Source organism: Streptomyces sp. CNT360 (genome assembly GCF_000424785.1).
In genome coordinates this window covers 57,672-115,342 of sequence record NZ_AUKO01000027.1, presented here as the reverse complement: position 1 = coordinate 115,342, position 57,671 = coordinate 57,672, and the positions used below count along the sequence as shown (strand labels likewise).

The window sequence follows — 57,671 nt, the reverse complement described above, 5'->3', positions numbered from 1 at the left end:
ACCGGCATGCCGCCGGGTGAGGGCACGAAGTCCCCGGGCTCGGGGTCGGGGACCTCGGTGCTCACGGGGTGCCCGCCGGCCTCCCAAGCGGCGAGGCCACCGTCGAGGACACGCACATCGGGGTGGCCGCCCCAGCGCAGCAGCCACCAGCAGCGTGCCGCTGCCCAGCCGCCGCCCAGCCCGCCGGCGTCGTAGACGACGACCGGGCGGCCGGCCGTGACCCCCGCTCGGCGCATCGCGGCACCGAAGACGTCGGGGGAGGGCAGCGGATGGCGGCCGGAATCCTCGCCGGGCTTGGCTGCGAGCTCGCTCTCCAGGTCGATGTACACGGCGCCGGGCAGGTGTCCCCGGTGGTAGAGGGGGAGCCCCGGAGGCTCGCCCGGCTTGTACCGCACGTCCAGCAGCACGGGGGCCGGACCGGCGGCGAGAGCGGTGGCGAGGTCGTCGGCGGAGATGATGGCTGTCATGGCGCCATCTTCGCGCAACGGCGGCGCCGGGGGCGTGCGGGTTCCGGCACGGCACACGGATCGGGGATTCTCCGCCCCGAAGCGGAGAAAAGCGGCGCGGCCGGGGAGCGCGGCACGACAGGTGGTGACAGCATCGGCACTGAGCGAGTAGTCACCAGGCCGCGGCAAGGACGCCGGGGCAGTACTTCCACCCACACGACCGCATCGATGATGGTCAAGGAGCGAAGCAGATGACCGAGGCAGCGACTCGGCTACGACACACCCCTGGCGCACCCGCGTGGGCGAGCCTGATGGTGCACGGGCTGGACGTCGGCAGGGAGTTCTACGGGGGCCTGTTCGGCTGGGAGTTCCGCACCGGGCCCCAGCAGCTCGGCCCGTACGTGCGAGCGGTCGCGGGTGGACACGAGGTCGCGGGGCTGGGCAAGAAGGCGGACGGCCGACAGTTGCCGGTCGCCTGGCTGCCGTATCTGGCGAGCACGGACGCCGACGAGACGGCGGACGCCGTGCGTTCGTACGGTGGGACGGTCGCGGTGGGGCCGCTCGACGCGGAGACGGCCGGGAGAATGGCACTGATCGCCGATCCGCACGGGGCCCCGTTCGGGATCTGGCAGGACGCGCACTATCCGGGGCTGGGTACGGCCCCGCTGGGGATGCCGGGGGCGCCGGTCTGGTTCGAACTGGTCACCCGGGAGGCGAGCACGGTGGTCAAGTTCTACCAGGCGGTGTTCGGTTACGAGGCGAAGGCGGTCGAGGCGCCGGGCTTCGACTACCTGACGCTCTACACGGACGGCCAGCCGGTGGCGGGTATCCACGGCGTCGGGGACGCCCTGCCGAGGGACCGGGGACCGCACTGGCGGACGTACTTCGCCGTAACGGACCCGGACGAGGTGGCGCGGCGCGGGAACGAGCTGGGCGGCCGGCTGGTCCGCGGCCCGAGCGACTCACCGTACGGACGGCTGGCGACGCTGGCGGACCCGGAGGGCGCGCACTTCAGTGTGATCCGGCCCGTGGCGATGGAGGGCTGAGCGGAGACGGCGGCCTGAGCCGGGCGTCGGGCGGCGCGGGCGGGGCCGCGGGCTCGTCCACGGGCAGTACGTCGGGTGAGAGCGCTCCGGCGCCCGCCGAAGCCGCCGTGAGCCGCCTGCGGTGGTGGCGCCGGCACACCACCTCGTAGCCGACCTCCCCGGTCGGTTCGCCCACGTCACCGACGACGACCTGCGCCCCCTCCACCACCATGCGGCCGCCCACGGTGCGGGCGTTGTGCGTGGCGCGGGCCCCGCACCAGCACAGCGCCTCCACCTGGAGGGTCTCCAGCCGGTCGGCGAGCTCCATCAGTCGCTGGGAGCCGGGGAAGAGGCGGGTGCGGAAGTCGGTGGCGATGCCGAAGGCGTAGACGTCGATACCGAGTTCGTCCACGACGCGCGCGAGCTGCTCGACCTGGTCCGGCGAGAGGAACTGCGCCTCGTCGACGATCACGTAGTCGGTGCGGCCGCCCGCCGTCAGGTGCCGGACGAGGTGCTGCTGGAAGTCGAGTCCCTCGGCCACCTCGAAGGCCTCGGCGACCAGGCCGAGCCGGGAGGAGAGTTTGCCTTCGCCCGCTCGGTCGTCCCGGGTGAAGATCATGCCCTTGAGGCCGCGCGCCGAGCGGTTGTGCTCGATCTGGAGGGCGAGCGTGCTCTTCCCGCAGTCCATCGTTCCGGAGAAGAACACCAGCTCAGGCATGGGACGTGGCCTTTCCTCGGAGTGGACGGAGGGTCTTGCGGGCGCATTCTTCCAGCCGAAGCGCACGGGGGCGGCCGGAGGCGGGGCAGCGGCGGGAGAAGCGGCCCCGGGCGGGCAGGGCAGGGGCGGATCGCGGGGAGGCGCGCATCCGTCAGGTGCGGACCTCCAGCAACGGGACGAGCTGTTCTGCGGCGGTCGCCGAGCCGTGCATGCCGACCAGTTCGGACTCCTTGGGCTCGCGCCGGGTGGCCACGATGGCGATGTCGTCGTGCATGGCGGCGATCACGTCACCGATGCGGCCGTGCACCCGGGGCTCGACGGTGGGGCCGAACCAGCCCAGGGCGACGGCCTCTTCACGGGTGGCGACCCAGGCCTGCCCGGCGAGCACCTCGCGCCACACGGCGTGCACGTCCCCGGCCGCGCCGGGTACGGCGTAGACGTGCCGCATCCGGCCCTCGCCACCGAGTTGGGCGACGCCGGCGCTCAGCTCCCAGTCCTCGTCGAAGTCGAGGCGCGACTCGGGGCGTCCGGGGACGTCGACCATGCCGTGGTCGGCGGTGATGTAGAGCGCCGAGCGCGGCGGCAACTGCTCGGCGAGGCGCTGCGCGAGCCGGTCCACGTACGCCAACTGGCCACGCCAGGCGTCGGAGTCCATACCGTAGCGGTGACCGTTGCCGTCCAGCTCCGCGTAGTACGTGTACACCAGCGTCCTGTCGGAGGCGGCGAGGCGTTCCGCGGCCACGTCCATGCGGTCCTCGGCGGAGAGCCGGCCGAGGAACGTGCCACCGGAGAGGGCGACCTTGGTGAGCGGGGTGCGCTCGAAGTGCGGGGCGGTCACCTGGCAGGCGGCCACCCCGACGGCCTCGGCCTGCTGGAAGACGGTGGGATAGGGCTGCCACACGTGCGGGTCGGTCCACGGCTGCCAGCGGAGCTGGTTCATCAGCCGTCCGGTGGCCGGGTCGAGTGCCGTGTAGCCGGGAAGCCCGTGTTCGCCGGGAACGCGGCCGGTGCCGACGGAGGCGAGCGAGGTCGCCGTGGTGGAGGGGAAACCGGAGGTGATCGGCGCGCCGGTCCCGTTGGCCGAGCTCGGCAGCAGCGAGGTGAGGAAAGGTGCCTGCTCGGGGTGCGCCATGAGCGCCTCCCAGCCCATGCCGTCGACCAGGAAGACGCAGGCCCGGTCGGCGGGCTCCAGCGGCAGCCCGGCGCTCATGCCGGGCACGCCGAGACCGGCGGCGACGGAGGGCAGCAGATCGGCCAGGGAGCCGGAGCCGTAGCGGGGAACGGGCGCGGTGCGGGGGTCCAGCGGGGTGTCGTGGTCCGCGCCGTGCGGGAGGCCGCCGGGGTGCGCCGGCGGCACGGGGTGGGGGGTCTCGGAGGTCACTGCGGGGGTCCGACCCGCGTGGTCGTGGTGCTGCCGGCGGTGGCCTCGGAGAGCGCCTGGGCGAAGGCGAGGGTCTGACGGACGGTGTCGGGGCCGTCACCCGCCTCGCTGACCCGCAACGAGAGGTCGTCCGCGGTGGCCGAGCCGGTGTACCCGTGGTCCGCCTCGCAGTTGGGGTCACCGCAGGTGGCGGGCTCCATGTCGAGGCGGGAGACGGCGCCCCAGCCGATGGTGAGCACCACCTCGCGGGGCAGCGTGCCGGGGGTGTAGGACTCGGGGTTGGCCACGACGCGGGAGAGCACCACGGAGGAGATCCGCTCCAGCTTGACGGACTCGGTGGATGTCGTGGCGTAGGGAGAGGGCGAGGTGCCGTCCGCTGCCTGCTCGTCGGTGTGACTGACGAGGAAGCGGGTGCGCGTGAGCACCAGGACGGTGACGTGGCGGCGCACCTCGTTGGAGTCGAAAGTCGTCTCCTGGTGCACGAGATAGGAGGCCACGGGCTCCCCGCCCACGGCCGCCTCGACGGCCTCGGCTACGAGGGCCGGGTAGTAGCCGCTGCGCTCGATCGCCTCGCGCAGCCCCTGCGTCGTCGTACCGGTCTTCGCCATGACAGCCATCCTACGGGCCCTCGCGGTGGCACAGCTCCGCCCGTTCCCCGTGCGGAAACCGGTCCGGGTCTGCGCAGACCCGTCCGGGGGCCGTTGCGGTCCCGCGCGAAGACCCCGCCCGGCGTCGGTACGGTCCGGTCCGTGGAACGGGTCCCGGCGTCAGTAGGCCGGGAGCCTGCGGGCCCCCAGGTCGGGGCGTCGGCCCGGGTCGGCGACGCGGACAGCCGCGCTGAGCACGGTCACCCCGCGAGGGGCGACCACCACCGGGTCGAGCTCCACCGCGACCACCTGGGGGTGATCGTCCATCAGCAGGGACACCCGCAGCAGCACCTCCTCCAGGGCTGCCGTGTCCGAGGGCTCCGCGCCCCGCCAGCCGAACAGCAGCGGGGCCGACCGGATGGCGCGGACCAGCCCGGCGGCCTCCTTGTCGGTGACGGGCACCAGCCGGTGCGCGGTGTCCTCCAGCAGATCGGAGGGGGCGCCGGCCAGGCCGAAGGAGAGCACGGCGCCGATCGCCGGGTCGAGCGTGCCGCGGATGACGGTGCCGACCCCGCGCGGGGCCATGGCCTGCACGACGGGGCGCAGCTCGGCGGGGGCGCCCAGTGCCTCGGTCAGCTCGGTGTAGGCGCGGCGCAGTCCGGCCTCACCGGCGATGTCCAGGCGCACCCCGCCCAAATCGGCGCGGTGCCGCAGATGCGGGGCCGTGGTCTTGAGGACGACCGGGAACCCCAGGTCGCGGGCCGCCGCGACCGCCGACTCCGCATCGGGTGCGGGCAGCGCGGGCTGGACGGTGATGCCGTAGCAGCGCAGCAGCCGGGAGGTCTCCTCGTCGCTGAGGGCTCGGCCGCGGTCGGGTGCGGGAGGCGTCACCCGGGCCAGCAGCCCGGCGGCGGCGGACTGCTCGACCTCCAGATCGGGCACCTTGCCGGGCTGCCCGCTCTCGGCGCGCCAGCGGGAATGGCGCACGGCCTCGGACAGCGCACGGGAGGCGCGCTCCGGTGTCGGGTAGGAGGGCAGTCCGCGGGCGGCGAGCGCCCTTTGCAGGCCCTCCATGGCCAGGTGGACGACGGCGACCGGTTTACGCGGGGTCCCCGCGGGCGTCTCGGCTGCGACGACGGCCTCGGTCGCCTCCCGCAGGGCGTCGGCGAGGGCCTCGATGTGGCCGTCGGGCGGGGCGTCGGGCGCATGCGGCCCGCCCCCACCGGGCAGCTCGGCGGGCACGGTCGGGACGACGGTGACCAGCACGGCGTCGGTGGATGCGTCGGTGAGGGCCTCGCGCAGCGCCCGGCCGAACTCACCGGGGCCCGCGGCGCCGGGCAGCGCCACCACCGGGCGCGGGCGCAACCCGTCCTTGAGGCAGGCGTCGTAGGCCAGCAGGCTCAGCGCGTCGGTGTTGCCGAGGATGCCGACGTGCGGTCCGGCCGGCGCGGGCTGGTCGGCCAGGAGCACACCGGTGTCGAGCAGTTCGGTGAAGCTGTCGACCATGAGGACGCCCGCCTGCCGCAGCAGCGCGTGGACGGTCGTGTCGGGGGTGTGGGAGGCCGGCGCGGCGTGCCCGGGCGGGGGCAGGCTGCCGCGCTGCCGGGCGCCCTTGACGACGACCACCGGCTTGCGGGCCGCGGTCCGCCGGGCGAGGCGGGTGAACTTGCGGGGGTTGCCGATGGTCTCCAGATACATCAGGACGACGTCGGTGTACTGATCCTCGTCCCAGTGCTGGAGCAGGTCGTTGCCGGAGACGTCGGCCCGGTTGCCCGCGGAGACGAAGGAGGAGGGGCCGATGCCGCGCCGGTCGAGCCCGTCGAGCAGGGCGATACCGATGGCGCCGGACTGGGTGAAGACGCCGATCCGGCCGCGTGCGGGCATCCGGATGGAGGGGGTGGCGTTCAGCCGCACGTCGCGGTGGGTGTTGATGAGGCCGAGTGCGCCCGGGCCGATCAGCCGCATGCCGTAGGACCGGGCTTGCCGGACGAGGGCGCGCTGCTGTTCACGGCCGACCCCCTCGGAGAGGACGACGAGCCCTTGGACGGCAGCCTCTCCGCAGGCGTCGATCGCCGGGCGGAGCTGGTCTGCGGGGACCGCGAGGACCGCGAGGTCGACCCGCTCGGGCAGCTCCCGCACCGAGCGGTAGGCGGGTACGCCGGCCAGTTGGTCCGGCCCGCCGGGGCCCAGCGCATGGTTGACGGCGTAGACGTGCCCGGTGAAGCCACCGGTGGTCAGGCTGCCCAGCGCGGCCCGTCCGGCACCGCCCGGGGCGCGGCCGACACCGACGACGGCGACGGCTCCCGGGGCCAGCAGCCGGGCCACCGAGCGGGCCTCGGCCCGCTGTTCACGGGCCCGCATCACCGCCAGCGACCGCTCGGTGGGTTCCAGGTCGAAGGTGAGGTGGACGGAACCGTCTTCGAAGCTGCGCCGCTGGGAGTACCCGGCGTCCGTGAACACCTTGATCATCTTGGTGTTGGCGGGCAGCACCTCGGCGGCGAAGCGGCGGATGCCCCGCTCCCGGGCGACGGCGCCGATGTGCTCCAGGAGAGCCGAGGCCACACCCCTGCCCTGCTGGTCGTCGCGGACCAGGAAGGCGACCTCGGCCTCGTCCGCGGGTTCACTCGCGGGCCGGCCGTGCGCGTCGATGCGGTCGTAGCGGACGGTGGCGATGAACTCTCCGCGGATGGTCGCCGCGAGGCCGACGCGGTCGACGTAGTCGTGGTGTGTGAAGCGGCGCACATCGCGGTCGGACAGCCGGGGGTAGGGCGCGAAGAAGCGGTAGTACTTCGACTCGTCGGACACCTGCTCGTAGAAGCTGACCAGCCGTTCCGCGTCGTGGGGGGCGATCGGCCGGATGTGGGCCGTACCGCCGTCGCGGAGGACGATGTCCGCTTCCCAGTGGGTCGGGTAGGCGCGCTCCTCGGGGCTCGGCATGGGGTCAGCGTACGGCCGTGAGCGCGCTCACGGAGGTCCTCGGCGGTGCGTCGTAGGGTTCGCGGTGCACGCAGACACCCGTGCGAGACTGGTCTAGACAACCTCACCGACTCGAAGGGCAACACCATGGTTGAGCGCCGCGTCACCGTCGGCTGGGCCGAGGGGCTGCACGCCCGCCCCGCCTCCATCTTCGTCCGTGCCGCCTCGGCCGCCGGCGTTCCGGTCACCGTCCGGAAGGGCGAGGGCTCCCCCGTCAACGCGGCTTCCATGCTCGGCGTGCTCGGCCTGGGTGCCGAGGGCGGCGAGGAGATCGTGCTCGCCTCCGAGGCGGAGGACGCCGAGGCGGCCCTCGACCGTCTGGCCAAGCTCGTCTCCGAGGGTCTGGAAGAGCTCCCGGAAACCGTCTGAACCGCCTCGGGCCGACGAGTGGGTCCCCCTGCCGGGCCCGTCCGCGCAGTTCCCGCCCTCGCGGGCACACCGCCGGCGGCGCCCGTGCAGCTTTGGCCCGCGGCGTGCAGAAGGCAGCAACACCACGAGCCCCCGGCTGTCCGGCCGGGGGCTCGTGGTGTGTGGAACTCGTTGACGCGCTTCGAGAAGCACGTCTTCGCCGAGCAGGTGGCCGCGGGTCACGGGCCTGTGGCCCGCTCCCCCGCGACCCGTGCAGGCGTCAGACCTTGAGGCCGTGCTGGCGAAGGTAGGCGACCGGATCCATGTCCGAGCCGTAGTCGGGACCGGTACGGGCCTCGAAGTGCAGGTGCGGACCGGAGGAGTTGCCCGTCGAACCGGACAGCGCGATCTGCTGACCCGCCTTGACGGTCTGCCCGACCGAGACACCGATCGAGTTGAGGTGGCCGTACTGCGTGTACGTGCCGTCCTTGTGCTTGATGACGATGTTGTTGCCGTAGGCACCGCCGTTGCCGGCCTCCACGACCTCACCGGCGGCCACGGAGTGCACCGGGGTGTTCATGCCCGCATGGAAGTCGATACCGGTGTGGCTGCCGGACGACCACATGCCGCCGCCCTGCTTGTAGCCCGTGGAGACGTAGGAGCCCTCGACCGGCAGCACGTACGCGTTGAGCTTGGCGCGCTCGGCCGCCCGAGCCGCCTTCTGCTTCGCCTCGTGCTCCTTCTTCGCCTTCTCGGCAGCCGCCTTGCGCTTGGCCTCGTCGGCCTTCCGCTTGGCCTCTGCCTTGGCCTTGGCGGCCTCCTCCTTGGCGGCGGCCTCGGCCTTGGCCTGCTCCGCCTGGAGAGCCTGGTCGTAGGCCTGCTCGTCGATGGTGTCCGAGATCGGGGCCGCGAGGGCCTGTCGCAGCTCGGGGCTCTGGCGCAGGTTGTTCTGATTCTGCCCGCCGCCGACGGCAGCGAACGCGGGCGAGGCGATGGAACCCACGACACCCACGGTGGCGAGGCCGGCGATGCCCGCCGCCCCCGCTGAAGCTCTGCGGGTCTTGCTCGGGCGCCTGTGCTTCCCGGTGGCACGGGTGAACGCCATAGGGAGGCGTACTCCTTTCCTTCCTTCTCGCCTACCGGGTTAGCTGACGGGTTCGGAGCAGGAAGGTCTCCTACGGGCCGCCTCTCGTCGAGGCCGTCCGATTCACCCCATGGGACAAGGTGGGTCCCCGGTCCCCCTCGGGCGGTTGCCCTCGGGGATTCGGCGATCACCGCCCGTCGGCCGCGGGTGCGGTCACTTCTGACGGACGGCGGCAATGACGCTAAACGGCGTCAACTCCGAGCGGCAAACGAATCCCTGGGTTTGTCATCTTCGCCACACTCCAACTCGCCACAACCGCAACAGAAACGGACATCAAGGAGGGCCCGGAAGGAGCGATTCCTCCTTCCGGGCCCCACTTCTCCCTCACCGTCACGCCGCCTGTGCCGGCGAGCCGGCGGCGGTCAGGAACCGCTGACGACCTTGACCTCGCCGATGCCCAACTCCCGCACCGGCTCGGCGATCTGGGAGGCGTCACCGACCAGCACCGTCACCAGCCGGTCGGCCGGCAGTGCGCTGACCGCGGCCGCCGTGGCCTCCACCGTGCCCGTCTCGGCGAGCTGGGCGTAGACACGGGCCTGGTAGTCGTCCGGCAGGTACTGCTCCACCTGGTCCGCCAGCGTCGAGGCCACCGCTGCCGCCGTCTCGTAGCGCAGCGGTGCGACGCCCACCAGGTTGCGCACCGCGATGTCGCGCTCGTCGTCGGTCAGCCCGTCGGCCGCCAGCACCCGCAGCACCTTCCACAGGTCGGCCAGCGCCGGACCTGTGACATCGGTGGCGACCGAGCCGCTGATGGCCAGCAGCGACGCCCCGCTGCCGTCCTCGGCCGACCGCAGCACCTGCCCGAACGCCCGCACCCCGTAGGTGTAGCCCTTCTCCTCGCGCAGCACCCGGTCCAGCCGGGAGGTGAGGGTGCCGCCCAGGCAGTAGACGCCCAGCAGCTGGGCCGGCCATACCCGGTCGTGCCGGTCCGGGCCGACACGGCCGATCAGCAACTGCGTCTGCACCGCGCCCGGACGGTCCACGACGACGACGCGGCCGGTGTCGTCCGCACTGATCGGCGGCATCGCGCGGGCCTCGGCCGCGGACCCCGTCCAGGCGCCCAGCGTCTCGGCCAGCACCGCGTCCAGGTCCACGCCCTCCAGATCGCCGACCACCACCACGGTGGAGGTCGCGGGCCGCACGTGGGCCTCGTAGAAGGCGCGGACGGCCGCCGTGTCGATGCCGCTCACCGTCTCCTCGGTGCCCTGCCGGGGCCGCGACATCCGCGACGTGGCCGGAAAGAGCTCCTTCGACAGCTCCTTGGCCGCACGGCGGGCCGGGTTGGCCAGCTCGTGCGGGATCTCGTCCAGCCGGTTGGCCACCAGCCGTTCGATCTCGCCGTCGGGGAAGGCAGGGGCACGCAGTGCGTCGGCGAGCAGGCCGAGCGCCTTGCGCAGCCGGGAGACCGGCACCTCCAGCGAGACCCGCACCCCCGGGTGGTCGGCGCTCGCATCGAGCGTGGCTCCGCAGCGCTCCAGCTCGGCGGCGAACGCCTCCGCCGTGTGCTTGTCGGTGCCCTCGCTCAGCGCGCGAGCCATGATCGTCGCCACGCCGTCCAGTCCTTCCGGCTCCGCGTCCAGCGGAGCCATCAGGTTCACCTCGACGGCCACGACCTCCTGGCCGGGACGGTGGCAGCGCAGCACCGTCAGGCCGTTGGGCAGCGTCCCCCGCTCCGGGGTCGGGAACGCCCACGGCTTCGGGGTCCCGCCGGAGGGCTGGGGGTGGAAGTCCATGCTCGTGCCCGCCGTCCGGGCCGTGCCCGCCGGGGCCGCACCCGTCGGCGTCTGAGGGGTCTCGCTCACTGCCCGGTCTCCTCCTCGTCGTTCTGCGCCACTGGTTCGTACACCAGCACCGCGCGGTTGTCGGGGCGCAGTCGCCGTGCGACCTCCTGCACCTCCTCGCGGGTGACCTCCAGCACCCGTCCCACGGCCGTCAGCGCGAGCTGCGGGTCGCCGAAGAGGACCGCGTACCGGCACAGTTCGTCGGCGCGGCCGCCGACCGTGGCCAGCCGGTCCAGCCACTCGCGCTCCAACTGGGCCTGGGCACGCTCCATCTCCTCCGCGGTGGGGCCCTCCTGCGCGAAGCGGCGCAGCTCGTCGTCGACCGCCGCCTGGATGTCGGCGACCTCGACGCCGCTGGACGCCTTGACGTCCAGCCAGCCCAGCGAGGGGGCGCCCGCCAGGCGCAGCATTCCGAAGCCGGCGGCCACGGCGGAGCGGTCGTGGCGCACCAGCCGGGCGTAGAGGCGGGAGGACTCGCCACCGCCGAGCACGGTCAGGGCCACGTCGGCGGCGTCCGCCTCGCGGGTGCCGTCGTGCGGCAGCCGGTAGGCCGCCATCAGGGCGCGGGAGGGCACCTCCTCCTCGACGACCTCCCGCTTCTCCTCGCCGATCAGCTCGGGCAGCGAACCGTCCCGCGGCGGGTGCTTGCCCTCGTGCCCGGGGATGGAGCCGAAGTACTTCTCGACCCAGGCGAGCGTCTGCTCCGGGTCGATGTCACCGACGACGGACAGCACGGCGTTGTTGGGCGCGTAGTACGTACGGAAGAACTCCTGGGCGTCCTGCAAGGAGGCGGCGTCCAGGTCGGCCATGGAGCCGATCGGGGTGTGGTGGTAGGGGTGGCCCTCGGGGAAGACCATGGCGGTCATCCGCTCGAACGCGGTGCCGTAGGGCACGTTGTCGTACCGCTGACGGCGCTCGTTCTTGACCACGTCCCGCTGGTTCTCCAGGGACTCCTCGTCCAGCGCGGCCAGCAGCGACCCCATGCGGTCGGCCTCCAGCCACAGGGCGAGCTCCAGCTCGTGCGCGGGCATCGTCTCGAAGTAGTTGGTGCGCTCGAAGCTGGTGGTGCCGTTGAGGGAGCCGCCGGCGCCCTGTACCAGCTCGAAGTGGCCGTTGCCCTTGACCTGCGCCGAGCCCTGGAACATCAGGTGCTCGAAGAGGTGTGCCAGGCCCGTGCGGCCCTGCACCTCGTGTCGGGAACCGACGTCATACCAGAGGCAGACAGCGGCGACGGGAGTCAGATGATCCTCGGAGAGCACCACGCGGAGGCCGTTGGCCAGCCGGTGCTCCGTCGCTGTCAGCCCACCGGTGGCCGGCGGTGGCGTGGCCGTGTGACCCATGGGCGTGGAGTCCCTTCCGCTCGCGGGGGTTTCCCGGCCGGGCGCCGGGAAGAACTGGCGACCGCCTGAGCGCCTCACGCGACCGGCGGTGCTGTCACTGTATGCAACCACGCCGACAACGTGCGAAGTTCCCGTACGGTCTACCGAGCGGCCAACTGTCAGTGGGGCGGTCCACAATGGTCGCGCGAAGCCGGGCGCACGCCCGGGCCCTCTCACGAGCCGGTCCGGACGTACGCCCGGACCCCAGCACGGACCGGACCCGGGCAGGTGCCCGGAGCCGAGCACGAGCGCACCGACAAGGGGCGAGCACCCTCCACGGGGGCCGGCGCCCGAACCAGAGCGAGAGCACGAAGCAGCGAAGGAGCCGCAGCCGCGATGGCCCGCCGCAGTAAGAGTCGTACACCGGCACCGGAGCCCGGAGAGGACTTCGAGGAGCGCATCCTCGACATCGACGTCGTCGACGAGATGCAGAGCTCCTACCTGGAGTACGCGTATTCGGTCATCTACTCGCGCGCGCTCCCCGACGCCCGCGACGGGATGAAGCCCGTTCAGCGCCGGATCCTCTACCAGATGCACGAGATGGGGCTGCGCCCCGAACGTGCGCATGTGAAGTGCGCACGCGTGGTCGGCGAAGTGATGGGAAAGCTCCACCCCCACGGTGACAGCGCGATCTACGACGCGCTGGTGCGCATGGCGCAGGACTTCTCCATGCGGCTCCCGCTCGTCGACGGGCACGGCAACTTCGGCTCGCTGGGCAACGACGACCCGCCGGCCGCGATGCGGTACACCGAGTGCCGCTCCGCTCCGGCCGCCGGTCTGATGGTCGACTCGATCGACGAGGAGACGGTCGACTTCGGCGCCAACTACGACGGCAGCGAGCAGGAGCCCGTCACCCTGCCCGCCGCCTATCCGAACCTGCTGGTGAACGGCGCCTCCGGGATCGCGGTCGGCATGGCCACCAACATGCCGCCGCACAACCTGACCGAGGTCGTCTCCGCGGCCCGCCATCTGATCAAGCACCCGGGCGCGGACCTGGAGACCCTGATGGGCTTCGTCCCGGGGCCCGACCTGCCCACCGGCGGCAAGATCGTCGGAGGCGAGGGCATCCAGGACGCCTACCGCTCCGGGCGCGGCTCCTTCAAGATCCGTGCGACGACCACGGTGGAGCAGGTCACGGCCCGCCGCAAGGGCGTCGTGGTCACCGAGCTGCCGTTCGCGGTCGGCCCCGAGAAGGTCATCTCGAAGATCAAGGACCTGGTCAACGCCAAGAAGCTCCAGGGCATCGCGGACGTGAAGGACCTGACCGACCGGGAACACGGGCTGCGGCTGGTCATCGAGATCAAGAACGGCTTCAACCCGGAGGCCGTCCTGGGCCAGCTCTACAAGCTGACGCCGATGGAGGAGTCCTTCGGCATCAACAACGTCGCCCTGGTCGACGGCCAGCCGCTCACGCTGGGCCTCAAGGAGTTGCTGGAGGTCTACGTCGACCACCGGTTCGACGTGGTGCGCCGCCGCAGCGAGTTCCGGCGCAGCAAGCGGCGCGACCGGCTGCACCTGGTCGAGGGACTCCTGGTGGCACTCGTCGACATCGACGAGGTCATCAGAATCATCCGGTCGAGTGACAATGCCGCCGAGGCGAAGGCCTCCCTGATCTCCCGCTTCGACCTGAGCGAGATCCAGACCCAGTACATCCTCGACACCCCGCTGCGCCGGCTCACCAAGTTCGACCGCATCGAACTGGAGGAGGAGCGCGACAAGCTCAAGGCGGACATCGAGGCGCTGACCCGGATCCTGGAGTCCGACGCCGAGCTGCGCAAGCTCGTCTCCTCCGAGCTGTCCGCCGTCGCCAAGAAGTACGGCACCCCGCGCCGCACCGAGATCCTCGACGCCAACGCCGCTCCGGTGGTCTCCGTGCCGCTGGAGGTGGCCGACGACCCGTGCCGGGTTCTGCTCTCCTCCACCGGCCTGCTCGCCCGCACAGCCAACGGCAGCACGGAGTTCGCCGAACCGGCCAAGCGGGCCAAGCACGATGTGATCGTCTCCGCCGTCCCCGCGACCACCCGGGGCGAGATCGGCGCGGTCACCTCGGCGGGACGGCTGCTGCGCATCGCCGTCGTCGACCTGCCGCAGCTCCCCGAGTCGGCCACCACACCCAACCTGGCCGGAGGCGCGCAGATCTCGGAGTTCCTCACCCTGGAGGGCGACGAGGACCTCGTCTGTCTCACCACGCTGGACGAGTCCTCCCCCGGGCTGGCCATCGGCACCCAACAAGGCGTCGTCAAACGCGTGGTGCCCGACTATCCCACCAATCGCAGCGAGTTGGAGGTCATCACCCTCAAGGAGGGCGACCGCATCGTCGGCGGGGCCGAGCTGCGCACCGGCGAGGAAGACCTGGTCTTCATCACCGACAACGCCCACCTGCTGCGCTTCCCGGCCGGCCAGGTACGCCCCCAGGGCCGCCCCGCAGGCGGCATGGCGGGCGTCAAGCTCGCCCAGGACGCAAAGGTGCTCTTCTTCGGCGCCGTCGACCCGGCCTCCGAGGGTGCCGTCTTCACTGCAGCCGGCGCCGAGGGCACGCTCGACGACTCACTGAGCACCGGCAAGCTCACGCCCTTCGACCAGTATCCGCGCAAGGGGCGCGCGACCGGCGGCGTGCGCTGCCAGCGCTTCCTCAGGGGCGAGGACCGGTTGCGGCTGGCGTGGGCCGGCCCCACTCCGGCGATGGCCGCCGGCAAGACCGGCGCCCCCGTCGACCTGCCCGAACCCGACCCCCGCAGGGACGGCTCCGGCCTGCCGCTGCCGAAGCAGATCGCGGCGGTCGCCGGTCCCGTGTAAGCACCCCGAGTACGCCCGAAGGAGGGGCGTACCCGCCGCCGCGGGGGCTGCGCGGGCGGAGTGCGGGAGCGGTCGTGCCGTTTCTGCGGGGCGTGACGACAACGGGAGGGATTCCGCTGCGGTGGCAGGGTGCCGGGGCTGGTGCCGCGGACTACACCTCGTACGGTGCCGGTGTGCCGTAGGGCTCCGGGGCGTCCTCGACGTCCACCTCCGGGACGGGGCCGCGCCCGGCGTCGTCCGGCACTCCCTCCGCGGACTCGTCCTCCGCGGCTTCCTCCGGGCGGGCGTGGTCCACGTAGCGCAGGACGCCCCACAGCGCCTGTTCGTCCTGGGCTGCCCCGGGGTCCGCGACACAGTCACGGAGCCCGGCACGCAGCGCCCCCGCGTCCACGCCCGCGCCGATCAGCACCAGCTCGGTGCGGCGCCGAGCGGTGTGGGGGCGGCGCTCCGGGGCGAAGCGGAGGAACCCGCCGACAGCGTGCATCTCGTACACGTTGTCGGGGTCGGCGGCGCCGAAGTCGACGTACCCCTTGATCCGGTAGAGCCCTTCGGGACGGCAGTCCAACCACTCCAGGAAACGGCGCGGGTCCATGGGCGTCTCGGCGGTGAACTCCACGGCCTCGTACGCCGCGTGCAGGTGCTCCGCGTGCCCGTGTTCCGCTTGCGGGCACCTTGCGTCCGGTCTCCCCGCGTCGGAGTGGTGCTCGGGGGTGGCGCCGGGATCCCCCCGGTCCGCCTCGGTACAGCCCGCGCCGGTCGGTCCGTCCTCGTCGTCGCCGTAGAGCAGTGAGTCGAAGGACAGTTGCTCGACCGGGGGCCGCGGCCGATGCACACGGTCGAAGAGCAGTTGCGGGTCGACGCGCCCGAAGGAAGCGGGAACGATCGGTGTCCCTGGGGCCAGCCGTTCCAGCTCCGCGCGCAGCGTCTCACGCCGCTCGTCGGCCACGCGGTCGGCCTTGTTGAGGACGAGCAGGTCGGCGGCGCCGACGTGCCGGTCGAGCTCGGGATGGCGTGCCCGTACGGCCTCGAACTCCGCGGCATCCATGACCTCCACCAGTCCGCCGTAGACGATGTGCGGGCTCCTGCTGGCCAGAACCATCCGGATCAGCGTCTCGGGCTCGGCCACCCCGCTGGCCTCGATCACGATGACGTCCATACCCGCCGAGGGACGGGCGAGCAGGTCCAGCACCTCGTCCATGTCACTGGTGTCAACGGCGCAGCACAGACAGCCGTTCCCGAGGGAGACCATGGAGTCCACCTGTCCTGAGACCGCCATGGCGTCGATCTCGATGCTGCCGAAGTCGTTGACGACGGTGCCGATCCGGGTGCCCCTCGCGCGGCGCAGCAGGTGGTTGAGGAGGGTCGTCTTTCCCGAGCCGAGGAATCCTGCCAGGACGAGGACCGGGATCCGGCCTCCTACGGCACCCCGGTGCCGACGGTCCGACACGGGTGTCGGTGCCCCGTCCGCAGCGTCGGGTCGCCGCTCGTCGGCGGCGTCACCGTGCCACTCTCCGGTGGCGGCTACGCCACTCCCCTGGCTGTCCACGCGGCGTTCTCCCCTCGTTCCGTCGCAGGCGAAGCGGTTGCCGATCGTATCGGAGGTGGACGGTCCGCCCTCGTCGCCCACGGGCCCACGGGTTGGTCCAGGGCTGGTGCGGCAGCTCCCGGAGCGCAGCACGTGCGGTGGCTCTCACGGGATGCCAGGGGTGGGACCGCAAGGATCTGAGGTGCGGTCACGCGGGCCGCGGGAAGGTGACCGCACCCCGCACGGACATCGGCGTGCACGACACCGGAGCGTGGCTGCACAGGGCGTCACGGTGCCGACGGTTAGGCTCGCCTGCGTGAGCACGTGTGCGACGGCTTCCCGGGCGGCGGCCGAAACCCTCGCTGGGACAGCGGCGACAGCCCGCACCTGGTTGCTGGTGGAACAGCCCGGGCCGTGGGGCAGGAAGGCACTGACCCAGAGCCACCTCTCCCCCGGGCTGGGCCGTGCGCTCGACGCCTGTGCGGCCGCCCATGGTGGCCGCGTCGCGCTGATCCGCCGGCCCGGACGGCACGCGGACTGCTCCCCCGCGGGCGGCCACCGGGTGTTCCTCGCCCGTACGCTGCCGGGCGCTTCGTGGGTACGTACCGCGCTGCTGCCGACCGGCAGCGGCCTGGAGGCCCTGCGCGAGCTGGATTTCGCCGCCCTGGACCGCCCGCCCACAGCCGACGCGGCGCACGCCGTACACACAGCAGGCGGGCCGCGCGAAGCAACCGAGGCCGGCCCCGCGCTCGGTCCGCGCTGGAAGCCGTACGAGGGCGATCCGCTCGCCCTCGTGTGCACCAACGGCAAACGGGACCGCTGCTGCGCCCTGCTCGGCCGTCCCCTTGCAGCCGAACTCGCCGCCTCCGGCGGTGCGAACGTGTGGGAGGTCACCCATCTCGGTGGCCACCGCTTCGCTCCGACCGTGCTGGTACTGCCGCACGGTTACGCGTACGGGCGGCTGGACGCCGCGTCAGCAAAGGGTGTGCTCGACGCCGTGCGCGACGGTCTGATGACACCGGCCAACTGCCGCGGACGCTCGGCCTGGGACCGGCCGGGGCAGACGGCGGATCTGGCGGTGCGGGAGCAGACCGGCGAGACGCACGCGGACGCGGTGTCCGTCCTCTCCGTGCGGCAGGTGCCCGGAGGTGCGCGCTGGGAGGTGACCGTGGCGCAGACGAACGGCCGCCGCTGGTGCGTCGTGGTACGGGACAGCACAGAAAGTCCTGCCCTTCCCGCAAGCTGCGGAGCCGAACCCGTCGAGCAGGTCCGCCTGGACGTCGAGCGGCTGGAAGAGCTGGCGCGCCCCCTCGGCTGACAGACAGCGTCCCTGTGCGGCAACAGGTGAGCGGTGGAAGGGTCGTGCGGAACGGAACCGACTGGATAGCGTCCACCTGCACGCCTGTTCCGCGTTTTCGCCGCTCCCGTCGTGAGGTCGCCCGTGTCCCCCTCCGGCACGTCGCCCACCCGTCGTACGTCCGTTCCTCACCCCCGCTCCCGCCGCCGGGAGCGCACCCGTAGGCGGGCGGAGTCAGCGGATGAGCGCGGCACCGGACGGCGTCCCTTCCGTTTCGGTCTTCCCGGCTGGCCGCGGCGGGTGTCCTCCCAGGTGCTGCTCATGCAGCTCGCTGTCGTCACCGGGGTGACCGCGCTGGCGACCGGAATGTTTCTCGCCCCCTTCAGCGCCCAACTCGACGACCAGGCATCCCGCCGGGCTCTGGCCATCGCCCAGACGACCGCCGCGGAGCCGGGGCTCCCCGCCATGGTGACCCGTGGCGGCAGCCCGTCGCGCCACGGCCCCGTCCAGCAACTGGCGCAACGGGTGCGCCGCGCCACGGGAGCCAGCTACATCGTGGTGATGGACACCCGAGGGATCCGCTGGTCGCACGCGGAACCGGACCGCATCGGGGAGCGCGTGTCCACCGACCCGGGGCCCGCGCTGGCGGGCCACGAGGTGCACCACATCGATGAGGGGACGCTGGGAAGGTCGGCCCGGGGCAAGGTGCCGTTGCGGGACCACGCGGGCCGCGTCGTGGGAGCCGTCTCCGTGGGCATCGCCTACGACAGCGTGCGCGAACGCTTCACCCGTGCGATACCAGGACTGCTCGCCTACGCGGGCGGGGCGCTGGGGGTCGGCGCGCTGGCCGCACTGCTCATCTTCCGCAGGCTCCAGAAGCGCACCCACGACCTCGCGTTCTCGGACATCAGCGCGCTGCTGGCCGAACGGGAGGCGGTTCTGCACGGCATCCGGGAGGGCGTCGTGGCCCTGGACGGCGCCGGCCGGATCCGGCTCGTCAACGACGCGGCACAGCGGCTGCTCGACCTGCCGCCCCAGCACATCGGCCTCTCCCCGCACGAGGCGCTGGGACGGTGCCGTACGGCACGGCTGCTGGCGGGCGAGGTGGCCGGTTCCGACCTGCTGACCGTCAGCGGCGGCAGAGTGCTGGTCGCCACCCGTATGCCCACCGACGACGGCGGAGCGGTCGCCACCCTGCGGGACCGCACCGAGCTGGAGCTGCTCGGGCGTGAACTGGACGGTTCCCAGGGGCTGATCGATGCCCTGCGTGCGCAGGACCACGAGCACGCCAACCGTATGCACATCCTGCTCGGGCTCCTGCAGCTCGACATGGTGGAGGATGCCGTCGCCTATCTGAGCGAGAGAGTCGGTGTCCACCGGGTGACGGCCGAGGAGATCTCCGACCATGTGCGCGACCCCATGCTCGCCGCGCTGCTGGTCGGCAAGGCCACGGTGGCGGCGGAACGCGGTGTCGCCCTGCGCATCGCTCCGGGCACGCTGCTGCCCGACCGCCTGGTCGACCCGGCTGGACTGGCGACCGTGTTGGGCAATCTGGTGGACAACGCTCTGGACGCGACAGCAGGCCGTCCCGGCGGGAGGGTCGAGGTGGCGCTCGAGGAGACCACCGGGCCCGGTTGGTCCGGTGTCGCCCTGCGGGTCAGCGACAACGGGCCTGGCATCCCTCCGGAACACCGCGAGACCGCTTTCACGGAAGGCTGGTCCACCAAACAGCCCCCCGCGCACGGCCGCCGCGGCCTCGGTCTCGCGCTGGTGCGCCGCCTGGCGGAGCGGCACGGCGGCACCACGCACGTGGGTGAGAGCGCGGACGGCGGCGCGGAGTTGACCGTCCTCCTGCCGGAAGCCTTCCGCCCCGCGGGCGGACCCACGACCGACAGCCCGCACGGCCCGGCCGCGACCACGCAGCCGGACCCGGACGAGTGACCGGAACGACGCACTGCGGGGACGACGCGCTGCAGGTGCTCAGCTGCTCCGATACGGAGCCGCCCTCTCCACCTGTACGGGTGTGAGAGGGCGGTCCGTGGTATGGGTCTCCGCTTCGCGCGTGACGCGGGAGCGTCTCAGACGTGGATGCGGGAACGCCTCAGACGTCGATGCGGGAGCGGTCGAGGGTGGCTGCCGAGGAGCTGATGAACTCCCGCCGGGGTGCGACCTCGCTGCCCATGAGCAGGTCGAACGCGTGCTCGGCGTTCTCCAGGTCGCTGATGTTGATGCGGCGCAGGGTGCGGTGGCGCGGGTCCATGGTGGTCTCGGCCAACTGATCGGCGTCCATCTCGCCCAGCCCCTTGTAGCGCTGGATGGACTCCTTGTAGCGGGTCCCCTTGCGTTCCAGCTCCAGCAGGGTCTGCCGCAGCTCGTTGTCCGAATAGGTGTACAGGAACTTGTCCTGGCCCTTCTTCGGGTTGATCAGCTCGATCCGGTGGAGCGGAGGCACCGCGGAGAAGACCCGGCCCTCCTCGACCATCGGGCGCATGTAGCGCTGGAAGAGCGTCAGCAGCAGACAGCGGATGTGCGCACCGTCCACGTCGGCGTCGGCCAGGAAGATGACCTTGCCGTAGCGGGCCTGGTCGATGTCGAAGGTCCGGCCGGACCCGGCTCCTATGACCTGGATGATCGACCCGCACTCGGCGTTCTTGAGCATGTCCGAGACGGACGACTTCTGGACGTTGAGGATCTTGCCGCGGATCGGCAGCAGCGCCTGGAACTCGGAGTTGCGAGCCACCTTGGCGGTACCCAGCGCGGAGTCGCCCTCGACGATGAACAGCTCGGTACGGTCGATGTCGTCCGCCCGGCAGTCCGCCAGCTTCGCGGGGAGTGCGGAGGACTCCAGCGCGGTCTTGCGGCGCTGCGCCTCCTTGTGCTGACGCGCGGCGATCCGGGTACGGGCCGCGGCGACGATCTTTTCCAGCACCGCACGGGCCTGCGCCTTGGCGTCCCGCTTGGAAGAGGTCAGGAACGACTTGAGCTCCTTGGCCACCACCTGGGCCACGATGCGGGAAGCGGCGGAGGTGCCCAGCACTTCCTTGGTCTGCCCCTCGAACTGCGGCTCCGCCAGTCGCACGGTCACCACCGCGGTGAGCCCCTCGGTGGCATCGTCCTTGACCACGTCGTCGTCGGCGACCTTCAGCAGCCTGTTGGTCCGCAGCGCCTCGTTGACGGTCTTGGTGACGGCACGCTCGAAACCGGCCACATGGGTACCACCCTTCGGGGTGGCGATGATGTTCACGAACGACTTCAGCGTCGTGTCGTACCCGGTGCCCCAGCGCAGCGCGATGTCCACTCCCAGTTCACGCTGCACCTCGGTGGGGATCATGTGCCCACGGTCGTCCAGAACCGGAACGGTCTCCTTGAAGGTGCCCTGCCCCTGGAGCCGCAGCACGTCACAGACCGGCTTGTCCGAGGCCAGGTACTCGCAGAACTCGCTGATCCCGCCGTCGTAGCGGAACGTCTCCTCGGAGGTGCCCCCGTCATCCGGATTCCGCTCGTCCCGGACGACCAGAGTCAGCCCCGGCACCAGGAACGCGGTCTGGCGGGCGCGCGCGTACAGCGTCTCCAGAGAGAGCTTGGCGTCCTTGAGGAAGATCTGGCGGTCCGACCAGTAACGGATCCTGGTTCCAGTCCGGTTCTTGGGGATCTTCTTGCCCTTGAGCACCCCGCTGGAGGGGTCGAAGGGCGCGTCGGGCCCGGACTCGGTGAAGATGCCCGGTACGCCGCGGCGGAAGCTGATGGTGTGCGTCCGGCTGTTGCGGTCGACCTCTACGTCGAAACGAGAGGAGAGAGCATTGACGACGGACGCGCCGACGCCGTGCAGACCGCCGGAGGCCGCGTAGGAGCCGCCACCGAACTTGCCACCCGCATGCAGCTTGGTCATCACCACCTCGACGCCGGAGAGCCCCGTCTTGGGCTCCACGTCGACAGGGATGCCACGACCGTTGTCGATGACCTCGACCGAGCCGTCCTCGTGCAGGGTGACCTCGATCCGGTCGCAGTAACCCCCCAGGGCTTCGTCAACCGAGTTGTCGATGATTTCCCAGAGGCAGTGCATCAGGCCACGGCTGTCGGTCGACCCGATGTACATGCCCGGCCGCTTACGGACGGCTTCCAGACCCTCCAGGACGAGCAGATGCCGCGCGGTGTAATTGGAGCCGCCCTCGCGGTCTGCCCCGGTCAGCAGTGCGGTGGACGGCACGGACGTATCGGCGGTCACGCGGTTCGCTCCTCGCTGAATTCTGCTTAAGACGGCTGGGTTGCCGCGTCAGAGGGTACCGAGGCCCAAGAGGCCATGTGATGCACGACCCAGGAGACGGATCAGGAGAACCACCATGCTAACCCATATTCGATATCCTGTTCGATAACCCGCCTGGGTGCCACACACATCACGTTCCCATCCAGGCATGAACCGTTTAGGCTCCGGGCACGTCCTCCACAACGAACAAGGAAACAGACCGGAGTCGGACGACAACCCAACGGCACGACGAAGGCCCACCAGCACCACTGGCGAGGTCAGCCACCACCCACCGTCACAAGCTCCACGACCGACCGACACAACAGACGGAAACCCCAACCCCTGCAATACGGCCCATTCGCCGCCACCCGGCAACAATCCGGCCTCCCGCTCAAAAAGATCGGGAATGAAGGCCAGAGCGGGAACGTTTTCGGCCTGGTTGGATGTTGACCCTGGTACGACAGCTCGTCGAGCTAGAGAAGAGGCGACGTGACTACAGTTCTGACCCCCGCGACCCCGCTGACGGCAGCAGACCGCTGTGACCGCTGCAACGCCCAGGCCTACCTTCGCGTGGTCCTGACGAGCGGCGGCGAGCTGCTGTTCTGCGCCCACCACGGCCGTAAGTACGAGCCGGAGCTCAAGAAGATCGCCGCGGAGATACAGGACGAGACGGAGAAGCTCACCGCGACTCCGGCCACCGCAGGCGAGGACGAGCGGTGACTCGACCGGTGATCAGCTGAGCCGACGCTCCGCGTCCGCATCCGACGAGCTGTACCGGCACAGGCCGGTACCGGCGGACGGCCCTCCCCGACGGGAGGACCGTCCGCCCTCGTCATTTCCGGCCACCCCCGGCCGGCGCCCACCGGCGTTGCGCCCACGCGCCGGCCCGCGACGTCCGCCACCCCCGGTCGCGTCCCCCTCGCCCGCGTGGGCACCGCCCCTCAGGGGCGTCCCGCAGCCCCCTCGGAAGACCCCGAAGCCCCCAGCAGCGCTCTCAGGCTCCAGCCGGTGCCGGCGCACCCTTCTGGGCGCCGATGGTGGACTGGACCGCCGAGATCCGCGTATAGACCCCGGGACGGCCCTTCTCCCCGCAGCCGATGCCCCACGACACCAACCCGACGAGCTTGCCCTGGGCCACCAGGGGCCCACCGCTGTCCCCCTGGCACGCGTCCTTACCGCCCTGCTTCACCCCGGCACACAGCATCGTGGCCGAGTCGTAGGTGCCCTCCGCCGAGCCGGGATACGCACGCGCACACTCCGCGTCGGCCAGCACGTTGACGCGGGCGGCGTGCAGCGTGTTCGCGTAGTCCCCGCGGCCCGTGGTGTCACCCCAGCCGTAGACCGTCGCCGCGGTACCTGCCTTGTAGCCCGGATCGGCCTTCTGGGCCATCGGGATGACGGACGACTGCGGAAGTGCAGATGCCAACCGCAGCACGGCGATGTCGCCCTTGTTGGTCTTCGGGTCGTACTCGGGGTTGACCTTCCAGGACTCGACGGCGACCTCCTTGCCGGTGGTACCGGACAGGTCGCTCCGCCCCGAGATGACCCGCAGGTCGTCGACCTGGGCCGGATCGACTCCCAGCACCTCCTTGCTGACACAGTGCGCCGCCGTGATCACCGTACGAGTCCCCACGACGGCGCTGCCGCAGAACTGGCCCGAGCGCTCGGGACCGAACCGGGAACGGCTGGAGAGCGCCGCGACCCACGGATGACTTTCGGCGCTCACCTGCGCGCCCCCGATCACGGCGCGGTCGCGGGGGTCGCGGTCCCGGTCGGACGCGGTGGCGGACGAAGCCGACGACGTGAGCAGCGCCGCTATGAGCGCCACCCCCAGTACAAACAGACGATTCCCTGAGCGCGCGGGAGTGCGGGGGGTGCGCGTTCGCTTAGAGCGCATCGATCCCATGGAACGACCTCCTGACCGTGCGGAACTACCTGGCTACCCAGGGTGTTCCGTCTGCACGCCGCCCGCATCCCGAGGCAACCAGGACGAGCACCCGCACCCGCATACGTGAGCGGGGCTCGGAGACCTCTTCGCACGGGGCCGCTATCCGTGGCGGTCCCTTGCACCCGGCGCCACAACGGACGCACAGGCGGCAACGTGGAACGCTCACAGAACTGCGCGCACTCGGCGACGGGACAGCGATGCCCGGAGATGACGGACTGGGACACGTCGGCACGCCGCCCAGGGGCGGGACGGATGCCCCGCGACACGTCGAAGGCCGGTGGACCCCGCCCTCACGGGGTCCACCGGCCTTCATGCATGGCTGCCGAACGCTACGCCGCCTCTTCCTCACCTCTCGGGTGAGGCCCCGGCCTCGGCGCGTGCGCCTCAGCCCGTCGGTCGGTCTCGCTCAGACGTCCCTCAATCGAGGTAGTCGCGCAGGACCTGCGAACGGGAGGGGTGACGCAGCTTGGACATCGTCTTCGACTCGATCTGCCGGATGCGCTCACGCGTCACCCCGTAGACCTTGCCGATCTCATCGAGCGTCTTGGGCTGGCCGTCGGTCAGCCCGAAGCGCATCGAGACGACGCCCGCCTCGCGCTCGCTGAGCGTGTCGAGCACCGAGTGGAGCTGCTCCTGCAGCAGCGTGAAGCTGACCGCATCCGCCGGAACGACCGCCTCGGAGTCCTCGATCAGGTCACCGAACTCGCTGTCGCCGTCCTCACCCAACGGAGTGTGCAGCGAGATCGGCTCCCGCCCGTACTTCTGGACCTCGACGACCTTCTCCGGCGTCATGTCCAGCTCCTTGGCCAGCTCCTCCGGGGTGGGCTCGCGGCCCAGGTCCTGGAGCATCTGGCGCTGGACACGGGCCAGCTTGTTGATGACCTCGACCATGTGCACCGGGATACGGATGGTGCGGGCCTGGTCGGCCATCGCGCGCGTGATGGCCTGACGGATCCACCACGTCGCGTACGTCGAGAACTTGTACCCCTTCGTGTAGTCGAACTTCTCGACCGCACGGATCAGACCGAGGTTGCCCTCCTGGATCAGGTCCAGGAAGAGCATGCCGCGGCCGGTGTAGCGCTTGGCCAGCGAGACCACGAGACGGAGGTTGGCCTCCAGCAGGTGGTTCTTGGCGCGGCGCCCGTCCTCGGCGATGATCTCCAGCTCCCGCTGGAGCTTGGGAGCCAGCTTCTCCTCGGCGGCCAGCTTGTCCTCGGCGAACAGCCCCGCCTCGATCCGCTTAGCCAGCTCGACCTCCTGCTCCGCGTTCAGGAGCGGGACCTTGCCGATCTGCTTGAGGTAGTCCTTGACCGGGTCGGCCGTCGCCCCCGCGGCGGCGACCTGCTGGGCCGGAGCGTCGTCCTCGTCCTCGTCGGACAGGACGAAGCCCTCGTTCTCGCTCTTGCCCTCGGCGGAGGGGCCGTCCTCGGCGCCGGGCTTGCCCGACGGCTTGGCCGGAAGGTCCTCCACCATCTCCTCGTCGCCTTCGAGCAGTTCATCGACGACGGACTTCTTGGCAGCAGTCTTCTTCGGCGCGGCCGCCTTCTTGGCGGCCGTCTTCTTCGCCGTGGTCTTCTTGGCGGCGACCTTCTTCGCAGGCTTGGCCTCGGCGTCCCCGACAGGCTCCTGCTCGGGTGCCGCGCCGGCCGCGACGCCCGGAACGACGGGAGCGGGAGCAGACGGCGCCGGAGTGGGAGCCGTCCGCGCGGGGGCAGCCTTCTTGGCCGGTGTCGCCTTGGCCGCGACCGGCTTGGTAGCGGTGCGCTTGGTCTGGGTCTTCGCTGCGACGCTCTTGCGGGTGCGTTTCGGCGCCTCGGCTGCACTCACCATCAGCGTCACACCCTCCTCGTCGAGGATCTGATTGAGGCTGCGCAGAACGTTCTTCCACTGGGTCGGCGGGATCTGGTCAGCCTCGAAGGCCCGACGTACGTCGTCGCCGGCGATCTGCCCTTCAGCCTTCCCCCGCTCGATGAGCGCCATCACGGACTCGGACTCGGCGATCTCCGCAGGGAGAGTACGGGATGTGCTGGCCGACACGAACAACCTCTCGGAACGATGGAAACGGCGGACCGCCGGCGGGGATGAACCGACGGCGCGGGCGGAGCAGTGGAGAAACAACGGTGCAGAACTGAGCCCCGAAACGGAGCGCCCGTATTCCCTCCTCGGCTGTCACCTCTTGAGTCATCGCATTGGAACGGGAAGCGTTACGCCCAATTCACGTGGCCCGGATCACACCACCTTCCCCCTCGTAAGGGTGAAAAACGGACGAAACAACCACCTGCGATGAGGTGGCAACGGATCCGAGCACGCGAGCCGAGCGATGCCATCGCCGCGCCCTTCGGTGCCCCATGAGTCCAGTGTGCCCCAGGACCTCTTGGTCACCCCTCCACATCTCCACTCACCACCGTGCTCTTCGGTACCGCCCCGCCCTTCGACGAGTTCTCGGCTCGGCTCCCCAGCGGCCGGTCGAGCCGGTGGGGTAGCGGGCATCACCTGTTACGGAGAGCCAACGCCACCCCTGCCATCCGGCCCGGCCCGGTCCGAGGCATCGACCGGGCCGGGCCGGATGGGGTGCGGAAGGCTGGAGTCGAGTAGGGGCCGCAGGGGCCCAGGCCTCGGGGCGAGGAGGGTGCAGGATGAGCGGAACGGAGCGCCCGGGGGCTTCGTGCGCAGATGCCGGAGCTCGCGGTCCGGGCGTCGCGGAGGCCTCGGGGTGCGCATCACCGAGCGCCGCACATGGAACACCGGTGGCTCGCCGACGGCACTCCCGGCGTCGACAAGAACGCAATCGACGTCGGCTCCGGCGGGAGCGCCAGGGCAGAGATGCGGCCGGGCAGAAGGTGGCTGGGCGCAGAGGGATACGTGCCTTCGGGTGGAGCGTCGACACGCTCCCCGCAGCCGTCGCCTGTAGGCAAGCCGCCCGGCCCTGCAATAGGGGGACAGTGTTTCGCGGCGGGGAGAGGGCCGACCACAGGATCGACCCAGACGTACGAGCTGTGCGGGCCGTGCGGCCGCGTCGGGCGGTTCGGCAGGCGCCGACCCGCCCCGCCTCAGCACCCCTGGCTCCACCACACCACGCAGTGGCGGCGGCGCCCCTGACTCATGGGCACGCCGCCGACCGATGGTCAGTGCTCGCGGGGCGCCGGAACCACGTGGTCGGCTCCACCGGCCGCGGCTGACCCACCAGGCTGTGCCGGCTGCGCAGCAGTCGCAGGCACTCCGTGCGTGCCCGTCTGCGCAGCCTGTCCTCCCTGGGCAGGTGCAGTTGCGGCCGCCCCCTGCGCGCCCTGGCCGGCGGGGACGGATTCGGTGGGGGCGCCCAGGACCTGCCGCATGGCCGTCTCCGCCACCGCGGCCTCCCCAGCGGCGAGCGCCTCGGCGACGCGGCGGTGGTAGGTGACCACACTCTCCGTCAGGTGCTCGCAGCACGCGGTCGGACCACCGGAGACCTGCAGGGCGGAGGAGACAATGCCGGAAAGGTGTTCGAGCATCCGGTTGCCTGCCGACTGCAGGACCAGGCCGTGGAACTCCGCGTCGGCCCGGGAGAAAGTCAGCGCGTCACCCTGGGCGTGCGCATGGTTCATGATCTCGACCATGTCGCCGAGACGCTGGTGGACGTCGTCGTGGCTCTGCTCCGCGGCAAGGCGGGCGGCCAGCGGCTCGATGGTCCAGCGCAGCTCGCACAGTTCGCGCCGCTGCCCCTCCCGCTGCGGCCCGAAGGCTCGCCACTCGATGATGTCCGGGTCCAGCAGGTTCCAGTCACTGACCGGACGCACCCGGGTGCCGACGTTCGGCCTGGCGCTCACCAGCCCCTTGGCCTCGAGCACGCGCAGCGACTCGCGGACGACCGTGCGCGACACTTCGAAGCGCTGGCCGATCTCCTCAGGAACGAGTGGGCGATCGGCGCCCAGGTCACCGGAAACGATCATCTGGCCGAGCTGCTGGACAAGTTGGCCGTGCAGTCCCCTGCCGCGGCTGCCGGAAGTACGTCGGTTCATACGGTTCATGTCGGCCTCGGAACCCTCCCACGCCGAGGCGCTCGTTGTGGTACGCGCCGTCCCCGTGGACTCGGCGTATGCATAGCGGTCCAGCTCGCCCGGGCCGACGAGGCCTGTGTCGACGGGACGAGCCGCGGTCATCATGGAGTGCGCAAGGGTAGTCACGACCCTTGTGTCGGCCGTGCTCAGGCGAGCCTTGAGGGCTTTGGTGAAAAGCACACGAAAGGGTGATCGCTGACTTCCTTACAATTGACGCTTTATCGGAAAGAAAGGACCACATCCCCTGTGGTCAGGTCCATCTACCGCCAAACAGCGGCCATTTCGTGGTACAGACGTCCGAACCTCCCGCTCTTTCGGTGGCCTCCACGGCCGGGACACTCCAACCGCGACCGGCGATCCGGCACTCGACGCTCGACGCCCTTCCACTTCACCTCTGCCTCGGACGGCTTCGAAGAGAAGTGATGCCGTAAGCGCAGAAGAGCACGGTCAGCGACAGCGCGAGAGCTCTCCCCATGGGCTGGGAAGCGATCCCCCCGGCCACCTCGCCCCACTTCTCGGCATCCGAGGGCCACGGGAAGAGCAAGACGGACCGCAGCCGTCCCGGAAACCCCTCCAGCGACTGCCCTTCGGACCCGGCCGCTGCTCCTCGCACCAGCGGTGCGACCAACAGCGGTACTGCCACAACCGTCCCCGCACCCAAGGTTGTTGACCGGAATACCCCGGCACCCAGCAGCCCTGCCCAGGCACATCCCACGCACAGCGCCAATACCGCGATTACTTGAACTCCGAAGGAAGGCACCACCTGGCCGGTCTCCAGTACCCCGGGAGCGGAAAGGCTGGTGAGACTCGCGAGTCCGGGGCTGTCACCAGGGAAGCTGAGAACGCCGCTGTCGACGCCGAAGAGGACGGTGAGCATCACGCCATTGAGCAGAGCGGTCGCCCCGCACAGTGTCGCAGCCACCCCTCCTGTCACCAGAAGCTTCGCCGCCAGCAGCCCCAGTCTTCGAGGTACGGGCACCTGGGCCGGGACGAGGGCCGGGTACCGGAACTCCTGCCCGAACGCAGTTGCTCCCAAAAGCCCGGCCCCCAGCGCCGCCGGCGGGATCAAGAACGGTGATCCGGGCGGCCACCCCGTCAGCAATTTGAGGCCGGGTGCGATGCCTGTAGCCGGATCGTCCACCCGGCCGGCCCCCGTGCAAGCCACCACCACGGAGACGGCCAGCCCCGAGAGCAGTGCCAGCACAATCAGCACCCATGGAGTCCGCACCCCGAACAGCCGTCGCATCTCGTACCGCACCGGAGCGATCGGTCCCGGCTGGCGTACCACCGGCGAGGAGGGCAGCCCGACCTTCGTTTCCTCGGCGGGCCCCCACCCCGCGGCCCGGTCGGGGCCCTGCGCGCTGACTGTCCCGGACACCGAGCGTTGAAGGGCGGATACGACTCTTCTCCCCCAGTTCTCTGCTGCTCCGTCCGCCCCAGATGTCTTCAGCCAACCGCTGAACCGCGCCTTCGGAGTCCCCGTGTCGTCGGCCGACGCGGAGCCGAGGGGCGTCAAACGGAACACCCAGCCCAGCGCACGGGTGGTGGGAAAGGCCGAGTCTCTTACATCGCCTCCAGGTACGGCTACGGCTGGTGTCCGGTTCCGAACCGAAACCGGCTTGGGATCTTCAGCCCAGCCAGCGGCACCCCGTCGCTGTCCCCGGGCCTCCGGAGACTGTCCTTCCGCGAAAGTTCCTGGCGGGTTGAGGGAGTCGGGGCTCTGCACGTCCGCATCGGACGACGGCTCGTTGTTCAACTTCATGCTCGCGCCTGAGACTTCGGCAGAGTCGTCCGTTTGCCACTCGCCGCGTTCGGGGTCACTGGGCGTGGATGAGGCAGCTGAGGAAATGCCGGTGGGCCGCTGCGGCGACGGATGTCCGTCCCGAGTCGCCGTCCCTGCCCGCCCCATCTCACGCTCATCCGGCGCCGCCGGCACAAGCGCGCCCTCCGATCGGGCCTCCTCCTTCATGGACTCCCTTGTGCTTCCCGCCCGTTGTTCGACCGCTTCTTTTTCCGTGCCAGGCTGCTCGGCCCCTGCGCCGCTCTCGCCGCCTACTCCTGGGGCGGGGCTTGACACTCCCTCCCCTGCGTAAGACATCCCTGCACCCAGAGCAGCATCACCTGTCGTGCCAGGCATGTACGCGCTAGGTGCGGGGACGGAGGCGTAGCCGGAGACGGTGGGCTCCCCTCCCTCCGCTGCCGCGCCCTCGTTCCCGCTCTCTGCCGGGAGGCCCGTCGAACGCCCGCCGCGACCAACGCTGTTCGGGTCATCCTTCCCACCGCTGTCGCAGTGTTTCTCCGGCGCTGTCGCCGGTCGCCCGGACGTCCACCCGTCGGCCCGGTCCAGCAGTGCCGGCCGGTCTCTGTCTCCAGCGTCCCCGACCTCGTCCGTGAGCTGGTGCACGAGGATTCCGTGTCGGTACGCCGACTCCCCCACCGCCGCACAGTTGCTCCCGTACACCGACACCCGGCTCCCCCCTTCACACACCACCTCAACCGCGCCCCTGCCCTTGCGTGTTCGCTCCGCGCTGCGGGCCTCCTGCGAGAGCACTGCCGCGAAGCGCTCTGCGTGTGGAGTCCACACCGCCACCCGGGGACGCAATCTGGTGCGGGAGAAATCGATGGCCCTCTGATCGGCCACCAGCCTTCCGCCGTCGATGGTCACCACCCGGTCCGCAATGCGTACGGCTTCCTTCGGGTCTCGTGAGGTGGCCATCACCAGGCCCCCTTGCGCCGCGTACCCCCGCAGCAGACCTCGCAGCCAGCCGGCTTCCCGCGGCGACAGCCCCCTGGTCGGCTCGTCGAGCACCAGGGTGTGCGGATCGCCCAGCAGTGCGGCCGCCATGCCGAGCCGACGGTCCATACCCAGCGAGAAACTGCCCAGCTGTTGATCCGCGAGGCCACTGAGGCCGACCACCTCCAGCACTTCGTCCGCGCGACCTACCGGCACCCCGGCGACTGCCGTGAGCATCCGCAGATGCCCCAGCGCGGTGCGGGCAGGATGCCCCGGCACGTCCCCGAGCAGGACTCCGATCTCTCGGGCCGGATGAGGGATCCGCTGCACCGTGCGGCCCCTGAAGAGCGCCACCCCACGACCGGGCACCAGTTGCAGCATCAGTCGCAGCGCTTCACTCTTTCCCGAACCCGCCGGTCCCAGCAGGACTGTGACCTCGCCGGAGCGGGCTTCGAAGGTGAGATCATCGACACGGGGCGGATGCTTGCGCCGGGCTGCACTGGTGAGTCCGATGGCCTGGATCATCGCTTCTCCCACAGAACGCATGACGGACGCATCCCTGCAAGATAACGCGACATTTCCGACTTTCCGGGTAACCCGCTCGACCGACTCCGGCGTCGGCAAGCCTTCCGTGGACGCGTCGGCGTCAGACCTCCGGCCGCAGCATGGGCGGGTTGAGCAAAGTGGCTCCTCCGGCGCGGAAAAGTTGCGCGGGCCTTCCACCCTGACGAGTCGTCGTCCCTCCTGTCGGGACCAGGAAACCGGGGGTTCCGGTGACCTTCCTGTGGAAGTTCCGCGGGTCGAGCGCCACACCCCACACCGCCTCGTACACCCGTCGCAGCTCCCCCACTGTGAACTCCGGCGGACAGAAGGCAGTGGCAAGCGAGGAGTACTCGATCTTGGATCTGGCCCGCTCGACGCCGTCCAGCAGGATCTGATCGTGGTCGAAAGCCAGCGGAGCGGATTGTTCAGCATCTCGCCCGCCTGCCTCCACCGCTCCGAGGAGCACCTCGGAGGAGGTCCACCGAGCACTGTGCGCATCTCCACCGGCGACAGGAGACGGTAGATCAGGAGCGAGTACGAGGTACGCGACGCTGACCACCCGCATCCTGGGGTCCCGGTGGGGAGCCCCGTACGTGGCCAACTGTTCGAGGTGCGCTCCCCCACGCTGCTCAAGATCCCTACCGGCGTGCCAGTCGTCTCGAGCCTGGGAACGCAGCCCGGTTTCCTCTGCGAGTTCCCGAGCCGCCGCTGCCTCCAGGTCCTCGTCGTCCCGCACAAAGCCACCGGGCAACGCCCACCTGCCCTGATACGGGGGCTCCCCACGGCGCACAACCAACGAGCACAGCGCGTCCTTGCGCACCGTAAGCACCACAAGATCAACAGTGACAGCGAAGGGAGGAAAAGCCGAGGGATCATAGGGCATGGCGCGATCATAGTCGTCTCCCTGACGATAAGCAGTCGGTTCCGTAGCACACGTGACGCCGCCACGGTGACGGGAAGCGCGGCAGGTGAGGGCTCCGTCAACCGATCACGGCGTGGCGCCGGGGGCAGCAGTGCCCGGATCCTCCCCTTCTGCATCGGCGTCCGGTACCGGCTGCTCCCCCCGCAGGCAGCGGCGTACTTCTCCAGGGTCGAGGCCCTCATTGCAGGCCTGGTGCAGAAGCTGCGCGAACAGATAGTCCGGGTCCGTGCGCAAAGCCAGTCCGAGCGCGACGCGGGCTGCCGGCACATCACCGTCCGACCAGGCGACCCAGCCGACCAGAGCGAGGAGAGGCGCGGAGTAGATCACATACGGGCCCACGCAACGGCGGGCCAGTGCCCGCCACAGCCGGAGTGCGGGAGCCGGCTCGACTCCCTCCATCCATTCGGCAGCAAGATCCCGCGTCTGGCGGTCCTGCAAGCCGAGAATCGCCGTCGCAGCATCGTCGTGGCCGAGCAGACCGTTGTCGTGCGCATCCTCGCTTGCCCGTGTCGTCACCTCCGGCGAGGAACGCTGGAAGCCCTCCAGCAGCCGAGCGAGAAGGGTCAGGGTTTCGGCTCGCACCTTCTCGCGTCCCTTCTCCCTCAGCATTCGCGGGGCGAGTTGGCAGCTGACCCGGTCCAGCACACCTTTCTGCTCGTCGGCAAAGGGCGGGCCAAGCGGCGTCAGCCGCTGCTCCATCTGGCGAAGAGATCCATGCATGGGCATACCCGCATAGGCTGCGGCCACAGCCATGACAGAGGTGCCCGAACGCGCCAGGGAAATGCCATCCGGTGGGCAACAGCGCTCATCAGGGCAGCAATAGGAGAAGTACTTCCCCTCCGAAAGACAGAGCGCTTCGTAGACCGGCATGTCCCTTTCACCGCAGGCGAGACGGAGGTCCCGAACGAGGGGACGCAACCGCTCCATGACATCCCGGCCGCTGTCGCCCTCGCCCGGTTCCTGGCAGAGGAAGATCAACGCGCCGTCCGGGCGGGCACCACGCGCCTGTGAGCTCGAGTCGAGGCACTCCGCCACTTGGGGCGCCAGCGCCGACCGGCCCCCCTCGGTCTCTGGGATACCGATACGGAGCCGGCCTCCGAAGCGACCCCGTTCCCCGTGCAGGGCCACCACGACAAGGGAGTCGTCAGGGTAGTAGCCGAGAAGATAAGGCAGCGCCTCGGCGAGTTCAGCGGGCTCACGGAGGGAGACGCTCAACTGCCGGGGTCGGGAGACCGTGGGCTCGTTGCCGCTCGGTGCGTCGTCGTGATGTGTCATGCGTCGACCGTGACGGAGATCGCAAGAACAGCGCCGATGCTTATCCACAGGTCGGCCGTCTCGTGTGCTTGTCGTATTGATGCCCGGTTATCCACAGCCCGCGTACTCCGGAACCTTGCGGATCAGGTTGCATGGACGCATGAGCAACGCACATCTGCGAGAAGAAGCCGACGCGGTCCTCGCCGATCTCGTCGGCGACCATGAGGGGCCTGCCAAACTGCGCCCCGACCAGTGGCGGGCCATCGAGGCTCTGGTCGCCGAACGGAAGAGAGCACTGGTCGTCCAGCGCACCGGCTGGGGCAAGTCCGCTGTGTACTTCGTGGCGACTGCTCTTCTGCGCAGGCACGGGTCGGGACCGACCGTGATCGTCTCGCCCCTGCTCGCGTTGATGCGCAACCAGGTGGAGGCGGCCGCCCGCGCCGGAATCCGCGCACGCACGATCAATTCCTCGAACCCCGAGGAATGGCGGACCATCGAGGCGGAAGTGCACGCCGGGGACGTGGACGTGCTTCTTGTCAGCCCCGAGCGGCTCAACAACCCGGACTTCCGCGACAACGTGCTTCCGAGCCTGACAGCATCCACGGGCCTGTTGGTCGTGGACGAGGCGCACTGCATCTCCGACTGGGGGCACGACTTCCGACCGGACTACCGCAGGCTGCGCACCATGCTCGCCGAGCTGCCGTCCGGCGTGCCCGTTCTGGCAACCACCGCCACTGCCAACGCTCGCGTCACAGCGGATGTCGCCGAGCAACTCGGCACGGATGGCACAACCGGCGGTAGCGGCACATCGAGTTCGACTCCGGCTTTGGTGCTCCGCGGACCGTTGGACAGGAAAAGCCTGAGCTTGAGTGTGCTGCGGCTACCGGACGCCCCACATCGGCTCGCCTGGTTGGGAGAGCACCTGACGTCCCTGCCGGGTTCCGGCATCATCTACACCCTCACCGTGGCAGCCGCCGAAGAGGTGACCGCGTTCCTGCGCCAGTGCGGCCACGAGGTGGCTTCGTACACAGGCAGAACCGAGAACGCGGACCGTGAAGCCGCCGAGTCGGATCTTCTCGCGAACCGGGTGAAGGCTCTGGTTGCGACCTCGGCCCTCGGAATGGGCTTCGACAAGCCTGATCTCGGATTCGTCGTGCATCTCGGCTCACCCTCGTCCCCGATCGCCTACTACCAGCAGGTCGGCCGCGCGGGACGCGGTGTTGATCATGCGGAGGTGCTCCTGCTGCCCGGTCAGGAGGACGAGGCGATCTGGCGGCACTTCGCCTCGCTTGCCTTCCCTCCCGAGGAACAAGTGCGCCGCACGCTGGATGTGCTGGCAACTTCGGGCGGTCCCCTTTCCCTGCCGGCGCTCGAACCGCGCGTCGACCTACGCCGTTCTCGGCTGGAGGTGATGCTGAAGGTGCTGGACGTCGATGGTGCCGTGCGTCGGGTCAAGGGTGGCTGGGTAGCGACCGGAGCACCGTGGCACTACGACACCGAGCGCTACGAGTGGGTGGAACGCCAGCGGCAGGCTGAGCAACGGGCGATGCGCGGCTACGCCGAGACGACCCGGTGCCGGATGGAGTTTCTCCGTCTCGAACTGGACGATGAGAAGGCGGCACCGTGCGGCAGATGTGACAACTGCACGGGCGCCAGGTTCACCACAGAGGTGGGCGAGGCCCTGGTCGTAGCAGCACGCGGGGAACTGCGGAGGCCGGGCGTGCGGGTCGAACCGCGAAGGATGTGGCCGACTGGTATGCCGTCTGTCGGTATGAACCTCAAAGGCCGCATCCCCGAACAGCAACAGGCCGCGCCCGGTCGCGCTCTCGGTCGGTTGTCCGACATCGGGTGGGGCAACCGGTTGCGTCCGCTGCTGTCCGAACATGCGGGAGACGGCCCGGTGCCGGAGGACGTGCTGCACGGCGCCGTCACGGTGCTTTCGGACTGGGCCAAGGCTCCCGGTGGGTGGGCAGCAGAGGGGCCGGACACCTCCGAGCGGCCGGTGGGGATCGTGGCTGTCGAGTCCCGTACCCGGCCACAGCTCGTACGGTCCTTCGCAGAGCGGATCGCCGAGATCGGGCGCATGCCGTTGCTCGGCGCGGTGACATGCACAGACGAGTTCGGTCTTCTGAGCGGACCGAGGAGTAACGGAGCCCAGCGGCTGCGAGCGGTTCACGAGGCCCTGACCGTGGCGCCGGAGCTTGCCGCCTCCATGGCAGCCGCGAACGGGCCGGTGCTCCTGGTCGACGACTACACGGACACCGGCTGGACCCTCACCGTGGCTGCCCGGTTGCTCCGTGAAGCCGGAGCAAAGGAGGTGTTGCCCCTGGTCCTGGCGGTACAGCACTGACCCATGGGCCGCTTCACTTTTCCGAACTCGCCGGCACCGAAGGGGCGGCCGAGAAGCCTGGCACCGCTTCACCCGCTGCACTGCCGCACCGCCGAACCCCGCCCCCAACCAGTGACCCCAGCAACCCGCCCTCGACCACCGACTCACCGACTCACCGACTCACCGACTCACCGACTCACCGACTCACCGACTCACCGACTCACCGACTCACCGGGACAGCATCGTCCCTCGCTCGTCCGAGGAAAGGACACGGGAGGGGAAACGAAAGGCTCAGCAGGCAGAAGAAGGGAGTCAGCTCAAGAGGCCCGGTCGCGGGCCCACACCACATCTCCGCCCACGGCGCTGCATAGTCGCCACCCCGCACACGAACGCACGCACGAGTCCGGCAGGTCCGGCAGGTCCGGCAGGTCCGGCAGGTCCGGCAGGTCCGGCAGGTCCGGCAGGTCCGGCAGGTCCGGCAGAGAGGAACGGCACGAAACGAAGGGAGGAACGTGATCTGCGATCCTGCTTCGGCTTCCGGTCTCGGATCCGCCCCGGCTCTCGTCCCGCAGAGCGCCTCGGCCGCACGGTCCGGCTTGCGGAGTGGGCAGTCGCGGACGTTCCGCGGCCCGGAGACCCTGGTGAACGATCTCTGGGAGCGCCGCCTCGCGGAGCCTCCCACCACCGTGCTCGGGGTGCTCGGACTTGACCAACGACTCGTCGCCAGCGCGTCGTTCGGCCAGGAACCGGGGCAGCCGGACGGCTGGGAGTACCGCAACGCGCACCTGAACCGACTGCGGCGGATCATCCCGCTGATCTGCGCCAACGGTTCCCCGTGCGCACAGCCGTGTCGCTGGGCTGCCAGTTCGGGCACCAGGGTGGACACCTACGGACGGTGCCCGGATGCGGGGGTTGCGGGACGCCTGCACGCTCCACGGGCTCGCGCTGCGGGGCCTACATCACGCTGACCGCTGCCGGGTGGCAGGTGCTGGGGACGGACCGCAGGGGAACCGTTGCCTGCTGCCGCACCAGGGCTGGAGCTCCGGGATTGCCCCGGCGGGGGCGGAGCTCCGGGGCTGCCCCGGCGCAGCGTAGGCCCGGTGGCCGGAGCCCACACTCCGTAGCTCCGCTTGGCGGACCCCCGACACTGGGCAAGGCCCCGGGCTCCGTCGCTCGCTCGCCCGGATCCGTGAACGTGGCCGCAGGGGCCGCGCACGGCAGGGGCAGCAGAAGGCGCGCGGCGCGGCCACGAGCGCGGCCGGGCCCAGCGGACGGGAGGCCGGGGATGGGCCCCGGTGTCAGAGCAGAGCGCGCAAGCGCTCAGGGTCGCCGCAGACGACAAGCTTTTCGGTGGCCTTCTCCAGAGCTGCGGGAAGGGCGGCAGCGGCCTCCGGGTCGGTACCCCCGTTCACGGCCAGCAGCACGACAGGGCGCGGGGTGGTACGCGAAGCGGAGGAGGCATGGGCACAGAAGACGTCTTCGGCATCGGCGGCCTGGCTCCAGTAGGAGTCGTCACCGAAGGACAACTCATGCTCGGCCCACGGGTGTTGGGCGCCGGTGGTCAGCAGCAGTATCTCGCCGGGTGCACGGCCTTCGTCGAGAAGCTTGTCGACGGTTTCGTCGGCGACGTCCACTGCGGTGTCCTCCGTCGCGGCGACCAGTTGGATCTGGGCCGTCGGAGATGCCGCCGAGGAGGTGGTCTCGGGCTGGGCCGACGGCTTGTCCCGGCGGGGCGTGCCGGGGCGGCCGGGGGTGTTGGGGCCCTTGCTGCCCGCGCGGGACGGACTGGGGCGGGGTGCGGGACGCGGTCCCGGAATGGGGGCCGTGGTACGCGGGGCCTGCGGTGTTCGGGACGCTCCCGCGGAGGTGCGGGTGTCCGGGACGCTCTCGTAAATCTGTGACTCCTCGGGAGTGAGAGGCATGGGAGGTTGTCTATCAAATGCAAGAAACAGCACTGTCAGCGGGTGCGGCAGGCCCGGATATTCCCGGGAGTGGTTCCGGACTTCGCTGCGGGGGTTTCCTGCGACGGGCTCAGAAGAGGCCGATCTGTTCCGCTGGCTCGCTCCGGTTGCGCTTGAGGTGCTTCCAACGGGACAGGGCGTCCATATAGGCCCAGGACAGTCGGTGGTGCGGGGTGGGGCCGATCTCCTCCAGAGCGGCTTTGTGGACCGGCGAGGGGTAGCCGGCGTTGTCCTGGAAAGCGAACTCAGTGTGTGCTGGCGCGAGTTCGGTCATGAGGGCGTCGCGTCGCACCTTGGCGATGACCGAGGCCGCGGCGACGGCGACGCACGACTGGTCGCCCTTGATGACGGTACGGACTCGCCAGGGTGCTCCGAGGTAGTCGTGCTTGCCGTCCAGGATCACGGCGTCGGGGCGTTCGGGCAGGCCGTCCAGAGCGCGGACGGCGGCGAGCCGGAGAGCGGCGGTCATGCCGAGTTCGTCGATCTCCTCGGGGGTGGAGTGGCCGAGGGAGTAGGCGTTCACCCAGGTGACCAGCTCTGCGGCCAGTTCGCTCCGGCGGGGCTCGGGGATGAGCTTGGAGTCGGTCAGTCCGTCGGGTGGTCGGCGCAGGCCCGTGATCGCGGCGCAGACGGTGACGGGCCCGGCCCAGGCTCCGCGGCCGACCTCGTCCACTCCAGCGACGATCTTGGCGCCGGTGGTAGCGCGGATCGAGCGCTCGACGCGATGGGTTGGAGACTCGTACGGCATGGCAGTACCAAGCGTATCCGCTGGGGGTGCGGCAGGTTCAGGGGACTCCGGTAAAAGGCGGTGGAGAGTCCGGAAAGGAGTGTGGTGCTCGCGGAAGGGGTTGAGAAGGTGACGCAGAGTCCGCAAAGGGAGTGGCCGGTTGCGACGGCCGGAGCGCTGACGGCCTCAGCCCGAGGTCGGGTTCCGCTCCAGTGCCTCCCGAGGCCACGCAGGGAACACCTCGGTGGTTTCGTCCCACTGCTGGGGCGGTGCAGCGCCAAGTCCTCCGGATGCCACGATGCCGCCGACGATGGCGCAGGTGGTGTCCGCGTCCCCGCCGGCGGCGGCTGTGGTCCACAGGGCCTCGCGGAAGTCGCCGAGGTGGCGGGCGGCGGACCACAGCGCGGAGGGAACGGCGTCCTGTGTGCTGGCGTGGCGGCCGCAGCCGAGGACCGCTGCGACGGTGCTGACGTCGGCGTAGTCGAGCAGGTCGACGGCCCGGCGGAGCCCTGCCAGCACGGCGCTGCGGGGGACGGACTGCTGTACCTGGGTCAGGAGGGTCTCGGCAGTCAGCGAACGTAGCAGCCGAAGCGGCGGCACCTGGCCGGGCCTGCGCATCGTCGGAGGACACCGACTCCTCGTCTTCCGCGGAGCCGGCGCCTCACTCCCGCGCGCAAGAGAGGGCGTCGCGGCGGCCGGCGGTCCGCTGTGACCGTCCGCGGCGACGAGCGCAGCGGCAGCGGCCACGGCTCGGGTGCCCGCGACGGCTTCCAGGTGCCGGTGGGTGACTTCGGCGGAGCGCCCGCCCTCGTCGGCGGCCCGCCCCGGGTCGTCGGCGAACCAGGTTCCAAGCGGGACCACCCGCACGGCACCGCCGTCGCCCCAGGAGCCCTGACCGTCGAAGAGCGAGGAGGCCAACTCACGCCAGTCGCCGCCTTCCTGGCGGTTGAGGCGCAGCATCCGGTTCACCGCCGGGCCGTAACCGCGGTCGAAGTCGTGATGGGCCGCAAAGGAGGCGGCCAGCGCGTCCTGGTCGACGTGCCCGTGGCAGGCGAGCACGGCTACCACAGGGGCCGCCATCTCGGTGTCGTCCGTCCACTGCCGGGGACCGAGCGGCACTTCGCGGCGGTGGAGGGGAAGGTTGTCAGGGACGAAGAACTGGGAGCCGAGGGCATCGCCGACGGCCAGGCCGCGCAGTGCGGCGACGGCGCGGGGGGGGGGGAAAGTCGGCCAGAGCGGGTGGGGGCGGGAAATCGCTCGCTCATGTCCTGCCGATCCAACCAGAACGTCTCTACGTCTCACCAGGGCTTCCGTACGGGCGGGGGGTCCGCCAGCGTTCGAAGGGCTGGTCGAGGTGGTAGCGGCCGTCCGGGCCGAGGAGAAGGGTGCGCATCTCGCCGTTGCGGGGGTTGGAGAGGCACTCGAACTCCTCGACGGTCCAGTGGAACCACCGCATGCAGAACAGCCGCATCGTGAGGCCGTGGGTGACGAGCAGGACGTTGGGAGGGTTGTCGGGGGACTCGAAGCTGCGCCACAGACTTTCGAGAAAGGCGCCGGCACGGTCGTAGACATCGGCGCCGGACTCGCCCTGGGCGAAGCGGTAGAAGAAGTGGCCGTAGGCGTCGCGGTACTTCTTCTGCTGGCGCACGTCCTGGCGGTCCTGCCAGTTGCCCCAGTCCTGTTCACGCAGCCGGGGTTCCTCGCGCACCCGCATCTGGGCAGGTCCCATGCCGAGAGCGGCGAGGGTTTCGCGGGTGCGCCGGTAGGGCGACACGTAGGCGGAGACCCGCTCTCCGCCGAACAGCTCGCGCAGTCGTTTACCCGCGTGCTCGGCCTGTTGCAGGCCGCGTTCGGTGAGTGGCAGTGCGTGGTCGGGTACGCGTTCGTAGATGCTGTCGTCGGAGTTGCCTTCCGACTCTCCGTGCCGGAGGAGGACGATACGACGGGGGCGCGCCATGGGACCCACCCTAGGCCAGATGCTTACAGGTCAGACGGTCCAGTGGTCGGAGGTTCCCGGCACGGCCAGACGGTCGGGGTCGGGCAGGCGGCAGGGGCAGGTGCTCGGCGCGAGGCGGTAGGTGTTCGGCGAGGTCGCGGTCGGTCGACGGACTCCGGCGAACAGGGCCACACAGCAGGCTCCCGGGGCGCCGGAGGCGGTCGGCGGACTGGACCAGGCGGCAGGGACTCGCGCCCGAGGGCTGCCGGGCGTCAGACGGTCCAGGAGGGTTCGAGGTCGATGATGTCGCCCGCGACGTGCGCCAGATCGGCGCCCGCCTGGGCGCGGAGCGCCAGTCGCTCCACACGCTCGATCCGGTACTTCCCGTACTCGGCGCCGGAGTCCCACATCGAGAGCACCAGGAATTCGTCCTCGGTGTTCGCTTGTGCGAAAACGCCGCGCAGCATGCCGGGCGAGCCTGCCATGGCGGGGTTCCACACCTTTTCCTGCATCAGGGTGTAGTGCTCGATCCGGTCGGAACGCACCCGGCAGTGGGCGACGCGCAGCAGATCGGCGTCGGTGAAGACCGGTCGGAATCCGGTCTTGACGTCGAAGCGGTAGTCGAACAGCCTGACCTGCATCTCTTTGTAGGTGCCGACCTGGGAGGCGTGCAAGCGGTCGTGGGAGCGTGCCATGAAGGAGTCGTAGAAGGCCCGGCTCTCCCAGAAACCGAAGAGGTGGACGACGTCGTCGCGGGTCCGGCTCCAGCCACCGCCCTGTCCACGGAAGCCCGGCTCGCCGAGCAGCCCGGCCCATTTCCGCTGTGCCCGTGCGAACCCCGGGCGATCGACGACGGTGCAGCGCATCCACTTGACCAGCACCGCGCCATCGTACGGCCATCCCAGCGACCCCCGGCCCGCCCGACAGCGAGCGCGCTCCCCGCATGGGTGTCCGCACCCTGCTTCGAGGGCACCGGCACCGCCGCCGGTGCCCGAGTGCTCGTGCGACGCAACGAGGCGGAGGACGGCATGGTGACCGTCCCCCGCCTCGGCGTTTCGCCTGCCTACCTGCTCCCCCACCCGCTCACTCGGCTCACTCCGCTCACGGGGGCATCGCCCTCATGGCGGCGCCGGTCAGTGATGAGTGCGGTCCAGGCGAGCGTGCGGACTCAGCTGCAGCCGCTGGTCGAACCGCACCCCTCGCACAGGTAGCAGCTACCGGCCCGGCGCATCTTGGTGCCGCACGAGAAGCACAGCGGGGCGTCAGCGTTGAGGCCGAGCTGCATCTCCATGAGTTCCGTGGAGTTGTGCGCCTCCCTCGGCGCCGGGGCGGCGGCCTCCGACTCGCTGACTGTCCGCTGAGCGTCCTTGCTGTCCTGGTTCTCCTCGTGCGAGGTGGCCTGCGCCCCTTGCTCGGCCTTCGGCGCCGACTGAGCCAGGGCGTCGGCGTCGAACCCCTCTTCGGAGACCTCGTAGGAGCCGGTCTCCAGGTGCCGCTGGCGCTCGGCGGCCGAGTGGATGCCGAGGGCGGAACGGGTCTCGAAGGGCAGGAAGTCCAGGGCCAGGCGGCGGAAGATGTAGTCGACGATCGACTGGGCCATCCGCACGTCGCCGTCGTCCGTCATGCCGGCCGGTTCGAAGCGCATGTTGGTGAACTTCGAGACGTACGTCTCCAGCGGCACGCCGTACTGGAGGCCGACGGAGACGGCGATGGAGAAGGCGTCCATCATGCCCGCGAGGGTCGAGCCCTGCTTGGACATCTTCAGGAAGACCTCGCCAAGGCCGTCGTCCGGGTAGGAGTTGGCCGTCATGTACCCCTCGGCGCCGCCCACCGTGAAGGAGGTGGTGATGCCGGGGCGGCCCTTGGGCAGCCGGCGGCGGACCGGGCGGTATTCGACGACCTTCTCCGGCTCCGGAGCCTCGGCCTTCTTCTCCTCCTTGGCCTTGGCGGAGAGCGGCTGGCCGACCTTGCTGTTCTCGACGTAGACAGCCAGCGCCTTGGTGCCGAGCTTCCAGCCCTGGAGGTAGATCTCCTCGACATCCTCGACGGTCGAGCTCGCGGGCATGTTGACGGTCTTGGAGATGGCGCCGGACAGGAACGGCTGAGCGGCGGCCATCATGCGCACGTGGCCCATCGGGGAGATGGAACGCTCGCCCATGGCGCAGTCGAAGACCTCGTAGTGCTCGGGCTTGAGGCTGGGAGCGTCCACGACGTTGCCGTGCTCGGCGATGTGCTCGACGATCGCCTCGATCTGCTCACCCTGGTAGCCGAGGCGCTTGAGGGCCTTGGGGACCGTGTTGTTCACGATCTGCATCGAGCCGCCGCCGACGAGCTTCTTGAACTTGACCAGGGCCAGGTCGGGCTCGACGCCGGTGGTGTCGCAGTCCATCATCAGGCCGATGGTGCCGGTGGGCGCCAGCACGGAGGCCTGCGCGTTACGGAAGCCGTTCTTCTTGCCGAGTCGCAGCACGTCCTGCCACGCCTCGGTGGCCGCCGCCCACACCGGGGTGTCGAGGTCGTCCATGCGCGTGGCGACATCGTTGGCGTCGCTGTGCTGCTTCATCACGCGGTTGTGGGCTTCGGCGTTACGGGCGTACCCCTCGTACGAGCCGACGACCGAGGCCATCTCGGCCGACCGCTTGTAGGAGGTGCCGGTCATCAGCGAGGTGATGGCACCGGCCAGGGCACGGCCGCCGTCGCTGTCGTAGGCGTGTCCGGTGGCCATCAGCAGGGCGCCCAGGTTGGCGTACCCGATGCCGAGCTGACGGAAGGCACGGGTGGTCTCGCCGATCTTCTCGGTCGGGAAGTCCGCGAAGCAGATGGAGATGTCCATCGCGGTGATGACCAGCTCGACGACCTTGGCGAACCGCTCGGCGTCGAACGACTGGTTGCCCGCGTCGTCGTCCCGCAGGAACTTCATCAGGTTCAGCGAGGCGAGGTTGCACGAGGAGTTGTCCAGGTGCATGTACTCGCTGCACGGGTTGGAGGCGGTGATCCGGCCCGACTCCGGCGAGGTGTGCCAGTAGTTGATGGTGTCGTCGTACTGGATGCCGGGGTCGGCACAGACGTGGGCGGCCTCCGCCATCTTGCGGAAGAGCTGCTTGGCGTCCACCTCTTCGACGGGCTCACCGGTCATCCGGGCACGCAGCTCGAACTTCGAGCCGGACTCGACGGCCTTCATGAACGCGTCGTTGACCCGGACCGAGTTGTTGGCGTTCTGGTACTGGACGGAGGTGATGTCGTCGCCACCGAGGTCCATGTCGAAGCCCGCGTCGCGCAGGGCGCGGATCTTCTCCTCTTCCTTGACCTTGGTGTCGATGAAGGCCTCGACATCCGGGTGGTCCACGTCGAGGACGACCATCTTGGCGGCCCGGCGGGTGGCACCGCCCGACTTGATGGTGCCGGCGGAGGCGTCGGCGCCGCGCATGAAGGAGACGGGGCCCGAGGCGTTGCCGCCGGAGGAGAGGAGCTCCTTGGAGGAGCGGATGCGGGAGAGGTTCAGGCCGGCGCCGGAGCCGCCCTTGAAGATCATCCCCTCTTCCTTGTACCAGTCCAGGATCGACTCCATCGAGTCGTCCACGGAGAGGATGAAGCAGGCGCTGACCTGCTGCGGCTGCTTGGTGCCGACGTTGAACCATACCGGGGAGTTGAAGGCGAAGACCTGGTGCAGCACGGCGTAGGCGAGCTCGTGTTCGAAGATCTCCGCGTCCGCGGGCGAGGCGAAGTAGCCGTGCTGCTCACCGGCGGCCCGGTAGGTCTTCACCACACGGTCGATCAGCTGCTTGAGACTGCTCTCCCGCTGCGGGGTCCCCACCGCACCCCGGAAGTACTTGCTGGTGACGATGTTGACCGCGTTCACCGACCAGAAGTCGGGGAACTCGACGCCACGCTGCTCGAAGTTGATCGAGCCGTCGCGCCAGTTGGTCATGACGACGTCGCGGCGCTCCCAGGTGACCTCGTCGTACGGATGCACTCCGGGGGTGGTGTGGACGCGCTCGATGCGCAGTCCCTTGTTCGCCTTGCTGCCCTTCGCGCGGGAGCCGCGTGCCGGGCCGCTCGTCGTCTCTGTCATTCCGCCTCCCTGTATGGGGCATAACACCCCGACATGCCCCGGTTCTTCCCGAGAACTGTGCCTGTCTGGTGACCCGGACACGGTGCGTGCCCAGGCCAGGTCTGTGTGTGCCGGGTATCGACCCGGTCTTCGCCGAGGCCCCTGCCCCGGCGGCGCCGACCACCTACGGCGGCGCCGGTTCACCGCTCAGTCGGCGGCGCTACCAGCGGGTGCTCCGTCGTGAGCCGCCTCGCCGCCCCGGGTTCCCCCGGTGCCTCGGGTGCCGGTGTCACCGGTGGCGTCACGGCCGGCTCCGACTTCACCGGTCCCGTTTCCGTCGGTCACGACTTCGTCGGCCGTGTGACCTCGGACTTCGCCGCGGACGGGCCCACCGCCGCCGACCGGGGCACCGCTGCGGGCGCCGGCCTCGGATTCCGAGTCGTCAGCCGCGGTACGGCCGTCCGTGCGCGCGTCAGGGACCGATGCGGTGGGTGAGCACGGGTGCGCCGCCCGCAGTTCGGCTATCGCCGTCTCGAAGTCCTCCAGCGATTCGAACGCCTTGTAGACCGAGGCGAACCGCAGATAGGCGACCAGGTCGAGGTCCTGGAGCGGGCCCAGTATGGCCAGCCCGACGTCATGGGTGGACAGCTCCGCGCTGCCGGTTGCCCGGACGGCCTCCTCGACCTTCTGTCCGAGCTGGGCGAGGGCGTCCTCGGTGACGGGGCGGCCCTGACAGGCCTTGCGGACACCTGCGATCACCTTGTCCCTGCTGAAGGGCTCGGTGACACCGCTCCGCTTGATTACCGTCAGTGATGCGTTCTCCACGGTGGTGAAGCGACGGGAGCAGTGCGGACACTGGCGACGCCGCCTGATGGCCGCACCGTCGTCGGCCGTCCGACTGTCGACCACGCGGCTGTCCGGGTGCCGACAGAAGGGGCAGCGCATCGTTTCCACCCTCCCAGGGCCCTGGTGAACCCTCACCGTGCATGACAGATCACGCCTCGGCACCCCCGTCACAGGGGCCCCTCGACGGACCACCAGCATAGGCGAAGCTCCCGGACCTGAGCACCCCGGGACCACAACTTCTGGTGGCGTGCGCTCATCAAACCACTAGATCTGGTAGCCGGTAAGGAAAGGTGGCCACCACGCGTGTCGTCGTCGGCGCGGCCCACGAGCCTACGCGAAGCAGGGCGGCGGACAGGCCCCGGGGCATACCTGCGAGACTGTGCGGGACGGCGATGCGGCGACAGTGGGACTGGGCCGGGGCACGGTGATGCCGCGACAACACGTGGTTGGATGACAGCACTCGGTGGCCGTTCACCGGTCCACTCATCTGACGAGATGACAGTTACAGATAGTGATGAACGCGACGGAGGTACGGGACGCAGCCGCACCCGGTCCGCCTCACCCGGGCTCCCCCCCCCGGACCCACCGTGTCCGCGGACACCTCCGCTCCGCGAACCGGTGAAAGCCTCACCGCGGGAACGGAAACCGGCAAGCTGCAGGAAAAGGACGCGCAGGGATTTCAGGAGGGTTCGCAAAGCTTCGGAAGGGCCTGCGAAACCCGGCAGTTCGAGCGAGGCGCGACCTATACACCCTGGAAGCTGAAGGAGTCCGGGGATCTGTCAATTTTCACTCGAACGTGTGTTTGGCGCAACCTTTCGAAACCAACTACCGTTGTCCGGCTAGGGAGAACTTTTCGAGAGGGGCCGACGTGACCACAACCGCAGACAGCGCCACCATCACCCCGCAGAACCGCTCGACCGAAGCAACGGACGAAATGCAGCCGGTGAATGAGGCCATGAGCACGGAGAACCAGGAAGGGCAACCGGCGAAGCGCTCACTTCCCGGCCGACCTCCAGGCATTCGCGCCGACAGTTCGGGGCTCACCGACCGCCAACGCCGGGTGATCGAGGTGATTCGGGACTCGGTCCAGCGGCGCGGATATCCGCCGTCCATGCGCGAGATCGGGCAGGCCGTCGGGCTCTCCAGCACATCGTCGGTCGCCCATCAGCTCATGGCGCTGGAGCGTAAGGGCTTTCTGCGGCGCGACCCGCACCGGCCCCGCGCCTACGAGGTGCGCGGCTCGGACACCCCGAGCACCGCCCAGGCCACCACCGACACGGCGGGCAAGCCCTCGGCCTCCTACGTTCCGCTCGTCGGCCGGATCGCCGCAGGTGGTCCCATTCTCGCCGAGGAGTCGGTCGAGGACGTCTTCCCGCTGCCGCGGCAACTCGTCGGCGACGGCGAACTCTTCGTCCTGAAGGTCATCGGTGACTCGATGATCGAGGCCGCCATCTGCGACGGCGACTGGGTCACCGTCCGACGGCAGCCGGTCGCGGAGAACGGTGACATCGTCGCGGCGATGCTCGACGGCGAGGCGACCGTCAAGCGGTTCAAGCGCGAGGACGGACACGTGTGGCTGCTGCCGCACAACTCCTCCTACCAGCCCATCCCGGGCGACGACGCGACCATTCTCGGCAAGGTCGTCGCCGTGCTGCGGAGGGTCTGAGTTCCCCCACGACAAAGCGCGTGCCCCGTGGACAGGGCGCGCCGCGCGGCGCGGACCTTCACGCCGCCGGGCAGGACGGCACCTCGCCCACCGGCCCTTCGCGGGCCGCGGCTCACGGGCCGCTGGTCTCCTCCGCACCGAGACCGGCGGCCCGCCGTCGTGTCGGGACCCTTTTCGTGCGCGGGGCATTTTCCTGTGCGGACCTCTGCTGTACGCAAGACGGCCGCCCCGTGAGGAATCCTCGCCGCACAGGAGGCGGTGGCAGGGCGCCGCAGGCCCACCGCGCTGCACACAGCTGTGAGGAGGGCGAGTGGGCCTCACACGCGGCAGCGTCTCGCCGCCCACCCGCTGGGCCCCGTCAGCGCGCGACAGTCCACCGCCCTGCGCGGCGAAGAGTCACTGGCTGCCCACGGCGAACTCTGTAGGTCAGCGAACCGCCGTCACAGGCACCGGTAGCCGCACCCGGGTGCCCGGCGCCGACAGCCGCACGTGGGCCCCACGGACGTGGACGGGCAAGACGCCCCCTCCAGGCGGGGGGCTCACTTCCGCTTCGCGGCCTCGTCGATGGCGGCGAGGGAACGCCGGACCTGGTTGCGGTCCGTGGTGTACCAGAAGTCGGGCATGGAGGCCCGGAGGAAGCCGCCGTAGCGGGCGCGTTCCAGGCGGGGGTCGAGGACGGCGACCACACCCCGGTCCCCCGTCGCACGGACGAGCCGGCCCGCGCCCTGTGCCATCAGCAGCGCCGCATGTGTCGCGGCGACCGCCATGAAGCCGTTGCCGCCGGCCTCCTCGACGGCCTTCTGCCGGGCGCTCATCAGTGGGTCGTCCGGCCGGGGGAAGGGCACGCGGTCCATCACCACCAACTGACAGTTCGCCCCGGGGACGTCGACTCCTTGCCACAGCGAGAGGGTGCCGAACAGGCAGGTCTCGGCGTCCTCGGCGAACCTGCGGATGAGCTCTCCCAGCGTCTCCTCGCCCTGGAGCAGGATGGGGAGACCGAGCCGCCCGCGCAGCTCCTCCGCGGCCGCCCGCGCCGCGCGCATGGAGGAGAACAGACCCAGCGTGCGGCCGCCGGCCGCCCCCACGAGTTCCGTGAGCTCGTCCAGCATGTCGGTGCGCTGGAGCTCACGGCCCGGATTGGCCAAATGCTTGGCGACGTAGAGGATGCCCTGCTTGCGGTAGTCGAACGGGGAGCCGACGTCCAGCCCCTTCCACGGGGGCGTCTCGGCGGCTGCGTCGTTCTCCTCGTCCCCGAGACCCTCCGGTGCGAGGCCGAGTGAGGCGCCTACCCCGTTGAAGTCCCCACCCAGCTTGAGCGTGGCGGAGGTGAGCACGACGGACCGGTCGGCGAACAGCTTCTCGCGCAGCAGGCCGGAGACCGACAGCGGTGCGACCCGCAACGAGGCGCCGTAGCGCTCGTGCCGCTCGTACCAGACGACGTCGAACTCGGAGCCCTCAAGGATGCGTTCGGCCACGTCGTGCACGTTCTCGATCGAGGCTTTGGCCTGTTTGCGGACCGCGTCCTCGTCCTGCACGGACTTGTCCCGCGTGTTGCCCAGTGCGCTCAGGCAGGCGCGGCCGGCATCGCGCAGCGCCATCAGGGCGTACTGGAGGTCTTCTGGGACTGTCTCCAGCCGCCCGGGCAGTGCCAGTTCCATGAGCCGTTCGAAGGTCTCCGAGGCGGTCTGGAGCTGGTCGGCGGCCTTCTCGTCCACCAGCTTGGCAACACGGCGCACGGCCCGGTTGACCGCGCCCGGGGTGAGCTCGCCCGTGGCGACGCCGGTGACCCGGGAGACGAGCTCGTGGGCCTCGTCGACGATCAGTACCTCGTGACCGGGGAGAACGGGGGCGCCCTCGATGGCGTCGATGGCCAGCAGGGCGTGGTTGGTGACGATCACATCGGCGAGCTTGGCGCGCTCGCGGGCCGCCTCCGCGAAGCACTCCGCGCCGTAGGCGCATTTGCTCGCGCCCAGGCATTCGCGGGAGGAGACCGACACCTGCCCCCAGGCGCGGTCGGAGACGCCTGGCTTGAGGTCGTCCCTGTCGCCCGTCTCCGTCTCGTCCGACCAGTCGCGCAGCCGCAGCAGGTCCTTGCCGAGTTTCGAGGTCGGTCCCGCGCTCTCGAACGGATCGAACAGGCCCTCCTCCTCTTCCTGCGGGACGCCCTCGTGCAGGCGGTGCAGGCACAGGTAGTTCGACCGGCCCTTGAGCATGGCGAACTCGGGGCGGCGGCGCAGCAGCGGATGCAGCGCCTCGACGGTGCGCGGCAGGTCGCGCTCGACGAGCTGGCGCTGCAGCGCGAGCGTGGCGGTGGCGACCACGACGCGCTCACCGTGCGCGAGCGCGGGCACCAGGTAGCCGAGCGACTTACCGGTGCCGGTGCCCGCCTGCACGAGGAGGTGTCGGCCGGCGTCGACAGCGTCGGCGACGGCCTCGGCCATGGCGGCCTGACCTGGGCGTTCAGTGCCCTTCACGGCGTCGACGGCGGCCTGGAGGAGTTCGGTGACGGCGGGCTTGCTCATAGACCGGACACCCTACGCGGCACCAGTGACACTCCGCTCCCCGCCGCCGTGTAAGAAGACCGGGCGGAGGCCGGGTCAGTGCAGCGGATTGCGTACCGTCCCGTACACCGCGGCGTGCGGGCGCTCGGAGCGGTCGCGGTAGCCGTCCGTGTGCAGTCGGTTGCGGTTGAGACAGAGCCGCTGGATACGCGGGGTGAGCAGATCGAACGTCTCGAAGCGGGACTTGAGGTGGGGGAAGCGCGCCTGGTACCGGTCGATCTCCGCCCGTACGAGTGACCAGAAGTCGCCCTCGTTCACGTCGAGTTGGGTCTCACACAGGGGTGCCAGGTACCGGAAGACCCCGACGAAGAGCGCCGAGTGGATGAACTGGGTGAGGAACGTGGGCGGTTCGCTCAACAGCACGTCCCGCACGTCGTCGGGCATCGAGTCGAGCTCGGGGACCGGCTCGGCGCTCACGTTGACGTCGTCGACGAAGTCCTTGATCGCCAGTCGCACGGGGACGTCCCGCTCGTCGAAGACGACGATGGCGTTCTCCCCGTGCGGGGAGAAGACAGTGCCGTACCGGTAGAGGAAGTGCAGCAGCGGCGGCAGCAGCGCCGCGAACAGATGCCTGAGCCAGACGCGGGGCTGCATGCCGGAGCGGCGGACGAGTTCCGCGGCGAGGGAGCGGCCGTGCGCGTCGGTGTGGATGAGCGCGGAAAGCGTCCTGGCCCGCTCCCCGGGGGCCAGACCGGGGGTGAGGGGTTCGCGCCAGATGCAGCCGAGCAGCTCCCGGTACTGGTAGGGCGCCTCGGCCAGCGCGTCGAACAGGGGGTGGGCGACCGCCACGGAGGCGACCTCGCCGAGGAGGACGACCCGGCACTCCTCCGCCAGGAACGGGTCCTGCTCCGCCAGTCCTTGCACCCACCGGGTGACGGACGGGGCGGCAAGCGTGCGTTCCGTCGGCAGGCCACGCCACACCAGCGTGTTGAGGATGGCGAGCGGCAGCTTGACGGTGTGCCGGTCAGGTCTGCTGGTGTTGAGGAAGGTACGGATGGACTGCTGCGGCAGCCGCAGGTCGCCGTCCGAGGGCAGCGCAACGATCTGCCGGGTGGCCAGCTGCGGGGCGAACAACGGCACGACGGTCTCGTCCCACTGCCAGGGGTGCACCGGCATGCACAGGTATTCCTCGGGTGCGCAGCCGAGCGAGCGGAGCCGCTGGTGGAACGCGGCGATCGTTCCGGCGCTCAGCTCACGCGCGTACAGCTGCTCCGCGTCGGCCAGCCGGGGCACGCCCCGGTACGTCGCCAACTCCTTGTGCACCGCCATCCAGGGAAGTGGGCCCGCGGTGCGGGCTTCCGGTGCCCAGCGGCCCGCATCCGCCGCGGAGAAGCCGAGCCGTCCCTTGTTGGCGACCAGCCAGGGATGACCGGTCATGTGGCCTTCCAGTTCGGCGTAACCGAGCTCGGCGAGTTCGGCGACAGGCAGTGCGGAGGCCAGCAGGTGCGCGTCGGCGGTGAGTGTGGCGGTCAGCTCACGGATGTAGTGAGCGGTGGTCTCGCCGGTCAGTCCGAGCAGCCCCTGGGCGCGGGAGACGAAGCCCAGCGGGTCCACCGCGGGGTCGAGCGAGGCGGCGTCGACGCTCCAGTGCCCGTACGCGCCTCGACGGGCACGGAAACGGACGGTCAGCGCGTCGTCCACGGCCAGGTTGTAGGTGCCCAGTGGCGCGTCGGGGGCAGGCCGCGGTTGCAGGATCTCCTCGTACGAGAACTCGGCCAGCAGCTTGGCGAGCAGGCCTCGTGCGGCGCGGTGCCAGTGATCGGGGCCCGCCTGGAGCCCGGCGGGGACGGCTAGCGGCGCCACATCCGAGGACGGAGGGACGGCAGATGTTCGGGACACGGAACTGCTCCTTGAGGAAGCGGGATGGGTGAACAGGGACGTGTGCGCCAGGGCAGGGTCCGGGGTGTGCGAGGGGCCGGGGACGAAAGCGGGAGCCAGTCGGCGGACGGCCGAGCCGGGAGCCGAGCGGGACAGGAGCCGGGCGGGTTGCGGCCCCGCCCGGCCGGCTGGTCCGGGTCGGAGCCCGACGACTGCCCCACCAGGGCGTGATCCCCCCCGGTCGGACCGGATCGGCACGGGCACCTCGGAGCTGTCGCGTCGAGCCTCGCCGCCTGGGTCCGTCCGCCTCCGGCCTGCTCGCGCCGGGCCGTTCCGGCCGTATCGGGGCGGGGCTCACGGGCGCCGGTCCGGTGGCCGTGGGGCGGAGGCCGCACCCGAGACCGTAAGCACGAGGCACCGGTGCGCCACCTTGGCCGCTGCACCGAGCCGTCGGCCCGCGCCGCGACCGGCCGGCTCAGAGCACGTGACGCAGCGCGCGGTCCCGGACCATGAGAGCCGCGCGCTTGGTGGGGAGCTGGATCTCGGCGCTGAACCGGAAGCCCGCGCCGAGGAACGCCGCGACGGACGGGTCGTTGCGGATGTCCGGCTCCGCCAGCACCCGGGTGCACCGGGGACGGTGGTCGAGAACGAGATCGGCGACCGCGCGCAGCAGCGTCGTGCCGAGCCCCCTCCCCCGGTGCGCCACGCCCCCGATGAGCAGGTGCACCCCGGTGTCGTGCGGCCGGGTGCGGCAGTAGCGGGCGAGCGGGTCGAGGTCTGCGCGGTAGAGCTCCCAGTAGCTCATGGGGGTGCCGTCCAGGAGACCCAGGCAGGGGACGCTGCGGCCGTCGCCTTCGAGTTGCGGTCGCAGATGGGCCTCGGTGACCTGTTCGGGCCCGGACAGTTCCCAGAACGCCGCCACCGCGGGATCGTTCATCCAGGCGGAGACGAGCGGTACGTCGCGCGGCAGGCAGACGGGGACGAGCTGGAACGGTCCCGCCTCGGTCGCGGCAGCGGGCCAGTCCGCGGGGCCGTCCAGCAGTTCGCCCGGCGCCGGCGGGACGCAGGCGCTGCGGGACGCCCGGGACCGGGCGACAGCCACCTGTTCGGACGCCTCGTCCTGGCCCGGGTGCCCTGGCAACCCCTGCACTTCGTGCGCTGCGTGGGCCGAGCTCCGGGGCTGTGCCTGGCCCCGTAGCCGGTCCTGTGCCTGGTCGTAGGCCTCGCGCTGGGCGAGCAGCTCCGGCCACTCCTGGGGCAGTTCGAGGTTCAGGGTGTCCTCCGCGTCCTGGTCACCGGGGGCGGGCAGGTCCTCGTCGCTGCCGGCGCGTCCGGTCCCCGCCGTGCCTGCGGGCTCGGCACGCGGCCCCCCGTCGGCACGAGGGGTGCTGTCGGGGGGCGCGGAGCCCGGCTGGGGATGCGGCATGGCGGCGTCTCCTCTTCTGCGAGGGCCCGAGGGTCACGGAGCGAGCGGATTGTCGAGGCTGACGTAGACGGACTGGGTGTCGACCGGGCCGACCAGCTCGTCGAGGCCGTGCAGCCGGGTGAGCAGATTGGCCTTGCAGCGCAGCGCCGGGGACTCCAGCAACATTGCCGGGAGCCCGGACGCGGGCCTGTCACGGGCGGCGTCGCCCAGGAACCGGCGGAAGCCCGCGAGCAGCAGGCGCTCGTCGGCCAGTTGCTGCGAGCCGAAGGCGCCGATGAGGCCGAGAACGTTGTTGATGCCCAGGTAGTAGGCGAACCGCTCGTCGACGACGTCGTCGTCGACAAAGGTGTCACTGGCCTCACCGAGGCGGGCGCCGGGCAGCCGCCGGCTGAGCGCGTCGCGGTGGGAGGTCCTGAAGTAGTACCCCTGGTTGTCGCGGTAACGGCCGCCTCGCGGCCACCCGTCAGCGTCCAGCAGCACCAGTGTGTTCTGCTGGTGTGCCTCCAGCGCGATGCCCGCCTGTGCGTCGAGCCAGAGGACGGGCCTGACGACGGCGTCCAGATACCGGAGAAACCATTCGGTGGCCACCGCGCCCACAGACCGACCGGTGCGCTCGGCAAGCGCCGTCACCACGCCGGCGAGCCGCGACCGCAGCGCTTGCGTCGGCCCCTCCCCGCCGGGCACGGGCGCCGTCAGGCCGGCGAGGCAGACGGCGTCCTCGCCTGACCCGAACGGGTTGTGCCGGATGACGACGTCGAAGCCGGGCAGCCGCCCGTCGCCGGGCACGTCCACGCCGAGCCACGCGGGGTCGCGTACGACGTCGAAGCCGGGGTGCGCGGCCCGCCAGGCGGTACCCAGGTCGCCGCGTAGGAGACGGTGGATCTCCACGCCGCGCAGCAGCTCCTTGCGGAGGTTGTCCCGGCGGGAGTTGGTGATGCGAAGGCCGAGTGAGAGCTTGAGCATGGCGGGGCTGTCCGGCCGGAAGACGGTACGCACCGAAGAGGTCGGGTGCCAGTGCTCCCCCGACTGGCCGAGATCGTGGAGGAGACCGGCGTCGAGCAGGCCACGGACGGTGGTGCTGTGCCGCAGCTCACCCGCCTGCCAAGGGTGCAGGGGCAGCGGTACGCACTCGGCGGGGAGCCGGTCGGCCAGTGCCTGCCCGCACAGCCGCAGCGCGAGATCGGGTGCGGACACGGGCCTGCCGCGGTCCGTCCAGGCGGAGTCACCGGACAGAACGGAGCAGTGGGCCGCCATCCAGTGGAGCGGGAAGCTGCCGCGCAGCTCCGGCGAGTAGGCGCTCTCCTCCGTCTCGGAGAGCCCCTCGCGGCTCTTGGGCGTCGGGTGCAGCGGGTGCCCGAAAAGGAGGGCCTGCTCACCGACGAGGAAGGGGGCGGTTCCGGGAGGCGGTTCGGGGTGCCGGCGGCGGTCGGCCAGGAAGCGGGCGGTGCGGTGCACGGAGTCGGCCACCCGGCCGACGAGGGCAGCACCTTCGAGCACAGGGCTCGCCGGCACGGGGCTTTGCGGGGCGCGTCCGCCGGAGGGCGCCGGTGTGCAGTCCTGTGCGTGCGCCGGGGGGAGGCTTGCCTGCGGCTGCGGCTGCGCCGGGGAAGAGCGCGTCGGTGCGGAACTCATCCTGGCGGAGCTCGGAGACGCCGGGCTCGTCGAGGCGTTTGCACCAGTCGACCCCGCCGCACCGGCCATGCCCGTCCCATCAGCCACGTCTGTCCCATTGGCCGCGCCCGCCGCATCGGCCGCGTCCGCCCCGTCAGCCGGACCGGCCGTACCCGCCGCACCGGCCGTGGCGGCCTCACGTCCGATGAGGGCGGCGAGGGTGACGGCGTCCAGCGGCGCAGCGTTCTCCGGAGCGCCCTGGAGGTGCGGTACGTCGAAGCGGTGCCAGCCGCTGGGCGACCAGTGCCGCACCGGCACCAGCAGAGCGGTGCCGCTGGCGTCCAGCGGCACCCGCAGGATGTCGCCCTGGGGACGTGGCACACCCGTTTCCCGCACCCAGCAGCGCAGCAGGCTCTCCATCGCCGCCGCGTCGGCCGCCCTGCCGGGGTCGGAATGGTGCAGAGGGTCGCGCGTGGCGGGCCGCGCCGCGGGACGGTGGGTGAGCCGATGGGCCGCCTCGTCCTCCGGGAGGCCCTGCGGATGCGCGGTGCGCCGCTCCTGCGGGGGGACCATGGGCTCGATCAGGCGGGTCGGATTCGACCCGGCCGAGTCCTGCGGGCCGTCGGCTCCGGAGCGCGCGTTCACGGATGTCTCCTCAACTGGTGTCGACTGGGCGCGCCGGGCAGCGAGCCACTGTCCCCCTGACGTAGCAACGAGGCGAACGACGCCCGATCACGGGCCTATTGAAGATCTCTCTTCGGGGGCGCGGCACGGGAACCGGACCGGCACGGCGCGGAAGGCAGCCCGGGGGCGCATCGGGGCAAGCCGGGCCCGGGGGAACCGCGCACCCTGGTGTGCCCGTCCCGAACAGCACCGGGCATAGTGGGGGCGCTCCACTCGGCTAGGTTCATGACAAGTACACAGGCACGACGATCCACTTCAGGGGGAGTTCCAGCCATGCCATCCATAGCCAGGTCCGCGAGGCGCCGTCCGGCGTTGGCCGCGGCAGCGATCGCCGCCGTTCTGGCAGTCTCCGCGACGGCTTGCGGCCCGGAGGAGGACAAGGCGGACGACAAGCCCAGTGCCACGGCCTCCGAGACGAAGCCCAGCAAGGACCTCAAGCGGGACCTGGGGCTTCCGGACGACCTCCCCAAGGACCTGCCGACCTCGCTGGACGACCTGCAGAAGTGGAGGTCCGGTGCGTGGAAGAACTGGGACAGGGACCGCTGGCTGAAGGAGGCTAAGGACTTCTTCAACCCGATCATCGACGACCTGTGGGACCCGGACCGGATGAAGGACGCGGACGGCAACGACCGTAAGGTCGACGACTCGGACATCGACGACGGCAAGAGCGGCGGCAAGAACGGCACCGGGGAGGACGAGGGCGTCACCGACCCCACTCCCGACCCGGTCAAGGCCGCAGCGGTCAAGACGCCGTACACGTCTGACAACCTGCCCGTCGGCAAGGTCTTCATGGACACTCCCAAGGGCGCGATGGTCTGCTCCGGTGCGGTCGTCGAGGACCCGCGCCACCCGGGCAAGTCCAACCTCGTCGCCACGGCGGGCCACTGCGTGCACGGTGGCGCCGGCAAGGGCTGGTACCGCAACGTGGTGTTCGTGCCCGACTACAACCCCCAGGGCATGCCGAACGAGCAGTTGGCGAACGCCTCCAAGAGCGATGTCGCTCCGAAGGGCATCTGGTGGGCCAAGCGGGCCCGCACGACGGACCACTGGATCAAGAACGGTGCCGAACGTGGCGGCAAGGGCGCCCAGCAGGACTTCGCCGTTCTCCAGGTGCAGCCGGAGGACAAGACGGACAGCACCTCGCTGGAGGAGAAGGCCGGCGGCGCGGTGAAGCCGGCGTTCACCACGCCGCGGGTGAAGTCCATCAAGAGCCTCACGGCCGCTGGATACCCGGCGGCGCCGCCGTTCGACGGTGCGAAGATGTACCGCTGCACCGACAAGCCCGGTCGCCTCACCATCGACCCGGCCCAGCCGACGATGTACCGCATCGGCTGCACCATGACGGCCGGCTCCTCGGGCGGCCCGTGGCTGGACTCCTCCGGAACCCGGCTGCTGTCCGTGACCTCCATCGGCCCGGTCACCCAGGACTGGCTGGCGGGCGCACGCCTCGGCAAGGAAGCCAAGGGCGTCTACGACGCGCTCAGCCAGGAGGGCTGACACACGGTCGGACCGGTGTGCGCACACCGGTCCGACCCCCGCGGAACCGCACGGGGCGCGGCGCGCCTGACAACTGACGGCGCCGGCCGCGCACCCGCGGAGTCCGCCCTGGGCCCGTGCGCACCGGGGCCGCGACACCCGCCGGACGGTGCCTCGCCCGCCTACGCACACGAGCCATCGCTCCCCGTCCGTGTACGCACCCGGGCCAGCACGACTCGTCCACGTACACGCACAAGGCGCCGGTGCCGCCGGAGTGCCTGCCGGGAAGCCGGGCTCCGCTGCGCGGCCGACTCGCCGGGCAGCCACTCGCGAGGCAGCCGCCCACCGGCGCCGACTCGGCGAAGCCCTCGGCGAAAGCGTCGCACCCGCGTGCCCGCGCACACAGAACACTCACAGGAAGCGTCCGCGCGGAACGCCCGCACGACCGCACGGAAAGCCACAGGCTCCCGCTACCTCCCTCCCGTACGACTCCTTCCAGGGGGACCTCGAACCATGTCACGCATACACAGAACAGGACGCGGCCGCCCGGTCATGGCCGCCGCCGCACTCGCCGCGACGCTGGCCCTGACCGCCACGGCCTGCGGCTCGGGCGACGACTCCGGCAAGAAGACGGACACCAGGGCAGCCGCCTCCGACTCTCCGAAGGGCTCCGACAGTTCCGGTGGAGACAAGGACAGGATCGGCATCCCGGACAAGGTGCCGAAGGACCTTCCCACCTCGCTCAAGGACCTCGACGGGTGGCGGGGCGGGGCCTGGAAGAACTGGGACAAGGACCAGTGGGTGCGTGACGCGAAGGACTTCGTCAACCCCTACATCAAGGGTCACTGGAACCTGGGGCGGATGAAGAAGGCCCAGGACAACGAGAAGAACGTCCCCAAGAACATCGAGAGCACCTCGGGGACAGCCGACACCTCTCAGCCGCGCCCGGTGAAGACCCAGGCCGTCAAGACCCCTTACACCCGCAATGCCGCTCCGGCGGGCAAGGTCCTCATGGACACCCCGGAGGGGCCGAAGGTCTGCTCCGGGACGGTCGTGAAGGACCCGCGCCGCCCGGGCAAGTCCAACCTTGTCGCCACCGCGGGCCACTGCGTGCACTCGGGCCGCAGCGGCGGCTGGCTGCGCAACATCACCTTCATCCCGGCCTTCAACGACCGGGGCCTGGCCATGCCGTCGGTCAACAACGCGCCCCCGCAACAGGTGGCGCCCTACGGCGAGTGGTGGGTCAAGTGGGCGCAGACCACCGACTACTGGATCCAGAAGGGTGAGCACTCCGGAGGCGGCGGCTCCCAGCAGGACTTCGCCGTGCTGAGCGTCCAGCCTGTCGACAAGACCGGCAAGTCGCTGGAGGAGACCGTCGGCAACGCCGTGAAGGTCAACTTCGACGCGCCGTCGCTCTCCCGTATCCGGGGCGTCAGCAACTACGGTTACCCGGCCGCACCGCCGTTCGACGGCGCGAAGATGTACTCGTGCACGG

At 70.5% G+C, this 57,671-nt stretch carries 36 protein-coding genes, 1 pseudogene and 1 riboswitch (2 of these 38 cut by a window edge); of the genes and pseudogenes, 10 read left to right on the top strand and 27 right to left on the bottom strand.

Annotated features, from left to right (window positions below):
- Nucleotides 1-467, bottom strand: partial view of a sulfurtransferase gene (locus H297_RS0120765; protein ID WP_027738627.1) — the 5' portion only. 382 nt of this gene lie to the left of the window's left edge; only the first 467 of its 849 coding nucleotides appear in the window; it begins with the start codon at nucleotides 465-467; its stop codon lies beyond the left edge, outside the window.
- A gap of 230 nt (nucleotides 468-697) precedes the next feature.
- On the opposite strand from H297_RS0120765, the gene H297_RS0120760 reads away from it, so the two are divergent.
- Nucleotides 698-1,492, top strand: a complete 795-nt coding sequence (locus H297_RS0120760; protein WP_027738626.1) for a VOC family protein — start codon at nucleotides 698-700, stop codon at nucleotides 1,490-1,492.
- On the opposite strand, the gene H297_RS0120755 is transcribed toward H297_RS0120760, so the two are convergent.
- From H297_RS0120755 to H297_RS0120740, 4 genes are all read right to left on the bottom strand, one after another.
- The gene (locus H297_RS0120755; protein ID WP_027738625.1) at nucleotides 1,458-2,189 is read right to left on the bottom strand and encodes a thymidine kinase; all 732 of its coding nucleotides are present in this window, start codon (nucleotides 2,187-2,189) and stop codon (nucleotides 1,458-1,460) included. The two genes, H297_RS0120760 and H297_RS0120755, sit on opposite strands and share 35 nt — an antisense overlap.
- Before the next feature lie 151 nt (nucleotides 2,190-2,340).
- On the bottom strand, nucleotides 2,341-3,546 hold the full coding sequence (locus tag H297_RS0120750) for an alkaline phosphatase family protein (protein WP_051352045.1): 1,206 nt from the start codon (nucleotides 3,544-3,546) through the stop codon (nucleotides 2,341-2,343).
- Between the two features lie 20 nt (nucleotides 3,547-3,566).
- Entirely contained in the window at nucleotides 3,567-4,178 is a 612-nt protein-coding gene (locus H297_RS0120745; protein ID WP_027738623.1) for a DUF5998 family protein, read from the bottom strand.
- A 159-nt stretch (nucleotides 4,179-4,337) separates the two neighbouring features.
- Entirely contained in the window at nucleotides 4,338-7,094 is a 2,757-nt protein-coding gene (locus H297_RS0120740) for a GNAT family N-acetyltransferase (protein WP_027738622.1), read from the bottom strand.
- 126 nt (nucleotides 7,095-7,220) lie between these two features.
- Here H297_RS0120740 and H297_RS0120735 point away from each other — a divergent pair, with 126 nt between their 5' ends.
- Nucleotides 7,221-7,502 carry an HPr family phosphocarrier protein gene (locus H297_RS0120735; protein ID WP_027738621.1) on the top strand — a complete coding sequence of 94 codons (282 nt, stop codon included), beginning with the start codon at nucleotides 7,221-7,223 and terminating at the stop codon, nucleotides 7,500-7,502.
- 259 nt (nucleotides 7,503-7,761) lie between these two features.
- Here H297_RS0120735 and H297_RS0120730 read toward each other — a convergent pair whose 3' ends face one another.
- The 3 genes from H297_RS0120730 to H297_RS0120720 all read right to left on the bottom strand — a co-directional run bounded on the left by H297_RS0120730 (nucleotide 7,762) and on the right by H297_RS0120720 (nucleotide 11,746).
- Nucleotides 7,762-8,586 (bottom strand): M23 family metallopeptidase, encoded by an 825-nt coding sequence (locus H297_RS0120730; RefSeq protein ID WP_027738620.1) that lies wholly within the window; start codon nucleotides 8,584-8,586, stop codon nucleotides 7,762-7,764.
- Nucleotides 8,587-8,600: 14 nt separating this feature from the next.
- Nucleotides 8,601-8,761, bottom strand: a riboswitch (cyclic di-AMP (ydaO/yuaA leader).
- Between the two features lie 226 nt (nucleotides 8,762-8,987).
- Entirely contained in the window at nucleotides 8,988-10,358 is a 1,371-nt protein-coding gene (locus H297_RS0120725) for a M16 family metallopeptidase (protein WP_027738619.1), read from the bottom strand.
- Between the two features lie 65 nt (nucleotides 10,359-10,423).
- Nucleotides 10,424-11,746 (bottom strand): M16 family metallopeptidase, encoded by a 1,323-nt coding sequence (locus H297_RS0120720; RefSeq protein ID WP_027738618.1) that lies wholly within the window; start codon nucleotides 11,744-11,746, stop codon nucleotides 10,424-10,426.
- Between the two features lie 375 nt (nucleotides 11,747-12,121).
- On the opposite strand from H297_RS0120720, the gene H297_RS0120715 reads away from it, so the two are divergent.
- Entirely contained in the window at nucleotides 12,122-14,581 is a 2,460-nt protein-coding gene (locus tag H297_RS0120715; RefSeq protein WP_027738617.1) for a DNA topoisomerase IV subunit A, read from the top strand.
- 151 nt (nucleotides 14,582-14,732) lie between these two features.
- Here the strand turns inward: H297_RS0120715 and H297_RS37550 are convergent, their stop codons facing one another.
- On the bottom strand, nucleotides 14,733-16,028 hold the full coding sequence (locus H297_RS37550) for a CobW family GTP-binding protein (protein WP_051352044.1): 1,296 nt from the start codon (nucleotides 16,026-16,028) through the stop codon (nucleotides 14,733-14,735).
- 394 nt (nucleotides 16,029-16,422) lie between these two features.
- Between H297_RS37550 and H297_RS0120705 the strand changes: the two genes are divergently transcribed.
- Together H297_RS0120705 and H297_RS37545 are read left to right on the top strand one after the other, a co-directional pair.
- The gene (locus H297_RS0120705) at nucleotides 16,423-17,424 is read left to right on the top strand and encodes a sucrase ferredoxin (protein WP_027738616.1); all 1,002 of its coding nucleotides are present in this window, start codon (nucleotides 16,423-16,425) and stop codon (nucleotides 17,422-17,424) included.
- 300 nt (nucleotides 17,425-17,724) lie between these two features.
- The gene (locus H297_RS37545) at nucleotides 17,725-19,344 is read left to right on the top strand and encodes a sensor histidine kinase (RefSeq protein ID WP_078514395.1); all 1,620 of its coding nucleotides are present in this window, start codon (nucleotides 17,725-17,727) and stop codon (nucleotides 19,342-19,344) included.
- Between the two features lie 160 nt (nucleotides 19,345-19,504).
- On the opposite strand, the gene H297_RS0120695 is transcribed toward H297_RS37545, so the two are convergent.
- A complete protein-coding gene (locus tag H297_RS0120695; RefSeq protein WP_027738615.1) occupies nucleotides 19,505-21,628 on the bottom strand; it encodes a DNA topoisomerase IV subunit B in 2,124 nt (707 codons plus the stop codon).
- A gap of 507 nt (nucleotides 21,629-22,135) precedes the next feature.
- On the opposite strand from H297_RS0120695, the gene H297_RS0120690 reads away from it, so the two are divergent.
- On the top strand, nucleotides 22,136-22,366 hold the full coding sequence (locus H297_RS0120690) for a DUF7455 domain-containing protein (protein ID WP_027738614.1): 231 nt from the start codon (nucleotides 22,136-22,138) through the stop codon (nucleotides 22,364-22,366).
- 274 nt (nucleotides 22,367-22,640) lie between these two features.
- Here H297_RS0120690 and H297_RS0120685 read toward each other — a convergent pair whose 3' ends face one another.
- From H297_RS0120685 to H297_RS0120660, 6 genes are all read right to left on the bottom strand, one after another.
- Entirely contained in the window at nucleotides 22,641-23,543 is a 903-nt protein-coding gene (locus H297_RS0120685; RefSeq protein ID WP_078514394.1) for a serine protease, read from the bottom strand.
- Nucleotides 23,544-24,011: 468 nt separating this feature from the next.
- Nucleotides 24,012-25,637, bottom strand: a complete 1,626-nt coding sequence (locus H297_RS0120680; RefSeq protein WP_199787241.1) for an RNA polymerase sigma factor — start codon at nucleotides 25,635-25,637, stop codon at nucleotides 24,012-24,014.
- 1,082 nt (nucleotides 25,638-26,719) lie between these two features.
- Nucleotides 26,720-27,811: a FadR/GntR family transcriptional regulator gene (locus H297_RS37540; RefSeq protein WP_037794902.1), complete on the bottom strand. Its 1,092-nt coding sequence runs from the start codon at nucleotides 27,809-27,811 to the stop codon at nucleotides 26,720-26,722.
- Nucleotides 27,812-28,019: 208 nt separating this feature from the next.
- Entirely contained in the window at nucleotides 28,020-30,890 is a 2,871-nt protein-coding gene (locus tag H297_RS37535) for an ATP-binding cassette domain-containing protein (protein WP_037794900.1), read from the bottom strand.
- Between the two features lie 121 nt (nucleotides 30,891-31,011).
- Nucleotides 31,012-31,791, bottom strand: a complete 780-nt coding sequence (locus H297_RS0120665) for an NUDIX domain-containing protein (protein ID WP_027738611.1) — start codon at nucleotides 31,789-31,791, stop codon at nucleotides 31,012-31,014.
- Nucleotides 31,792-31,896: 105 nt separating this feature from the next.
- On the bottom strand, nucleotides 31,897-33,105 hold the full coding sequence (locus tag H297_RS0120660) for a DUF4192 domain-containing protein (RefSeq protein WP_027738610.1): 1,209 nt from the start codon (nucleotides 33,103-33,105) through the stop codon (nucleotides 31,897-31,899).
- 139 nt (nucleotides 33,106-33,244) lie between these two features.
- Here H297_RS0120660 and H297_RS0120655 point away from each other — a divergent pair, with 139 nt between their 5' ends.
- Complete coding sequence (locus tag H297_RS0120655; RefSeq protein ID WP_027738609.1) at nucleotides 33,245-35,434, top strand: DEAD/DEAH box helicase; 2,190 nt, start codon at nucleotides 33,245-33,247, stop codon at nucleotides 35,432-35,434.
- Between the two features lie 1,277 nt (nucleotides 35,435-36,711).
- On the opposite strand, the gene H297_RS41870 is transcribed toward H297_RS0120655, so the two are convergent.
- From H297_RS41870 to nrdR, 7 genes and pseudogenes are all read right to left on the bottom strand, one after another.
- Nucleotides 36,712-37,335, bottom strand: coding sequence for a hypothetical protein (locus H297_RS41870; RefSeq protein ID WP_078514380.1), 624 nt, complete (start codon nucleotides 37,333-37,335; stop codon nucleotides 36,712-36,714).
- Between the two features lie 109 nt (nucleotides 37,336-37,444).
- The gene (locus H297_RS0120645; RefSeq protein ID WP_027738607.1) at nucleotides 37,445-38,122 is read right to left on the bottom strand and encodes a ribonuclease HII; all 678 of its coding nucleotides are present in this window, start codon (nucleotides 38,120-38,122) and stop codon (nucleotides 37,445-37,447) included.
- Nucleotides 38,123-38,287: 165 nt separating this feature from the next.
- A complete protein-coding gene (locus tag H297_RS37530; protein WP_051352043.1) occupies nucleotides 38,288-39,355 on the bottom strand; it encodes an ADP-ribosylglycohydrolase family protein in 1,068 nt (355 codons plus the stop codon).
- A 37-nt stretch (nucleotides 39,356-39,392) separates the two neighbouring features.
- Nucleotides 39,393-40,058, bottom strand: coding sequence for a histidine phosphatase family protein (locus H297_RS0120635; protein WP_027738606.1), 666 nt, complete (start codon nucleotides 40,056-40,058; stop codon nucleotides 39,393-39,395).
- 251 nt (nucleotides 40,059-40,309) lie between these two features.
- Complete coding sequence (locus tag H297_RS0120625; RefSeq protein WP_027738605.1) at nucleotides 40,310-40,918, bottom strand: YdbC family protein; 609 nt, start codon at nucleotides 40,916-40,918, stop codon at nucleotides 40,310-40,312.
- 287 nt (nucleotides 40,919-41,205) lie between these two features.
- Nucleotides 41,206-44,109 (bottom strand): vitamin B12-dependent ribonucleotide reductase, encoded by a 2,904-nt coding sequence (locus H297_RS0120620; RefSeq protein WP_027738604.1) that lies wholly within the window; start codon nucleotides 44,107-44,109, stop codon nucleotides 41,206-41,208.
- 342 nt (nucleotides 44,110-44,451) lie between these two features.
- Nucleotides 44,452-45,033 (bottom strand): annotated as a pseudogene (nrdR, locus tag H297_RS37525) (transcriptional regulator NrdR); the annotation flags it as partial.
- 769 nt (nucleotides 45,034-45,802) lie between these two features.
- Here nrdR and lexA point away from each other — a divergent pair.
- A complete protein-coding gene (gene lexA / locus H297_RS0120610) occupies nucleotides 45,803-46,600 on the top strand; it encodes a transcriptional repressor LexA (RefSeq protein WP_027738603.1) in 798 nt (265 codons plus the stop codon).
- Nucleotides 46,601-47,139: 539 nt separating this feature from the next.
- Here lexA and H297_RS0120605 read toward each other — a convergent pair.
- The 4 genes from H297_RS0120605 to H297_RS0120590 all read right to left on the bottom strand — a co-directional run bounded on the left by H297_RS0120605 (nucleotide 47,140) and on the right by H297_RS0120590 (nucleotide 54,661).
- The gene (locus H297_RS0120605) at nucleotides 47,140-49,122 is read right to left on the bottom strand and encodes an ATP-dependent DNA helicase (protein WP_027738602.1); all 1,983 of its coding nucleotides are present in this window, start codon (nucleotides 49,120-49,122) and stop codon (nucleotides 47,140-47,142) included.
- 75 nt (nucleotides 49,123-49,197) lie between these two features.
- A complete protein-coding gene (locus H297_RS0120600; RefSeq protein ID WP_027738601.1) occupies nucleotides 49,198-51,000 on the bottom strand; it encodes an IucA/IucC family protein in 1,803 nt (600 codons plus the stop codon).
- 454 nt (nucleotides 51,001-51,454) lie between these two features.
- Nucleotides 51,455-52,405 carry a GNAT family N-acetyltransferase gene (locus tag H297_RS0120595; protein WP_027738600.1) on the bottom strand — a complete coding sequence of 317 codons (951 nt, stop codon included), beginning with the start codon at nucleotides 52,403-52,405 and terminating at the stop codon, nucleotides 51,455-51,457.
- Nucleotides 52,406-52,438: 33 nt separating this feature from the next.
- The gene (locus H297_RS0120590) at nucleotides 52,439-54,661 is read right to left on the bottom strand and encodes an IucA/IucC family protein (protein WP_027738599.1); all 2,223 of its coding nucleotides are present in this window, start codon (nucleotides 54,659-54,661) and stop codon (nucleotides 52,439-52,441) included.
- Between the two features lie 312 nt (nucleotides 54,662-54,973).
- Between H297_RS0120590 and H297_RS0120585 the strand changes: the two genes are divergently transcribed.
- The gene (locus H297_RS0120585; RefSeq protein ID WP_027738598.1) at nucleotides 54,974-56,197 is read left to right on the top strand and encodes a trypsin-like peptidase domain-containing protein; all 1,224 of its coding nucleotides are present in this window, start codon (nucleotides 54,974-54,976) and stop codon (nucleotides 56,195-56,197) included.
- 492 nt (nucleotides 56,198-56,689) lie between these two features.
- On the top strand, nucleotides 56,690-57,671 hold the 5' portion of the coding sequence (locus tag H297_RS0120580; RefSeq protein ID WP_027738597.1) for a hypothetical protein. 230 nt of this gene lie beyond the right edge of the window; 982 of the gene's 1,212 nt are visible here — the first part of the coding sequence; it begins with the start codon at nucleotides 56,690-56,692; its stop codon lies off the right edge, out of view.

Coding starts and splice junctions, on each gene's coding strand:
- H297_RS0120760 (WP_027738626.1), top strand. CDS start 698: ATGACCGAGGCAGCGACTCGGCTACGACACACCCCTGGCGCACCCGCG.
- H297_RS0120755 (WP_027738625.1), bottom strand. CDS start 2,189: ATGCCTGAGCTGGTGTTCTTCTCCGGAACGATGGACTGCGGGAAGAGC.
- H297_RS0120745 (WP_027738623.1), bottom strand. CDS start 4,178: ATGGCGAAGACCGGTACGACGACGCAGGGGCTGCGCGAGGCGATCGAG.
- H297_RS0120740 (WP_027738622.1), bottom strand. CDS start 7,094: ATGCCGAGCCCCGAGGAGCGCGCCTACCCGACCCACTGGGAAGCGGAC.
- H297_RS0120735 (WP_027738621.1), top strand. CDS start 7,221: ATGGTTGAGCGCCGCGTCACCGTCGGCTGGGCCGAGGGGCTGCACGCC.
- H297_RS0120730 (WP_027738620.1), bottom strand. CDS start 8,586: ATGGCGTTCACCCGTGCCACCGGGAAGCACAGGCGCCCGAGCAAGACC.
- H297_RS0120725 (WP_027738619.1), bottom strand. CDS start 10,358: ATGGACTTCCACCCCCAGCCCTCCGGCGGGACCCCGAAGCCGTGGGCG.
- H297_RS0120720 (WP_027738618.1), bottom strand. CDS start 11,746: ATGGGTCACACGGCCACGCCACCGCCGGCCACCGGTGGGCTGACAGCG.
- H297_RS0120715 (WP_027738617.1), top strand. CDS start 12,122: ATGGCCCGCCGCAGTAAGAGTCGTACACCGGCACCGGAGCCCGGAGAG.
- H297_RS37545 (WP_078514395.1), top strand. CDS start 17,725: ATGCAGCTCGCTGTCGTCACCGGGGTGACCGCGCTGGCGACCGGAATG.
- H297_RS0120685 (WP_078514394.1), bottom strand. CDS start 23,543: ATGCGCTCTAAGCGAACGCGCACCCCCCGCACTCCCGCGCGCTCAGGG.
- H297_RS37535 (WP_037794900.1), bottom strand. CDS start 30,890: ATGATCCAGGCCATCGGACTCACCAGTGCAGCCCGGCGCAAGCATCCG.
- H297_RS0120665 (WP_027738611.1), bottom strand. CDS start 31,791: ATGCCCTATGATCCCTCGGCTTTTCCTCCCTTCGCTGTCACTGTTGAT.
- H297_RS0120660 (WP_027738610.1), bottom strand. CDS start 33,105: ATGACACATCACGACGACGCACCGAGCGGCAACGAGCCCACGGTCTCC.
- H297_RS0120655 (WP_027738609.1), top strand. CDS start 33,245: ATGAGCAACGCACATCTGCGAGAAGAAGCCGACGCGGTCCTCGCCGAT.
- H297_RS41870 (WP_078514380.1), bottom strand. CDS start 37,335: ATGCCTCTCACTCCCGAGGAGTCACAGATTTACGAGAGCGTCCCGGAC.
- H297_RS0120645 (WP_027738607.1), bottom strand. CDS start 38,122: ATGCCGTACGAGTCTCCAACCCATCGCGTCGAGCGCTCGATCCGCGCT.
- H297_RS0120635 (WP_027738606.1), bottom strand. CDS start 40,058: ATGGCGCGCCCCCGTCGTATCGTCCTCCTCCGGCACGGAGAGTCGGAA.
- H297_RS0120620 (WP_027738604.1), bottom strand. CDS start 44,109: ATGACAGAGACGACGAGCGGCCCGGCACGCGGCTCCCGCGCGAAGGGC.
- H297_RS0120605 (WP_027738602.1), bottom strand. CDS start 49,122: ATGAGCAAGCCCGCCGTCACCGAACTCCTCCAGGCCGCCGTCGACGCC.
- H297_RS0120595 (WP_027738600.1), bottom strand. CDS start 52,405: ATGCCGCATCCCCAGCCGGGCTCCGCGCCCCCCGACAGCACCCCTCGT.
- H297_RS0120585 (WP_027738598.1), top strand. CDS start 54,974: ATGCCATCCATAGCCAGGTCCGCGAGGCGCCGTCCGGCGTTGGCCGCG.